Origin of the sequence: Cupriavidus necator, from assembly GCF_040578825.1 — a bacterium.
In the GTDB taxonomy this organism is placed as follows: Bacteria; Pseudomonadota; Gammaproteobacteria; order Burkholderiales; family Burkholderiaceae; genus Cupriavidus; species Cupriavidus necator_E.
Genome location: NZ_JBEFLI010000066.1, coordinates 1 through 40960, shown reverse-complemented (window position 1 = coordinate 40960; position 40960 = coordinate 1). Strand labels below are relative to the sequence as shown.

32 protein-coding genes are annotated in these 40960 nt (G+C 61.5%); 23 read left to right on the top strand and 9 right to left on the bottom strand.

The annotated features are described in order from the left end of the window. The 4 genes from AB1I47_RS26185 to AB1I47_RS26170 form a co-directional block, all read left to right on the top strand. Positions 1 to 645 (top strand): hypothetical protein (locus AB1I47_RS26185; protein WP_354686616.1); only part of this gene is annotated, 645 nt, incomplete at its 5' end. Between the two features lie 263 nt (positions 646 to 908). Further along, on the top strand, positions 909 to 1475 hold the full coding sequence (locus tag AB1I47_RS26180) for a TetR/AcrR family transcriptional regulator (RefSeq protein ID WP_354686615.1): 567 nt from the start codon (positions 909 to 911) through the stop codon (positions 1473 to 1475). A gap of 380 nt (positions 1476 to 1855) precedes the next feature. Further along, positions 1856 to 2551, top strand: coding sequence for a copper resistance protein CopQ (locus AB1I47_RS26175; RefSeq protein ID WP_354686614.1), 696 nt, complete (start codon positions 1856 to 1858; stop codon positions 2549 to 2551). 250 nt (positions 2552 to 2801) lie between these two features. Next, entirely contained in the window at positions 2802 to 3389 is a 588-nt protein-coding gene (locus AB1I47_RS26170) for a TetR/AcrR family transcriptional regulator (RefSeq protein WP_354686613.1), read from the top strand. Here AB1I47_RS26170 and AB1I47_RS26165 read toward each other — a convergent pair. From AB1I47_RS26165 to AB1I47_RS26130, 8 genes are all read right to left on the bottom strand, one after another. Next, on the bottom strand, positions 3375 to 4127 hold the full coding sequence (locus AB1I47_RS26165) for an alpha/beta fold hydrolase (RefSeq protein WP_354686618.1): 753 nt from the start codon (positions 4125 to 4127) through the stop codon (positions 3375 to 3377). The two genes, AB1I47_RS26170 and AB1I47_RS26165, sit on opposite strands and share 15 nt — an antisense overlap. A 5-nt stretch (positions 4128 to 4132) precedes the next feature. Then, complete coding sequence (locus tag AB1I47_RS26160) at positions 4133 to 5155, bottom strand: M14 family zinc carboxypeptidase (protein WP_354686612.1); 1023 nt, start codon at positions 5153 to 5155, stop codon at positions 4133 to 4135. A gap of 40 nt (positions 5156 to 5195) precedes the next feature. Further along, positions 5196 to 6083, bottom strand: coding sequence for a LysR substrate-binding domain-containing protein (locus AB1I47_RS26155; protein WP_354686617.1), 888 nt, complete (start codon positions 6081 to 6083; stop codon positions 5196 to 5198). A gap of 149 nt (positions 6084 to 6232) precedes the next feature. Further along, positions 6233 to 8386: a phosphocholine-specific phospholipase C gene (locus AB1I47_RS26150; RefSeq protein WP_354686611.1), complete on the bottom strand. Its 2154-nt coding sequence runs from the start codon at positions 8384 to 8386 to the stop codon at positions 6233 to 6235. 52 nt (positions 8387 to 8438) lie between these two features. Further along, positions 8439 to 8672 (bottom strand): hypothetical protein, encoded by a 234-nt coding sequence (locus AB1I47_RS26145; RefSeq protein WP_354686610.1) that lies wholly within the window; start codon positions 8670 to 8672, stop codon positions 8439 to 8441. A gap of 251 nt (positions 8673 to 8923) precedes the next feature. Further along, complete coding sequence (locus tag AB1I47_RS26140; RefSeq protein WP_354686609.1) at positions 8924 to 9067, bottom strand: DUF2474 domain-containing protein; 144 nt, start codon at positions 9065 to 9067, stop codon at positions 8924 to 8926. Then, positions 9067 to 10074, bottom strand: a complete 1008-nt coding sequence (cydB, locus tag AB1I47_RS26135; RefSeq protein ID WP_354686608.1) for a cytochrome d ubiquinol oxidase subunit II — start codon at positions 10072 to 10074, stop codon at positions 9067 to 9069. Before cydB ends, AB1I47_RS26140 begins: the two co-directional genes overlap by 1 nt. Positions 10075 to 10078: 4 nt before the next feature. After that, the gene (locus AB1I47_RS26130) at positions 10079 to 11512 is read right to left on the bottom strand and encodes a cytochrome ubiquinol oxidase subunit I (RefSeq protein WP_354686607.1); all 1434 of its coding nucleotides are present in this window, start codon (positions 11510 to 11512) and stop codon (positions 10079 to 10081) included. A 422-nt stretch (positions 11513 to 11934) separates the two neighbouring features. Here AB1I47_RS26130 and AB1I47_RS26125 point away from each other — a divergent pair, with 422 nt between their 5' ends. After that, the gene (locus tag AB1I47_RS26125) at positions 11935 to 12690 is read left to right on the top strand and encodes a sulfite exporter TauE/SafE family protein (protein WP_354686606.1); all 756 of its coding nucleotides are present in this window, start codon (positions 11935 to 11937) and stop codon (positions 12688 to 12690) included. Here AB1I47_RS26125 and AB1I47_RS26120 read toward each other — a convergent pair. Continuing rightward, positions 12687 to 13628, bottom strand: a complete 942-nt coding sequence (locus AB1I47_RS26120) for a LysR substrate-binding domain-containing protein (protein ID WP_354686605.1) — start codon at positions 13626 to 13628, stop codon at positions 12687 to 12689. The two genes, AB1I47_RS26125 and AB1I47_RS26120, sit on opposite strands and share 4 nt — an antisense overlap. A gap of 143 nt (positions 13629 to 13771) precedes the next feature. On the opposite strand from AB1I47_RS26120, the gene AB1I47_RS26115 reads away from it, so the two are divergent. The 18 genes from AB1I47_RS26115 (at position 13772) to AB1I47_RS26030 (ending at position 40465) form a co-directional block, all read left to right on the top strand. Further along, positions 13772 to 14788: a tripartite tricarboxylate transporter substrate binding protein gene (locus tag AB1I47_RS26115; RefSeq protein ID WP_354686604.1), complete on the top strand. Its 1017-nt coding sequence runs from the start codon at positions 13772 to 13774 to the stop codon at positions 14786 to 14788. Positions 14789 to 14886: 98 nt separating this feature from the next. Continuing rightward, entirely contained in the window at positions 14887 to 16410 is a 1524-nt protein-coding gene (locus AB1I47_RS26110) for a UxaA family hydrolase (protein WP_354686603.1), read from the top strand. Between the two features lie 33 nt (positions 16411 to 16443). Further along, positions 16444 to 17919, top strand: a complete 1476-nt coding sequence (locus AB1I47_RS26105) for an NAD-dependent succinate-semialdehyde dehydrogenase (RefSeq protein WP_354686602.1) — start codon at positions 16444 to 16446, stop codon at positions 17917 to 17919. A gap of 35 nt (positions 17920 to 17954) precedes the next feature. Beyond that, positions 17955 to 18761 carry a 4-hydroxy-2-oxoheptanedioate aldolase gene (hpaI, locus tag AB1I47_RS26100; RefSeq protein WP_354686601.1) on the top strand — a complete coding sequence of 269 codons (807 nt, stop codon included), beginning with the start codon at positions 17955 to 17957 and terminating at the stop codon, positions 18759 to 18761. A gap of 26 nt (positions 18762 to 18787) precedes the next feature. After that, on the top strand, positions 18788 to 20233 hold the full coding sequence (locus tag AB1I47_RS26095; protein WP_354686600.1) for an FAD-binding oxidoreductase: 1446 nt from the start codon (positions 18788 to 18790) through the stop codon (positions 20231 to 20233). Between the two features lie 131 nt (positions 20234 to 20364). Then, positions 20365 to 21441 carry an MBL fold metallo-hydrolase gene (locus tag AB1I47_RS26090; RefSeq protein ID WP_354686599.1) on the top strand — a complete coding sequence of 359 codons (1077 nt, stop codon included), beginning with the start codon at positions 20365 to 20367 and terminating at the stop codon, positions 21439 to 21441. 821 nt (positions 21442 to 22262) lie between these two features. Then, on the top strand, positions 22263 to 23054 hold the full coding sequence (locus AB1I47_RS26085) for an ABC transporter permease (protein WP_354686598.1): 792 nt from the start codon (positions 22263 to 22265) through the stop codon (positions 23052 to 23054). After that, positions 23051 to 23713 carry an ABC transporter ATP-binding protein gene (locus tag AB1I47_RS26080; protein WP_354686597.1) on the top strand — a complete coding sequence of 221 codons (663 nt, stop codon included), beginning with the start codon at positions 23051 to 23053 and terminating at the stop codon, positions 23711 to 23713. The genes AB1I47_RS26085 and AB1I47_RS26080 overlap by 4 nt, the downstream gene beginning before the upstream one ends. Further along, entirely contained in the window at positions 23710 to 24834 is a 1125-nt protein-coding gene (locus tag AB1I47_RS26075) for a KpsE/RkpR family capsule polysaccharide export protein (RefSeq protein ID WP_354686596.1), read from the top strand. Before AB1I47_RS26080 ends, AB1I47_RS26075 begins: the two co-directional genes overlap by 4 nt. Positions 24835 to 24836: 2 nt before the next feature. Continuing rightward, on the top strand, positions 24837 to 26588 hold the full coding sequence (locus AB1I47_RS26070; protein WP_354686595.1) for a polysaccharide biosynthesis/export family protein: 1752 nt from the start codon (positions 24837 to 24839) through the stop codon (positions 26586 to 26588). 54 nt (positions 26589 to 26642) lie between these two features. Next, a complete protein-coding gene (locus AB1I47_RS26065) occupies positions 26643 to 28643 on the top strand; it encodes a capsular polysaccharide biosynthesis protein (protein ID WP_354686594.1) in 2001 nt (666 codons plus the stop codon). 88 nt (positions 28644 to 28731) lie between these two features. Then, the gene (locus tag AB1I47_RS26060; protein ID WP_354686593.1) at positions 28732 to 30171 is read left to right on the top strand and encodes a capsule biosynthesis protein; all 1440 of its coding nucleotides are present in this window, start codon (positions 28732 to 28734) and stop codon (positions 30169 to 30171) included. 79 nt (positions 30172 to 30250) lie between these two features. Beyond that, on the top strand, positions 30251 to 32278 hold the full coding sequence (locus tag AB1I47_RS26055) for a coiled-coil domain-containing protein (protein WP_354686592.1): 2028 nt from the start codon (positions 30251 to 30253) through the stop codon (positions 32276 to 32278). Further along, entirely contained in the window at positions 32278 to 34401 is a 2124-nt protein-coding gene (locus AB1I47_RS26050) for a hypothetical protein (RefSeq protein WP_354686591.1), read from the top strand. Before AB1I47_RS26055 ends, AB1I47_RS26050 begins: the two co-directional genes overlap by 1 nt. Before the next feature lie 70 nt (positions 34402 to 34471). Then, positions 34472 to 36685, top strand: coding sequence for a glycosyltransferase (locus tag AB1I47_RS26045; RefSeq protein ID WP_354686590.1), 2214 nt, complete (start codon positions 34472 to 34474; stop codon positions 36683 to 36685). A 32-nt stretch (positions 36686 to 36717) separates the two neighbouring features. Beyond that, positions 36718 to 37728: a hypothetical protein gene (locus AB1I47_RS26040; RefSeq protein ID WP_354686589.1), complete on the top strand. Its 1011-nt coding sequence runs from the start codon at positions 36718 to 36720 to the stop codon at positions 37726 to 37728. 61 nt (positions 37729 to 37789) lie between these two features. Further along, positions 37790 to 38962, top strand: a complete 1173-nt coding sequence (locus AB1I47_RS26035) for a nucleotide sugar dehydrogenase (protein WP_354686588.1) — start codon at positions 37790 to 37792, stop codon at positions 38960 to 38962. 12 nt (positions 38963 to 38974) lie between these two features. Beyond that, positions 38975 to 40465 (top strand): glycosyltransferase family 2 protein, encoded by a 1491-nt coding sequence (locus tag AB1I47_RS26030; RefSeq protein ID WP_354686587.1) that lies wholly within the window; start codon positions 38975 to 38977, stop codon positions 40463 to 40465. Positions 40466 to 40960: the final 495 nt, after the last annotated feature.

Below are 40960 nucleotides of genomic sequence, written 5' to 3'. Positions count from 1 at the left end.
GCCAAGACCCTGATCACCGCCGCCACCCTTGCCGCCGCCTTCGCTGGTGGCGTTGCGAACGCCGCTGGCGTGAAGGACAGCACCTTCGCCGGCGACAAGTACGGCTATGAATTCCGCGTCGGCAAGGCCGATGCCTTTACCGACGGCGCCCGCACCGGCCAGTTCGACCCGTTCACCGAAGGTGCCCGTACCGGCAAGTTCGATCCGTTCACCGACGGCGCGCGCGTCGGCAAGCCCGACCCGTACACCGACGGCGCCCGCACGGTTGCCGGCCTGGACCGCAGCAACGTGTCGTCGCAACCGGGCCGCAGCATCGACCCGTACACCGACGGCGCGCGTGTGGGCAAGTTCGACCCGTACACCGACGGTGCCCGCGTCGGCAAGACCGACCCGTACACGGACGGCTTCCGCACCGTGGCAGGCCTGGACCGCAGCGGCGTGTCCGGCGAACCGGCCCGCAGTTTCGACCCGTACACCGATGGCGCACGCGTTGGCAAGGCTGACCCGTACACCGACGGTGCCCGTACGGTAGCGGGCCTGGACCGCAACGGCGTGTCGTCGCAACCGGGCCGCAGCTTCGACCCGTACACCGACGGTGCGCGTGTAGGCAAGGCTGACCCGTACACCGACGGCGCCCTGGCCTGATCGCTTCCGGCTGTGAGGCCGGCGGCCCAACCTTACGGCGGCGCTCACGAGGAGCGCTGCCCAATGGAGTCCATCATGAGTTTGCGTGACAGCATCCTGTTGCTTGGCGGATGGCTGGTGCTTTGCGTGACGAGTGGCTCGATGATCACCTTCGCCGCGCAGGTCCTGCCTGGCTAAAGCACATGCCCCGGACGCTAGGGAATTACCCGAGCCCCGGGGCATTTCAACTTGAGCGTCTATCTTCGCGTAGATACACTGCTTTTATGAAAACGCAATCCGTACGCGAGCAACTGCTCGAGCACACCCTGGTCCTGATCCGGCGCCGAGGCTTCAACGGCTTCAGCTATCGCGACCTGGCCGACCTGGTCGGGGTCAAGACCTCCAGCATCCACTATTACTTCCCGACCAAGGACGACCTGGTGCTGGAAGCGGTAAAGGAGTACAGCGCCCGCATGTCCGAGCGCATCCGCTCCATCGACACCACCCTGCCGGTCGCGGAACAGGCCGCCATTTACCTGGCGCCGTTCCGGCAGAGCTGCGGCTCGGACCAGATCTGCCTGTGCGGCATGCTGTCGACCGAAACGCTGTGCCTGCCCGAATCCGTGCACAAGATGCTGCAGGGCTTCTACCTGCTGAACGAGCAATGGCTGGCGGGGCTGCTGGAACGCGCACAGGCGCATCGCAGCACCCCGTTCCCGGTGCCGCCGGCGCGGCTGGCGCAGGTGGTGTTCGGCTCGTTGCAGAGCGGGCTGATCGCGGCGCGGCTGTTCGGTACCTCCGATCGGGTCGAGGCCGCCGCCGATACGCTGATGGCCGCCGTCTCCGGCTAACTTTTTTTCGCGCAATATCAGTGGCGCGTGTGAGCCGCCATGTGGCGTAAAGCTGCATGGCGGCTTTCTTGTTTAGCGCCTGCTATCCCTATAAAAACAAAGAGATAGGACAGAACCCAGGGTTGACTATGGCTCCGATAGAAATCTTTTTCCTTGACTATCTACCTAGTAGTAGATAGTATTCAACGCATGGAAGCGCCGCAGCGCCACCCACCAGAAACGAAGCGCGGCTCAGCGACGATCCCATTGCATGACCGGAGGCGGTCATTTTTTCAGGACCGGCTATCTATCTACCAGTAGATGCGGAATGAAAAAAGGGCCTGCCACAGCCACTGATACCGATTGACGCGATTCACAACATCGCCCCCCAGGAGCCCATCATGAATGCCAAGTTCGCCAAGACCCTGATCACCGCCGCCACCCTTGCCGCCGCCTTCGCTGGTGGCGTTGCGAACGCCGCTGGCGTGAAGGACAGCACCTTCGCCGGCGACAAGTACGGCTATGAATTCCGCGTCGGCAAGGCCGATGCCTTTACCGACGGCGCCCGCACCGGCCAGTTCGACCCGTTCACCGAAGGCGCCCGTACCGGCAATTTCGACCCGTTCACCGAAGGCGCACGCGTCGGCAAGCCCGACCCGTACACCGACGGCGCCCGCACGGTAGCGGGCCTGGACCGCAGCAACGTGTCGTCGCAACCGGGCCGCAGCTTCGACCCGTACACCGACGGTGCGCGCGTAGGCAAGGCTGATCCGTACACCGACGGTGCCCGCGTCGGCAAGGCCGATCCGTACACGGATGGTGCCCGCACCATCGCCGGCCTGGACCTCAGCAATGTGTCGTCGCAACCGGGCCGCAGCATCGACCCGTACACCGACGGTGCGCGCGTCGGCAAGGCTGATCCGTTCACCGATGGTGCACGTGTCGGCAAGCCTGATCCCTACACCGACGGTGCCCGCACGGTGGCCGGCCTGGACCGCAGCAACGTCTCTTCGCAACCGGGCCGCAGCTTCGATCCGTACACCGACGGTGCGCGCGTAGGCAAGGCTGATCCGTACACCGACGGCGCCCTCGCTTAAAGCGCGGAAAGAGCAGGCCGGCCTGGCACCGGCCCTCAGCATCCCCGGGCCGCGCGTAGCCGTTGCACAAGCAACGCACCAGCGGCCCGTTCCAGGCAGTTCAAGGAGTTGATCATGCGTTGGCGTGACACTGCGCTGATTCTCGGCGGATGGGTAGGGCTTTGCCTCGCAAGCGGGTCCCTCATCACGCTGATCGGACAAGCGCTGCCGGCCTAAAGCCGCGCAGCGGCAGGACGAGGAGCTTGATGCCATGAAAACCCGATCCGTACGCGAGCAACTGGTCGAACACGCGCTGGTGCTGATCCGCCGTCGGGGTATCAACGGCTTCAGCTACCGCGACCTGGCCGAGCTGGTCGGGGTCAAGACCTCGAGCATCCACTATTACTTCCCGTCCAAGGACGACCTGGTGCTGGAGGCGGTGCACGAGTACAGCGCCCGCATGCAGGCGCGTCTGCGTGCCATCGACGGCAGCCTGCCGCCCGCGGAACAGGCACGGCAGTATCTGGCGCCGATGCGCGCCAACGCCGGCACCGACCAGGCCTGCCTGGTCAGCATGTTGTCGGCCGATGCGCTGGCACTGCCGGAGGCCGTGCGCGCGGCGATGCAGGACTATGTCCGCACCAACGAGCGATGGCTGGCGCGTCTGTTCGAGCGCGCAGCAGAGCAGCGAGAGCTGCCGAACCAGGCATCACCCCAACATCTCGCCCAGGTGGTGTATGGCGCGGTGCAGAGCGGGCAGATCAGCGCGCGGCTGTTCGGCTCTGCGGACCGGTTCGAGGCCGCGGCGGCGCTGCTGACCAACGCGATGCCGGTGGAGCCGGCGTTAGCCGACGCCTAGCGCGATACGCGCGGCCGCTTCGCACAGCCACTGCGGATCGTCGTGGGGCAAATCGTGCCCCGCCCAATGGTGCGTCAGCAGCGGGACATTCCACGCCTGCGCGATGCGTGCCGAACACGCCGGATCGACCAGCCGGTCGGCGGCGGAGGCAACAACCACTACCTTGCAGCGCGGTGCGCTGGCCGGCGCGCGATAGCGCGCAGCGGCCAGCAGTTGCGCCAGCGCGGCGTGCCGGCTGACCGGCGCATCGGCGGCGATTGAACGCCAGGCGTCGATATCGCTCGCCACCGTATCGGCGCGCGCGCAGGTGATGGCGTGGATGGTGCGCTCGCACAGGTCGCGATCATGCCAGCGCTGCGCCACGCGCAGCAGCTTGCCCCAGTTGCGTGGCCGCAGCCGTTGCGTTGGCGTGCAGAACGGCCGCATGCTGGTATTGACCAGCACCAGCGCGCCCACTTCGTCCGGATGCAGGCTCGCCCATTCGGTCGCGACCATCGCGCCGAGCGACATCGCCAGCACGCGGTACGGCCCGTGCGCGCCGGCATCCGGCAACTGGCGCCGCACCGCGCCGACCATCTCGCGCACGCCCCAGGGCGCGGGCTTGCCGGCGAGCGCGCCGTTGCCCGGCAGGTCAGGCAGCATCGGGCGTCCCAGCCCGGCCGCTTCCCATTGCTCCGGCAACGTGCCCCAGTGGCGCGACTCGCGCGTCAGTCCCCTCAGGAACACCCATCGGCCCATGGCTCTCATCGCGGCGGCTCCTTGCGCCAGTGCGCGCGCGCCTGCTGCAGCAGCGCCTCGCGCTGGGCGCCGTGCGGGCGCCAGCGCTCCGAGGCAAACGCGATCCGGCCCAGGAAGTCGAACAGGCTCACATGCCGGCGCAGCACGCGCGCGGTGCGATGCGCCTTGATCGGATTGAAGATGCCCTCGCGCGAGAACAGTTGCCGCGGGTTCTTCTTGATCCATAACCACGAGCCCAGTTCCAGCGTCATCGGCAGGAACAGGTTGCCGTGCGGCGCCAGGTCGTAGGCATGGTCCCACAGATCGCCGTGCAGCAGGTACTGGTGGCTTTGCGGCTCGAAGGTATAGCCGTGGTGCGGATGCGCCTGCTCGAACAGCGTCTTGAGCAGGTACATCTCGGCCAGGTGCGCCATCGGGCGGCGCGTGCGCGCGTACGGGAACCAGATGCTGTCGCGCCAGCCGTAGCCGGAATGGCAGTCCACCGCGAAGCTGAGCGGGCGCGGCAGCAGTTCTTCCTGCACCACGCGCAGCAGCGCGCGGCTTTCCGCTTCCATCGGCGCGCCGGCCGGGCCGCGGTACCAGGGCAGCCAGGCGCCGATGCGCTGGCCGCCGGCCAGGAAGGGCACGTGCGCGTCGGCGTCCTGCGGGCCGTTGCGCATCAGGTCGACGCCGTTGGGGTTGGCGCGCGTGCCGGCCCACATCCCGCCCGGGTTGACGATCGGCATGAAGACCAGCCGCACCGTCTGCAGCTCGCGGTGCAGCAGTTCGTCCCACGCCAGCCGGCACAGCACCGAGCGCAGGTAGTCCAGCACGAGCTGCGTGCCGATGCGCTCCAGCCCGTGGATGCCGCCAAAGATGCCGATGGCCGGCGCCGCCGGATCGCGGCTGCCAAGCGTGGCCACATGCACGCCGAAGCGATGGCCCTGCACGGTGGTCTCGCAAATCACGCGGGTATCCAGCACGTGGCTGCCCGTGTCCAGCAAGGTCAGTAGCTGGTCGTATTCGGGGAAGTCGGCGCGAGCTCGCATGCGTTTGAGGCCCTGGGGGCAGCGGCGCCTGCGCGCGGCCTCAGGCGGCCTGCGCCGCGTGGACCGGCTCGCCCAGCGCCACACACTCCAGGAAGGCGCCGACCAGCCGCGTATCGCGCCGGCTTTTCAGGCAGTATAGGTATTCATGGATCACCGGCGCGCCCTGCGCGAAAGGAATCATCCGCAGCTGCGGGTCGCGCGGCACTTCACCCAGCGGCACCACGCTGGCGCCCAGGTTCTGGCGGATCGCCTCGTAGATCGCTTCGCGGCTGCCGATCACGGTGTGCGAGGGCAGTTCGTGGCCGCACGCGGCCAGCGCATCCTCGGTGGCCTTGCGCGTCATCGAGCCATGCTCGCGCACCAGCAGGTGGCAGCCGCTCAGCTGCGGCAGCTCTACCTGCGCCAGCCGCGCCAGCGCATGGTCCGGATGGACCACCAGCACCATCGGGTCCGACGCCAGCCGGATGCGCGCGAGGCGATCGTCATCCACCGGATGCGACGACACCGCGGCGTCGATGCGGTACTCGAACAGCGCCTCCAGCATCTGCTGCGAATTGCCGATGTCCAGGCTCACGTCGATGGCCGGATAGCGCTGCCGGAATGCAGCCACCGCACGCAGGATGTAATAGGGACCCGTGGCGCCGATACGCAGGTTGCCGAAACGCAGGTTGCCGGCATTGCGCAGCAGGTAGTCGGCATGGCCTTCCTGCAGCATCAGTTGCTCGACCACCGGCATCAGCGCGACGCCCACGTCGCTCAGGTCGACGCGGCTGGCGCGGCGGTGGAACAGCTCCACGCCGTAGGTCTCTTCAAGTTGGCGGATGCGTCCGGTCACGGTGGGCTGGCTGACCCGGAGCTGCCGCGCAGCCATGGTGATGCTGCCCTGGCGCGCCACTTCGAAAAAGGTCATCAGCAGGTCGCCAAGCATGGTCATCCGGAGGGTGGTTGGGGGAGAGCGCACCGGACAGGCCGGACGACCGCGCAGTCTAGCGGGGCAATATGACAAAACGGCTACGCCCGCCCCGGGCTGGAGCGGCCGGGGGCGGGCGCGGGCGGTCCCTTCAGGCGACTGGTGCGTCAGCCGGCGAGGCCCATCGCCGGATCGGACACGCTGTCCTTGCCGGTCTCGATGCGCCCGGCAAAGCGGCGCGTGAAGCCGCCTTGCGCGGTGGTGACGGTGAAGTCGTACCAGTTGCCCTGGCGGGCCGCGGGCCAGTGCTGCTGCAGTTGCATGCCGGCCGGCACTTCGAAGATCCAGGGACCGTCGCTGCGGTAGGCATTGGCCTGCACGGTGAACGTGCAGAGGGCGCTGCCGGTGTTGATCATGTCCACGTACACCGCGGCGTTGGCAATGTCATAGCAGACGCGGATCTCCGGCGCGCTGGCGCCCGTCGCGGCCACGGCCGCCACATCGCCACGGAAGGCGCGGTGGAAGCCGTTCGGGCCCAGCACCCACAGGTCGTACTTGCCGCCGTCGGTGGCAAAGACGTCCCAGCTCCCCTGCAGTTCCTTGCCCGGCTCCACCATATACCGGCGCGGCACGCGATCCAGGTGCAGGCGGTCGTAGACATGGAACACCGCCGCGGCCGTGCCGGTGTTGCTGAACAGCAGCACCGCGCGCTGTTCGCGGGCGTCTTCGCGCGCGCTGACGTGCAGTTCATAGGGCAGGGCGCGCGAGGGGCGCGTGCCGGTGTCCTGCTGCGGCATCTGCTGGCTGCCGGCCGACGGCAGCGGCACCTGCGGCAGCGCCCCCTGGGCCGTGCGGATGGCGTCGGCGCTGGCCCTGTCGCGGTTGGGCAGCGCGGGCAGGGGGTTGGTGTTCGGGCTGACGAAGTTGAAGGCCGTGAGCAGGTCGCCCGCGACCGCGCGGCGGAATGCGCTGATATTGGGCTCATCCACGCCGAAGCGGGCTTCCAGGAAGCGCAGCACCGAGGTGTGGTCGAACACCTGCGAATTGACCCAGCCGCCGCGGCTCCAGGGCGATACCACATACATCGGCACGCGCGGGCCGGGGCCGTACGGGCGCCTGTCCACGTGGTATTCCGCCCTGACCTGCAGCGGGTCGAGCGTGGTGGCGCCGGCAAGCGTGTCGCCGTCGTACGCGGGCGCGCACGGGGGCGGCACGTGGTCGAAGTAGCCGTCGTTCTCGTCGAAGTTGATCAGCAGCACGGTCTTGCTCCAGACCGCGGGATTGGCCGTCAGCGCGTTGAGCACCTCCTGCGTGTACCAGGCGCCCTGCACGGGGCTCGAAGGTCCGGGGTGCTCCGAGTACGTCGCCGGCGCCACGATCCACGACACCTGGGGGAGCTTGCCGGCGGCCACGTCGTCGCGCAGCGCCTGCAGGAAGCCGCCATCGGGCATGGTGTTGGCCACGCCCTTAAGCAGTGGGCTGATCGCGTCGTCGGCGCTGGTGTACGGCGGGTACGGACTGCCGTTGGCCTGGTTGCCGCGCGCGGCATTGGCATCGCGGTATTGCTGGAAGCCGGCGAGCGGGTTGTCGGTGAAGTTGTCCGGCAGGTTCTGGTAGACCTTCCAGCTCACGCCGGCCGCTTCCAGCCGCTCAGGATAGGTCTTCCAGGTATAGGGCGGGGCCGAGCCTGTGAACGAATCGCCGCTGTTGTCGATCACCGGCCCGCCATTGGCACCACCCGGATCGTTGGTGCCGGTCCAGTGGTACAGGCGGTTGGGATTGGTGCCGCCATGGAAGCTGCAGTGGTAGGCGTCGCACAGCGTGAAGGCATTGGCCAGCGCCACCTGGAAGTCCACTTCGGCCTCGGTGTAGTAGCCCATTGACTGGGTCTGCTTGTAGGTCGGCCACTTGTTCATGCGCCCCAGGTCCCAGGCGTTCTGCGCATCCGGGTACGAGTGCGGCGTGCCGCTGACGCGCTGCGCGTTGCCGGCGCTGCTGTCGAGGTGGTAGGGCAGCACGGTGCGGGTGGTGCTGCCGTTGGTATAGGTCTGCTGCCAGACGTTCATGCCCCCCGCCAGCGGGATCGGGAAGCGGTCGCCAAAGCCGCGCACGCCGCGCAGCGTGCCGAAGTAGTTGTCGAACGAGCGGTTCTCTTGCATGAGAATGACCACGTGCTCGACGTCGCGGATGGTGCCGGTGGCGTTGTTGGCGGGAATCGCCAGCGCGCGACGGATGGACGGCGGGAAGGCTGCCAGCGCGGCGGTGGCGGCGGCGCTGCCGCCGGCGAGCTTGAGGAAGTTGCGTCTGCTTTGCGGGTTCATGGATGCTGTGCCGGGTGGTTGTTTTGTATGGGAAGGCGGGGCGGACCCGGCTTCAGGGCGCGCAGCGCAACTGCGGCTTCACGGCAGGCGTTTCGCCGGGCCGGTCGCTGCCATTCCCCTGGCCGGGGTTGCCGCCGGTGCCGGGAGCGCCCGGCGTGGTCGGCGCCGCATTGGGCGAGCCGGTGGGGCTGTCGCCGGAGTCGCCGCCGCAGGCGCTCAGCGCCGCGCACAGCAGCAGGGCGGCCAGCCAGTGCGGCCGGGCCAGGGTGGAAGGTCGGAAGGTCATGGTGTCAATCTCCTGCGGGGGATTGGGGCGGGGAAGGATATGGCCGCAGGAACCCATGGCGGATTGCGCTGGCGGCAATGCGCTCGCAGAGTAAGGACCGGGGTTGTCACCGTGGTGACAGAGGACTAAAGAATGCTGATGGACCTATTCAGATTCTTGGAGGCATTGCAGACAAGCCCCGGACGTGACAAGGCCGCACGGGGCGATTGCGCCGCGCGGCCAAGGGGGAAAAACAGAAAGAAGGGGGACTGTCAGCTACGGAAGCCAACGCCCTGCATGATCAGCCGCAGCACCCACGCGGCAACGCCCAGCGCCGCCACGCTGGCCGCCCAGATCAGCACCAGCCAGCCGACGCGGCGCAGCCACGTGGAAGCATCGGGTCGTGGCGTGCCCATCAGTGGTAGCCCTCGCCGTGGCGGACCTTGCCGCGGAACACGTAGTAGGCCCACACCGTGTACATCAGGATAAAGGGGATGATGAACAGCGCGCCCACCAGCGCAAAGCCCTGGCTCTGCGGCGGCGCGGCGGCCTCCCAGAACGAGATGTTCGGCGGGATGATATTGGGCCAGACGCTGATCGCCAGCCCGCTGTAGCCCAGGAATACCAGCCCCAGCGCATACAGGAACGGCGAGATATCCGGCTCGCGGCGCAGCGAGCGCATCAGCATGAACATGCACAACGCCACCAGGATCGGCACCGGCGAGAACCAGAACAGATTGGGCAGGCTGAACCAGCGCTCGGCGATCTCTGGATGCGTCAGCGGCGTCCACAGGCTGATCACGCCGATCACCGCCAGCAGTACCCAGGCCAGTGCGGCGGTCAGCTTGATCATGCGCTGCTGCAGCCCGCCTTCGGTCTTCATGATGAGCCAGGTGCTGCCCAGCACCGTGTACGCCACCACCACGCCGACGCCGCAGAACAGCGGGAAGGGCGTGAGCCAGTCCAGCGGGCCGCCGGCAAAGCGATGGCCCTCCATCTTGATGCCGTCGATATAGGCGCCCAGCGCCACGCCCTGGAAGAACGAAGCGACCAGCGAGCCGCCGATAAAGGCGGCATCCCACACCGGCCGCTCGCGGTCATTGGCCTTGAAGCGGAACTCGAACGCCACGCCGCGGAAGATCAGCCCCAGCAGCATCATCATCAGCGGCAGGTACAGCGCGCTCAGCACCACCGAATACGCCAGCGGGAACGCCGCCAGCAGCCCGGCGCCGCCCAGTACCAGCCAGGTTTCATTGCCGTCCCAGACCGGCGCGACCGTGTTCATCATCACGTCGCGGTCCTGACGGCCGGGCACGAACACATAGAGGATGCCGATGCCGAGATCGAAGCCATCCATCACCACGTACATCATCACGCCAAAGAAGATGATGACGATCCAGAGAAGCGAGAGATCGATACCCATGGTGTCAGCTCCGGCTGCGCGTGGTGATGGAAGGGGCGAGGACTTCGTCGTCGTCGACGGCGGAAAGCGGGCGCGCCGGCGTATGCTCGCGACCCGGGCCGCCCTCCGGCTTGGGCTCCTCGAGCAACGGTCCCTTGCGCACCAGCCGCATCATGTAGGCAATGCCCACGCCGAACACGAAGAAATACGCCACCACGAAGATCGCCAGCGTCAGTGCCAGCTCCGGCACGCCGTGCGGCGACACCGCATCGGCCGTGCGCTGCAGGCCGTAGACCACCCACGGCTGGCGCCCGATCTCGGTGGTGTACCAGCCCGCCAGGATCGCGATCACGCCGGCCGGCCCCATCCACAGCGCCATATGGAGGAAGGGGCGTACGTGGTACATCCGCTCCTTGCGCCGCAGTATCAGGCTCCATATGCCAAGCAGGATCATCAGCAGCCCCAGCCCCACCATCACGCGGAACGACCAGAACAGGATGGTGGAGTTGGGCCGGTCCTCGGGCGCGAACTCCTTCAGTCCGGGAATCTGTCCGTCCCAGCTATGGGTCAGGATCAGGCTGCCCAGCCGGGGCACTTCCACCGCGAAGCGCGTTTCCTCGCGCGCCATGTCGGGCCAGCCGAACAGCAACAGCGGCAGGCCTTCATGGCCCTTGTTCTCCCAGTGGCCTTCCAGCGCGGCGATCTTGGCGGGCTGGTGCTTCAGCGTGTTCAGGCCGTGCAGGTCGCCGATCACGGCTTGGATCGGCGCGACGATCAGCAGCATCCACATCGCCATCGACAGCATCTTGCGGATGGCCGGGTTGTCGCGCCCGCGCAGCAGGTGCCATGCTGCCGAGGCGCCGACGAAGAGCGCCGTGGCCAGGAACGCCGCCACGCTCATATGCACGAGGCGATAGGGGAACGAGGGATTGAAGATGACCTCGAACCAGTTGGTCGGCACCACGCGCCCGTCGATGATCTCGAAGCCGGCCGGCGTCTGCATCCAGCTATTGGAGGCCAGGATCCACGTCGCCGAGATCAGCGTGCCGAGCGCCACCATCACCGTCGCAAAAAAATGCAGCCCCGGCCCGACGCGGTTCCAGCCGAACAGCATCACACCCAGGAAGCCGGCTTCAAGGAAGAAGGCGGTCAGCACTTCATAGGTCAGCAGCGGCCCGGTAATGCTGCCGGCGAACTCCGAGAAGAAACTCCAGTTGGTGCCGAACTGATAGGCCATCACCAGCCCCGACACCACTCCCATGCCGAAATTGACGGCGAAGATCTTGGACCAGAAGTGATAGAGGTCGCGGTATAGCGGCCGCTGCGTGCGCAACCAGCAGCCTTCGAGCACCGCCAGGTAGGCGGCAAGGCCGATGGTGATCGCTGGGAAAACTATGTGGAAGGAAATGGTGAAGCCAAACTGGATGCGGGCGAGGTCTAGCGCGGTCAAACCAAACATGTCGTGTTCTCCGTGGCGCTGGCCTGACGCACGCCTTGGACGGGCGCGGCGCTGCCGTCAGGCAGGCCGGGCCAGTCGGCAGGGCGCGCTGGGGGCGCGGGCCGTAGGCGCGTGCGGTAAGCGTAGTGTACGCCGCGCGCCGCGAAAAGTGCATCATGGCGACAGGCGGCGAGCGGGTGACAATTCGCCGCAGGCCGTGGCGCATGTGCCGCTTCAACGAGGCGCATGCTTGATGCTTTCCAACAGATGCTAGCGAAAGCCGCGCTCGCATAACAGCATCACCTCGACGGAAAAACACCATACCAGTCTTGCGCGCCGCCGCAGAGGCGGCGGCTGACAACGCTGGCAAAGAAGTGCATAGTGACGCGCTTCCCCCGCGTCTTATCGTTGCCTGCGCGCGCTCCGCGGCGTCGCTGCCTTCTATGGATTCCACTTTGCTGATCGTGATCGCCGGCGCCGCCGTGGCCGGGTTTGTCCAGGGCTTGTCGGGCTTTGCCTTCGGCATGGTGGCGATGTCGTTCTGGGCCTGGGCGATCGAACCGCGGCTGGCATCGGCGATGACGGTGTTCGGCGCGCTGACCGGCCAGCTGCTGGCGGCGGCATCGGTGCGGCGCGGATTGTCGTGGCGGCGGCTGTGGCCATTCGTGGCCGGCGGCCTGCTCGGCATTCCGCTGGGCGTGGCGATCCTGCCGATGCTCGACGCGCAGTGGTTCAAGGCCGTGCTCGGCGGCTTCCTGACGCTGTGGTGCCCGGTCATGCTGATGGCGCGCCGGCTGCCGCATATCAGCGTGGGCGGGCGTGTGGCCGATGGCGTGGCTGGTGCGGCCGGTGGCGTGATGGGCGGCATCGGCGGCTTTACCGGCGTGATCCCCACCTTGTGGTGCACGCTGCGCGGCTTCGACAAGGACGAGCAGCGCGCGGTGATCCAGAACTTCAACCTCGCCACGCTGGCGGTGACGATGGCCACCTATGTCGGCAAGGGCATCGTCACGCGCGACATGCTGCCGATGTTCCTGGTGGTGGCGCCCGCGATGCTGGTGCCGTCGCTGCTGGGCGCGCGCCTCTACCTCGGCATCAGCGAGCTCACGTTTCGCAAGGTGGTGTTGTCGCTGTTGACGGCTTCCGGCGTGGCGTTGCTCGCTACGTCAGTGCCGGTGCTGGTGGCGCGCGCAGGCTAGGCGTCTTGCAGTTCTGCCGCAGCCTGTCGCAGGCAGTCCACCAACTGGTCCGCACTGAGCGAAGGCGCACGCTCGCGCAGCGTGATGATGCCCACGGGCGGCAACTCCACCGGCACCTCCATCGCCAGCACATGCAGCCGCCCTTCATCCTGCAGCGCGCGCGCCACAGACGCCGCCATAAAGCCCGCCGCATTGCGCTGGCTGACAAAGGTAGTCAGCGCCAGGTATGACGATGACTCGATCACGTCCTGCGGCGGATGCAGGCCGTAGCGGTAGAACGCCTGTTCGATCTTTACGCGCAGCGATGCCCACGGCGGCGGCATCACGCAGGGCAGGGCGGCCAGGTCGGCCCAGCCGGGGCGCGTCTTGCGCGCGAGCTTGTGGCCGCGTCTGACCACCACCACCATCGGCTCTTCATACAAGGCTTCGGTAAGCAGGTCCGGCGCCGCATAGCCGGGCTCCAGCCGCCCCACGATCAGGTCGAGCTCGCGCAGCCGCAGCTTGGGCAGCAGGTGCGTCAGGTCGCCTTCCTCGACCAGTACGGTGGCGCGCGCGGAGCGGTCTTTCAGCATGCCCACCGCACGCGCCACCAGCACCGGCAGTGCCGCGCCCATCGAACCCACGCGGATGCGGCCCGATGCGCCGCTTTGCACCGCGGCGATCTCGTCGCGGGTCTGCTCGTACTGCGCCAGCACCGAACGCGCAAAGCGCACCAGCGATTCGCCTGCCGGCGTGGGCTCGGTGCCGCGCGTGGAGCGCGTGAACAGCGTCAGTCCCAGCGCCTTCTCGACTTCAGTCAGCACCTTGGACACCGCCGGCTGGCTCACCGACAGGAACTCGGCGGTGCGGCCGAGGTGGCGGAACTCGTCCAGCGCCACCAGCAGTTGCAGGTGGCGCAGCTTGATATTGGAGCGCAGCGCGCGATCGATCTGGACCATGCCGCGAGTCTACCTAACTAAAAGGTTATGAAGCAATGCTAGTTTTTGATTGGATTGTTATGTTAGGCCGCGCCAGAATGCGGACATGACGAAGCTGGCTGCGCCGGCCTCGCCGATAATCAAAACACCGGAGACACCCGCAAATGACTCAAGGATCCCCCATCAATCCGAAGCGCCGCACCCTGCTCATCGGCGCGGCGGCGGGCGTTGCCGCCGGCACTGCGGGCCTGCTCATGCCGGCTGGCCGTGTCCTGGCGTCAGAGTATCCCGAGCGCCCCATCACCTTTATCTGCCCGTGGCCGGTCGGCGGCACTGCCGACCAGTCGATGCGGGCGCTGTGCCAGGTGGCCAGCGGCATCCTCAAACAGTCGATCGTGGTGGAGAACCGCGCCGGCGCTTCCGGCATGATCGGCACCAAGGCGCTGGCGCGCGCCAATCCGGACGGCTACACCATCGGCCAGATCCCGATCTCGGTCACGCGCTTTGCGCAGCTCGGCATGCTGCCGATCGATCCGCGCACCGAGCTGACCTACCTCGCGCGCACCTCGGGCCAGACCTTCGGCATCGCGGTACCCGCCAACTCGCGCTACAAGACGCTGCAGGATGTGGTGGCCGCCGCCAAGGCCAGTCCCGGCAAGGTCACCTATGCGCACGCCGGCATCGGCGGCGCGACCCATGTCGGCATGGAGCAGTTTGCGCTGGCCGCCGGCGTGCAGTTCAATGCGATCGCCTACAAGGGCGGCGCTGCCGCGCTGCAGGACGTGCTGGCCGGACAAGTGGAACTGCTGGCCGATTCCAGCTCTTGGGCACCGCATGTGGAAGCCGGCAAGCTGCGCCTGCTGGCGACGTGGGGCGAGCAGCGCGCCTCGCGCTTCAAGGACACGCCCACGCTGAAGGAGCTCGGCTACAACGTGGTGGTGGAAGCGCCCAACGGCATCGGCGCGCCCAAGGGCCTGCCGCCCGCGGTGGAGAAGAAACTGCGCGATGCCTTCCGGGCCGCGGTGGCGAGCAACGAGTTCAAGCAGGTAGCCGCGCGCCTCGACGCGCCGGTGATGTATCTCGATGGTCCCGACTACAAGAAGTACGTCGCCAGCGTCTACGAGCAGGAGACGCAGCTCATCCAGCGCCTCAAGCTCAAGGAACTGCTGCAGCAAAGCTGAGCCTTAGGCGAACTCCGAATGTAGCCACAGGCGAACTTCGAAAGTAGCCACAGGCGAATATCTGACCTGACCGCAGGCGAATAACAAGCGAACCTCCAGTGAACCCCAATCCCGTCATCCGCCTGCACGCCAACGACAACGTGCTGGTCGCCCGGCACGACCTGTCGCTGGGCCAGCAGCTTGCCGATCCCGCTGTGCGTGTGCGCGCGCAGGTGCCGGCCGGGCACAAGATCGCCGCCTGCGCCATCACGGCCGGCACGCCGGTGCGCAAGTTCGATACCGTCATCGGCGTGGCGTCGCGCGATATCGCGCCGGGCGAGCACGTGCATTCGCACAACCTGACGCTGGTCGACTTCTACCGCGATCCGGCGTTCTGCCAGGACGTGCGCCCGGTGGACTACGTGCCCGAGGCGCAGCGCGCCACGTTCAACGGCTTTGTGCGCCCGGACGGCCGCGTCGGTACGCGCAACTTCATCGGCATCCTGTCGTCGGTCAATTGCTCGTCGACCGTGATCCGGCAGATCGCCGCGCACTTCACGCCGGAACGGCTGGCCGCCTATCCCAATGTCGATGGCGTGGTCGCGTTCGCGCAGACCAGCGGCTGCGGCATGTCGTCGCCGAGCGAGCATTTCGATGTGCTGCGCCGCACGCTGGCAGGCTATGCGCGCCATCCCAATCTTGGCGGAGCGCTGATCGTCGGCCTTGGCTGCGAGCGCAATCAGGTAGCGTCGCTGGTCGAATCGCAGGGACTGGAGCCCGGGCCCGCGGTGCATACGCTGGTGATGCAGGACACCGGCGGCACGCGCGCCACCATCGCGGCCGGCATTCGCGCGATCGAATCGATGCTGCCGCTGGCCAATCAGGCGGCGCGCCAGCCGGTGCCGGCCAGCCACCTGAAGATCGGCCTCGAATGCGGCGGCTCGGACGGGTTTTCCGGCATCAGTGCCAATCCCGCGCTGGGCGCGGCGATGGATATCCTGGTGCGCCACGGCGGCACCGCCATCCTGTCGGAGACGCCCGAGATCCACGGCGTCGAGTTCATGCTGACGCGCCGCGCGGTAACGCCCGAAGTCGGGCAGAAGCTGCTGGACCGGCTGGCCTGGTGGGAGCGCTATACCGCCGGCCACAACGCCCAGTTCAACGGTGTGGTGGGGCACGGCAACCAGCAGGGCGGCCTGGCCAATATCTTCGAGAAATCGCTGGGCTCGGCGATGAAGGGCGGCACCACGCCGCTGCAGGCGGTGTACGAGTACGCCGAGCCGATCGACCAGCCCGGCTTCGTCTTCATGGATTCGCCCGGCTATGACCCGGTGGCCGTGACCGGCCAGATCGCCAGCGGCGCCAGCCTGATCTGCTTTACCACCGGCCGCGGCTCGATGTTCGGCTCCAAGCCGGCACCGACGATCAAGCTCGCTTCCAACTCGGCGATGTATGCGCGGCTGGAAGAAGACATGGACATCAACTGCGGGCTGGTGCTCGACGGCGAACTGACCGTGCCGCAGATGGGCCAACGGATCTTCGAGCACATCCTGCGCGCCGCCTCGGGCGAACCGACCAAGAGCGAGGCACTCGGCCTGGGCGACAACGAGTTCGTGCCCTGGCATCTCGGCATCGTCAGCTAGTTGCCGTCCCGTAAATCCTTTCTGCTTACCACGATGGCCCTGACTCTTGCCGATGCTGCGCTGCTGCGCAGCCAGAACCTGATTGACCACCAATGGCGCGATGCCGGCCTTGGCGCGCGGCTGCCGGTATCGAACCCGGCCACCGGCGAGATGTTTGCCAGTGTGCCCGACAGCGACGCCGGCGATGCGCGACTCGCCGTCGATGCCGCCGCTGCGGCATTCCCGGCATGGAGCCGCCGCCCGGCGCGCGAACGCGCGCAACTGATCAAGCGCTGGCACGCGTTGATCGTCGCCAGCCAGGAAGACCTGGCGCGCATCATTTCGACCGAGCAGGGCAAGCCTTTGAAAGAAGCGCGCGGCGAAGTGCAGTACGGCGCCTCATACGTCGAATGGTTCGCCGAAGAGGCAACCCGCATCTGCGGCGATATCGTCGCGGAAGCGGTGCCGGGCCGCAAACTGCTGGTGCTGAAGGAGCCGGTGGGGGTGGTGGCGGCGATCACGCCGTGGAACTTCCCGCTGGCAATGATCGCCCGCAAGATCGCACCCGCGCTGGCCGCCGGTTGCACGGTCGTGGCCAAGCCCGCCGAAGACACGCCGCTGACGGCACTGGCGCTGGCGTGGCTCGCGCAACAAGCGGGCATTCCCGCCGGCGTGCTCAATATGGTCACCGCATCGCGCGAGCACACGCCGGGCGTGGTCGATGCATGGCTTACCGACAGCCGCGTGCGCAAGATCACCTTCACCGGCTCCACGCCGGTGGGCAAGCACCTGGCGCGCGAATCGGCCGCCACGCTGAAAAAGGTTTCGCTCGAACTGGGCGGCAACGCGCCCTTTATCGTATTTGAAGATGCCGATCTCGATGCCGCGGTCGACGGCCTGATGGCTTCCAAGTTCCGCAACGGCGGCCAGACCTGCGTCTGCCCGAACCGCGTCTACGTGCATGAGGTAGTTCACGACGCCTTTGTGGAGCGCCTGGCGCAGCGCGTGGGCGCGCTCCATGTCGGGCCCGCTACGGACGAAGCCGCGCAGATCGGCCCGATGATCAACGCCCGCGCCGTCGACAAGATCGCCCGCCACGTCGAAGACGCCGTCGCCAAGGGCGCGCGCGTGGTCACCGGCGGCAAGCGCGTACGCACCGCTGACGGCCCGCACTACTATGCGCCGACGGTGCTGATCGACGCCACGCCGGCAATGGAGCTGTCGTGCGAGGAGACTTTCGGCCCGGTCGCGCCGATCTTCCGTTTCCGCGATGAAGCAGAGGTGATCCGCGACGCCAACGACACCCCGTTCGGGCTGGCCGCGTATTTCTACTCCAACGATATCCGCCGCATCTGGCGCGTGGCGCAGACGCTGGAAACCGGCATGGTCGGCATCAACGAAGGCGCGATCGCGTCCGAGGCGGCACCGTTCGGCGGCGTCAAGGAATCCGGCTACGGCCGCGAGGGCTCGCGCCACGGGCTGGACGATTACATGCATACCAAGTACCTTTGCCACGGCCAGCTCGGCTGACGCGCCGGGCAGACAGCAATCAATAAGGAACGACCATGCCCGCAAACAATCCCTTCAAGAGCGCACTGGCCGCACGGCAGCCGCAGATCGGCCTGTGGCTGTCGATGGCAGAGCCGTACCTGGCGGAAGTCTCGGCCACCGCCGGTTTCGACTGGCTGCTGATCGACGGCGAACACGCGCCCAATGACCTGCGCTCGACCATGCATGCGCTGCAGGTGCTGGGCGCGTACCGGTCGCAACCGGTGGTGCGCGCGGTGTCCGGCGACGTGCAGCTGATCAAGCAATTGCTCGATATCGGCGCGAAAAACCTGCTGGTGCCGATGGTCGATACCGCCGAGCAGGCCCGCACGCTGGTCAGCGCCACGCGCTACCCGCCGCAGGGCATCCGCGGCGTGGGCAGCGCGGTGGCGCGCGCCTCGCTGTGGAGCGCGCGCACCGACTACCTCGACGTGGCCGACGACGAAGTCTGCCTGCTGGTGCAGGCAGAAACCGTCACGGCGCTGCAGAACCTGGAAGCGATCTGCGCGGTGGATGGCATCGACGGCGTCTTCATCGGCCCGGCCGACCTCGCCGCCTCGATGGGTCACCGCGGCCGCCCCGGCCATCCGGAAGTGCAGGCCGCCATCGAAGGCGCGATGCGCACCATCATCGCCAGCGGCAAGGCCGCCGGCACGCTGACCTCCGATCCCGCACTGGCGCGCCGCTACCTGGAGCTCGGCTGCACCTTTGTCGCCACCGGTGTCGACGTACTGGTGTACGCTAACGCCGCGCGCAAGCTTGCCGCGTCGTTCCGCGAAGAAACCTCTGGCAGCGCCGCAAACAAGCCATCCGCTGCGTACTGACCCCCGCATTCCATCAAGAAGCCGACATGCCCGCTGAAACCCCGACCCCCGACACCACCTTGCGCGCGATGCAGGCCATCGTCGGCGAGAACGCCTGCCGCAGTGGCGACGCCGACATGCAGTCCTACGTCACCGACTACCGCGGCATCTACCGCGGCCAGGCGCAGGTGGTGGTGCTGCCGTCATCGACCGAGCAGGTCAGCCAGGTGCTGCAGTGGTGCCATGCGCATCGCGTGCCGGTGGTGCCGCAGGGCGGCAATACCTCGCTGATGGGTGGCGCGGTGCCTGACGACAGCGGCACGGCCGTGGTCGTCAACCTGAGCCGCATGAACCGCGTGCTGGGCATCGACCCCATCAACGACACCATGACCGTGCAGGCCGGCGTCACGCTGAGCGCGGCGCGCAGCGCCGCCGAGGCCGAGCAGCGCCTGTTCCCGCTGCGCATCGGCTCCGAAGGCTCGTGCCAGATCGGCGGCAACCTGTCGACCAACGCTGGCGGCACCGCCGTGCTGCGCTACGGCAATATGCGCGACCTGGTGCTCGGCATCGAGGTGGTGCTGCCGGACGGGCGCATCTACTCGTCGCTGCGCGGCCTGCGCAAGGACAACACCGGCTACGACCTCAAGCATCTGTTTATCGGCGCGGAAGGCACGCTCGGCATCATCACCGGCGCGGTGCTGAAGCTGATGCCGCAGCCGCGCAGCAGCGCCGTCGCGTTCGTCGCCGTGCAGGATCCCGCCGCCGCGGTGGCGCTGCTGGGCGAGGCCAAGCGCCTTTCCGGCCAGGCCGTGACCGCGTTCGAGCTGATCTCGCGCCCCGCACTGGAACTGGTGCTCGAATACCTCGGCAACCTCGCCTCGCCGCTGCAGGACAGTTACGACTGGATGGTGCTGATCGAGCTGACCTCCGGCACCGACGCCGACAGCCTCAACGCCACGCTGATGGAGATCCTCGAATCCGGCTTCAGCCAGGGCCTGGTGCTCGACGCCGCCGTGGCCGCGAGCCTGTCCGACGCGCAGACCTTCTGGCGCATCCGCGAAGAGATCTCCGACGCGCAGACCCGTACCGGCGGCAGCATCAAGTGCGATGTGTCGGTGCCGCTGTCGCGCATCGCCGCGTTTGTTGAAGAAGCGTCGGCCAAGGTGCTGGAACTGGCGCCCGACACGCGCATGGTGATCTACGGCCATATGGGCGACGGCAATGTCCACTTCAACCCGCTGCGGCCCAAGGACCAGCCCGCCAAAGAGTTCCTGGCGCAATGGTATGCGCGGATCTCGACGCTGGTCGACGAGATGGCCTATGCCGAGAACGGCTCGATCTCGGCCGAGCACGGCATCGGCGTGATCAAGCGCGACGACCTCACCCGCTACAAGTCCAGGGTAGAGCTGGAACTGATGTGGCAGGTCAAGCAGGCGCTTGATCCGCTCGACCTGCTCAATCCGGGCAAGGTGCTGCCGCCGCTGGAGCAGTAGCCGGCAGGGCGCAGGGGCGCCGTGGCAAGAATCCCCCATCTCGGCTAAGGTGTCAGTGTCCAGAACGCGCGGAGCCGGGGCATCGTCGCACCGGTATCCGGCACAGCACGGCTGCACCGGCCGAGACCACGATGAGCGCCCAAGCCCCCGACACCGCCCCAGCCCCTCTCGAAAAGCCCGAGCTCCACTACCCCTGCGGCGATGCGCCCGAACCCGGCCACGCCCGCGAGGTCGCCCCCGGCGTGCTGTGGCTGCGCATGCCGATGCCGCTGGGGCTGAACCACATCAACCTGTGGGCCATCCGCGAGGGCAACGGCTGGGCCGGCGTCGACGCCGGCCTGCAGACGCCCGAAACCGCGCAGGCGTGGCGCACGCTGTTCAGCGACGGCGGCGCCCTGTCAGGCGGCCTGACGCGACTGTTCGTCACCCACATGCACCCCGACCACATCGGCATGGCCGGGTGGCTCACGCGCAAGTTCGGCTGCCAGTTGTGGATGACAAGGCTGGAATACCTGATGTGCCGCGTGCTGGCCGCTGACACGGGCAGGGCGGCGCCGGACGAGGCGATCGAGTTCTACCGCAAGGCCGGCTGGGACGACGAAGCGATCGAGGTGTACCGCACCCGCTTCGGCGGCTTCGGCAAATACGTCCACGCCTTGCCCGAGAGCTTCCACCGGCTGGACGACGGCGACACCGTACGCATCGGCGCGCACGACTGGCACGTGATCGTCGGCACCGGCCACTCCCCCGAGCATGCCTGCCTGTACTGTCCGGCGCTGAAGGTACTGGTGTCCGGCGACCAGGTACTGCCGCGCATCTCCTCCAACGTATCGGTCTTCCCGACCGAACCCGACGCCGATCCCATGCAGGACTGGCTCGCCTCCCTCGACAAGGTCCGCGCCACCGTGCCGGACGACGTACTGGTGCTGCCCGCCCACAACGAACCCTTCCGCGGCCTGCATGCCCGCATCGACTACCTGCACGCCAGCCAGCTCCAGGCGCTCGACCGCTTGCGCGGCGCGCTGGCGGAGCCGAAGCGGGCGGTGGATGTGTTTGGCGAACTGTTTTCGCGGCCGATTACGGGCAGTGGTGGGTTGCTGGGGATGGCGACGGGCGAGAGCATCGCGCATCTGAACTATTTGCTGGAGCGGGGGGAGGTGGTGCGGGAAATGGGGGCGGATGGGTGCTATTGGTATCGGATGCAATAGTGCGGCTGCAAGGGCGGCATTTGAAGGTGTAGGAAATCCCGCATTGGGATGCGGGTCATTCTTGAGGGCCGTTCGGCCTGATTTCCGTTGGTCACAAGACCGGCGCGCGATCCCCCTACCGGTGGGGAAAGCTCTAGGAATTTTCCGATAATCCATAAAATTTGAGTTAATCAAAGATCACTTTTTGATCTAACGCATTGGCGCGCCCGTATTCGGATATTGCTCCGGCTTCCTGGATTTAATGTCCTTGATTAAAATCATTAATTAGCGGGATTTGTGCGACGTTATGGTCGATCATATGGGGCGCTACCTAAAATAAATGTGTTTCAAATTGTTTCTATGAGGCCGCTCACTTTCTGTGGCCCTAGGATCACCTTCCAAGCCTTGATGTGCCTAGGGATGCGTCTACGCAACGGCCGTGTGCTCTGCTATCCCCCTTCTGGGGTATGCTGTCTTTGTTTTGTTACATGCAGTTGCGTTTGTCGCCTGCGAGCCTTATTATTGCGCCCTGCCGATGTAAGTGGTCGCAGAAAAGCGATCGCTGGAAATAAAAAGCAGAACTACATAATGAAAACAGCAGCACGGGAACGCAGTGCGAGTGACGTAGGCGCAACCTCACAGGTTGGAGGGCAGGCTAAGCCGGTAGACGGACTCCGGGATGCCGGCGGTCAAACGCTTGAAGAGACAACTTCTGTGGTCGGGCATGCGGCCGGCACTAGTCATGCCGGTGACGGCATGCTGGCTGCCTTCGGCGGTTTCCCTCTCAATGGCACCTTCCGAGGCAACGTCCTCGGTGCTCCAGGCCTCCTTGCCATCCAACAATGAGCCGGGCTGCGGTCCGGTCGGACGTTTCCATCGCTATTGCCGTCTGGAAGGCGCTGTTCTTGCGCGAGGCCAGCGCTCGCCTTGCGACTGGCCGCGCTGCCTGGCTATGGATCCTGCTTGAGCCGGCAGCGCACATCATTTTCCTGATGGTGCTCTTCGGCGTGATCCGGCACCAGGTCATGCAGGGGGCGAACATCGAGGTGTTCGTCCTGGTCGGCATCTGGGGATTCTTCCTGGTGCGAAATATCGCCCAGCGCGGGATGGAGGCCATCAGCGCGAACCAGGCGTTGTTCTCGTATCGGCAAGTACAGCCCGTGGACACCGTCCTGGTACGCGCCACCGTGGAAGCGTTTCTGTATCTCGTCGTGGGTGCCATACTGCTAACCGCGCTCGCGATGCTGGATATTGACGTACGTCCGGCCGACCCACTCCTCGTCATGTGGGCAGCATTCCTACTGTGGGCATTCGGGCTTGGGCTCGGCCTGACCTTTTCGGTGGTCGGCTCGTTGCTGCCAGAACTTGGCAAGGTCATCCGGCTTAGCTTTACGCCCCTCTATTTCCTGTCGGCGGTGATGTACTCGGTGTCCAGCTTGCCCCAGGGCATGCGCAGCACCGTTCTGGTCAATCCGATCACCCATGGCCTGGAAGCCATGCGCAGCGGCTGGTTTGCGAGCTACCGTGGAGAAGCGCATATCAGTCTGGGCTACCTTGCCTTCTGGGCGCTGGCAACGGTGTTTCTCGGCCTGGCTTTGCATATGCGATACGCGACACGGTTGACGGCCCAATGATCGAGATCTCGGACGTCCATAAGCGCTATCGCACCACGCACGGTTCCAAGTGGGTGTTGAAAGGCGTGTCGCTCAATATCCCACCCCTGAGCCGCGTGGCGCTGATTGGCGCGAACGGCGCGGGCAAGTCCACCCTGCTGCGGTTGGTAGGGGGCATCGACCAGCCGAACCGGGGTCACATCATCCGCAATTGTCGGGTGTCCTGGCCACTGGGCTTGGCCGGCGGCTTCCAGGGATCGCTCAGCGGACGGCAAAACACCAAGTTTGTCTGTCGGATACACGGCGTCGACAAAGACCTTCCCGACAAGCTTGAGTTCGTGCGTGAGTTCTCGGAACTCAACGACGCCTTCGACGACCCGGTCAAAACCTATTCCTCGGGCATGCGTTCGAGGCTGGCGTTCGCCATGTCGCTTGCCTTCGATTTCGATACCTATCTTGTCGACGAGCTGACCGCGGTCGGTGACGCCGCATTCAAGCGAAAGTCCCAGAAAGCTTTCGAAGATCTCGCCGGCCGAGCCGGCCTGGTGATGGTCTCGCACAGCGAATCCACTCTTAAAAATTTCTGCCAAGCGGCGGTCTGGCTGCATCAGGGCCATGCGCATTGGTTCGATTCCGTCGAGGAGGCCCTGCGGCAGTACAGGGAAAGCATTCCAGCATGATGAAGACGATTACGTCGGGCGCGGTGGGGCAGGTTGGCCGCCTCACCCGCCTGAACCGAACTTGGCAGGCAGCCTTTGGCGCCTGCCTGCTTGCCGTTTTGTACTGGAGCGTGATTGCTTCCGACCTGTATGTGTCGGAAGCGCGCGTCGTCGTGGAGCGCAGCGACGGCGTGGGCGCCAGTGCAGCAGATTTTTCCTCGCTTCTGATAGGCAATACCGCGCCGCAGGACCTTTTGCTGTTGCGAGAATACTTGCTGTCCGTGGACATGCTCAAAAAGCTGGACGCGAAGCTCGGCCTGCGCAAGCACTACGCGGACAGCCATCGCGACCCGTTGTCCCGGCTTTGGTTTGAGGATGCTTCGCTGGAGCGTTTTCATGATTACTACCTTAAACGCGTGAGCGTCGAATACGATGACTTCGCTCGCGTACTTGTTATCAAGGTCCAGGCCTACACGTCGGAAATGGCTCATGCCATCGCCGGAGAACTGGTCGGCGATGGCGAGCGCTTCATGAACGAGATGACGCACCGGATCGCCAGCGAGCAGGTCGTCTATATCGAGAAACAGGTCCACGACCAGGGCGAACGGCTGAAGGCGGCGCGGCAAGCGCTGGTGGCATACCAGAACGCCAACGGCCTGGTATCTCCGCGTGGCGAGGTGGAGAGCCTTTCAACGGTGGTCGCCAACGCCGAGGGCACGCTTGCCGAATTGCACGTCAAGCGGAATTCGCTCAAGGACGTATTCACCCCGCAGTCCCCGGCTATCCAGCAAATTGATGCGCAGATCGCGGCAGTTGAGCGGCAAATGGCCGAGCAACGCGGTCGGATGGTCTCCACCAAAGGCCGCGGGCTGAACCGCGTCGTGGAAGAGCACGATCGTCTGCAGGCGGCGGCCGAGTTCGCGTTCGATATCTACAAGACCGCAATTGGCGCGCTGGAAAAGGCCCGCATCGAGGCCACCCGCAAGCTCAAGAACGTTGCCGTGGTGCAAAGCCCGACCAGGCCTGAGTACCCGCTGCAACCAAGGCGTATCTACAACATCGTGGTGTTTGTCCTGATGACCCTGATGCTCGCAGGTGTCGTGCAGTTACTGAGCGCCATCATCCGCGACCACCGGGACTAGTCATGCTTCGAAGAATTCTCGCTATTGCCCTGGCAGCGTCCAGCCTGGCCGGCATCCATGGCGCACACGCGCAGATCGGCACGCGCCTCTCACAATCGTCCGCCATCGGGCAAATGGAATATGCCGCCCTTGCGGCGCAAGGAGGCACCACGCTTGGCGGTGCAGCTTTTAATACGGCCACGCCTGTCGCAGCACCGATGGTTCCTGGTCGAACCGAAGTACCTCTGCCGGAAAGCGCTCCGCAGAACAACGACTATACGGCCAACATGGCCAGTGATGCCTTTGGTGCCCAGCTGTTTACTGGTGCGTTCAGCCGCGACAGCGCTTCGGTATTCAATCCGAGCCATGTGGTGTCCGTCGGCGACCGGATCCAATTGCGCATCTGGAATGGCTACAACGTCGATACGGTGCTGACGGTGGATGCTGGCGGCAATATCGTGCTGCCGGAGATCGGGCCTTTCCGTGTGCAAGGCATCACCAACGGCAATTTGCAGACGGCCATCGGCAATGCCTTGCGCCGGGTCTTTGCCAGCAAGGTTTCGATTTATGCCAGCTTGCTGGCAGCGCAGCCGGTTCGGGTGTACGTGACCGGTGCTGTGCGCAGGCCGGGCATGTATGACGGTACGTCGAGCGACAGCATCCTTCGTTATCTCGATCAGGCCGGCGGCATTGACCCGGACCGAGGCTCGTTCCTCGACGTTGCCATCAAGCGAGGCAACCAGACGCTTGAAGTCGTGAATCTCTATGACTTCCTGCTCAAGGGCGACTTGACTTCCAGGCAACTCAACAACGGGGACGTCATCTTTGTCCAGTCACGCAAGAAGACCGTGAAAGTCAGCGGACTAGCGGAGAACGCCAAGCGGTTTGAGTTTCTCGGCGATCAGGCCCGGCTTGACCAGATCGTACGGTTGGCAAAACCGCTGCCGCAAGCCACCAATGTTCGCGTGGTCCGTAATACCGGCACCGTCCGCAATGTGGAGTATTTTCCCATTACGAACGGCAACCAGATCGACCTGCGCGATGGCGATGAGATCGAATTCACCGCCGACAAACGTCCAGGCACGATTACTGTTCGCGTCGAGGGCGAGCATACCGGTCCTCAGGAATACGTGCTGCCTTATGGCAGCCGCATGGGCCAGTTGCTCGGCCAGATTCATTACACACAGGAATCTGACGCAGAAAGCATCCAGCTGTTCCGCCAGAGTGTAAAGGCGCGCCAGAAGGCGCTGCTTGGCACCACCCTTAAAACCCTGGAGTCCAGCGTACTGACCGCCAGGTCTGGCACAGCGGAAGAAGCCCAGCTTCGCAAGGAAGAGGCTGCACTAGTACTGCAATGGGTGGAGCGCGCGAAGAAGATCGAACCGTCAGGGCAGACGCTGATTGCGAAATCCACGACGCGCAACGACTTGCTTCTGGAGAACGGTGATGTCCTGCGGGTGCCGGTCAAGGACGGCCTCGTCCTGGTCAGCGGCGAAGTGCTGTTCCCCAACGCCGTGGCGTATGACAAGAGCCTGGACCTGGATGACTTCATCCAGCAGGCCGGCGGCTTCTCGCAGAACGCTGATACGTCTCGCGTGATCATCGCACACCGCGACGGCAGCTTCTCCGACGGCAAGAAGGACGATGCGGTTCGGCCGGGTGACGAGATCATGGTGTTGCCAAAGGTGGACTTCAAAACGCGTCAGTTCGCCAAGGATGTGTTCCAGATTCTTTATCAAATTGCGATCAGTGCAAGAGTGGTGCTGGGCTTGTAAGAATGACCTGGTACCCGCCCAAACATAGCTAAACATCGAGGAACAAAGCCGACCATGCTTGGCGTCTTCTCCCGCGGCATTTACCGCATCAAACACCTGCGTGCCTTCCTGGCGGAAGACGTGGTGCTGATGCGTCCTGCGCTGCGTCGGTCCCAACCTGACGGGGTTGCCGCATGGGGACGCCGGCCGAGCGCAGTTCGGGCCGAGGAGTACGCACGCAAATATTCGGTGCAGCGTTTTTTGCGTCTGGAAGACGGATTCATGCGTTCGATAGCGCCCGGCACGGAATCCATGTCTTGCTCGATGGTTGTAGATGATGTCGGCATTTATTACGACGCGACTAGTCCGTCATTGCTTGAGCATATGGCTCAGCTTCCGCTGAGTTCGGAAGAAGCCAGCCGTGCGAATGCGTTGATCCATGCATGGCGCGAGTCCGGGATCTCCAAGTACAACCACGCACCGGACCCGCAGGTACTCCAAGATCGTCCGTATGTGCTTGTGATCGACCAGACGGCAAACGACGCGTCCGTGCAATATGGCATGGGAGATGCCGATTGCTTCGAACGCATGCTGTTGACAGCGCACGAGGCATATCCGGACTGCGAGATCCTTGTCAAGGAGCACCCGGAGGTGTCCCTCGGGCGCAAGCGCGGCTACCTAGGTGCGTTGCTGGAGAAGGGCGGGTTCCCGCGGGTACGTCGTCTTCAGACTGATGTGCACGTGGTGCCGTTGCTGCGTACGGCGACTGCTGTATTTACCGTGACCTCGCAGGTCGGTTTCGAGGCGCTGCTGCATGGCCGACCGGTCCACACCTTTGGCATGCCGTTCTATGCGGGATGGGGCTTGACACGCGATGCCCAAGTTGCACCGACGAGGCGGCAGCCGATCACGCTGGCCCAACTGGCGTTTGCTGCGCTGGTACGCTACACACGCTATGTAGACCCACATAGTGGCAAACGTTGCCAGCCGGAGGATGCGATCGCATACCTTGCTCTACAGCGGGCCATGCGTCAACAGTTCCCGGCACGCGTGCATGCAGTCGGCTTCTCACGATGGAAGCGGCCCATCCTGCGTGACTACTTGCAGGGCTGCGAAGTGCGCTTTCATCGCAAACTCGAAGCCGTTCCGACAGGCGCGACCGTGCTGCAATGGGGTCGAAGGCATGGTCAACCAACGAGATCAGGCGTAAGCACTGTCACGGTGGAAGATGGCTTTCTGCGCTCCGTAGGCCTGGGGGCGCATCTTGTGCGCCCGGTATCCTGGGTATTCGACCGCAGCGGTATTTACTACGACGCAACCACGCCATCAGAGCTGGAAGAACTACTTGCGACTACTGAATTTGATCAGCCGCTGCTGCAACGAGCCTGCGATTTGCGTGAGTCTGTAGTGCGCTCCCGGCTAACCAAATACAACGTGGGGCAAGGCGTGTGGCAGCGACCCGCAGGCCAACAGAAAGTTGTTCTGGTGGTTGGTCAGGTGGAAAGCGACGCTTCATTGCGTTATGGCGCATTGGGAATTCGTACGAATCGTGAGCTACTCCAGGCCGTGCGTGCCAGCGAGCCTGACGCTTACCTCGTTTATAAGCCCCATCCCGATGTTATGGCAGGCCTGCGCGGTAGTCGCGCGGAAGAGGCTGCACTTGACGCCTTTTGCGATGAACTCGTGATCGACTATCCCATGTACCAGTTGATCGATGCCGTTGACGACGTGCATGTGCTGACGTCATTGGCCGGATTTGAAGCGTTGTTGCGCGGCAAGCCGGTGACAACGCACGGGACACCGTTCTATGCGGGCTGGGGACTAACCTCAGATCATTATCCTGCGCCGCGACGCCGCCGAAAATTGACGCTGGACATGCTCGTCGCTGGAACCCTGATCCTTTATCCACGCTATGTACTGCGCAGTGCTGAAGCGGGATTTGCCACGCCAGAGCAAGCAGTCAGCCACATGCTGGCATGGCGGCAGGAGCTGGCCGCACACAGACGTGGAGGGCTACGCAAGCTCTTGAAGCCCTTGTTTCGCTATTGGGCTGTTGCGAGGGAAGGCAAGACCTAAAACACCCGTCAGTCTTAACGGTGTGGCAAGTACAGGCGTGCGGCGGCGCACAAACGAAAAGAAGAACCGAGGAACAAGGGAACGGCCAATGCTGATGTTCAGGGAAGGTGGGCATGATCGCGGCAGCAATCATGCCGCGTTATCCGGGCACGCCAGAACTGGGGCTGTCGAGCACGCCTCACTTCAAGGCTCCCGTGGATTGGAGCGGGCTGGGCTACACCAGTTGGCCCGGTACCAGCACGTGCTTCTGCTGCAAGGTCCCAATGGTCCCTTCTTTGCCAGACTGCGTAACTACCTGGAACTAGCCGGGCGGCGTGTCAGTAAAGTTAACTTTAACGGCGGCGACGATTTCTTCTATCGACGCGGGGCTATTGAGCGCTTTACGCAGCCCATGCCCGCCTGGGAAGCGTTTCTGCGAAAGTTGCTGGTCGAGCAGCGTATCGATGCAATTGTGGTGTTCGGCAGCAGCCGGCGCCACCATCGGATCGCAGCGCGTCTAGCCAAAGAACTGGAGATTGCTTTCTGGGTCTTTGAGGAAGGCTACGTACGTCCCGATTACATCACGCTGGAAGAGGGCGGAGTCAACGCAGACTCTCCGATTGCCGCGTGGGAACTGGACAGCGTGCCAGCCGTACCGCGGCCCGCACAAAAGCGGCACTTCACCCATGCCTTCGCGAAGATGGCGTGGTACTCGTTCCTGTACTTCGGCGGTGGCATTACGAGGAGGATGACGTATCCGCACTACCGTCACCACAAGCCATTTGGTTTCCATGAGATTGCGCTGTGGTTGCGTGCCGCCTATCGGAAGCATCGCTATCGAGCGCAGGAACGCGAAATAAAGGCGCGCCTTCTTGCGGACAACCACCCGCCATTTTTCTTGGTGGCCTTACAGGTCTACAACGACAGCCAGATCCGCGTGCATAGCCCTTGGCGACGCATCGAGGATTTCATCGAGTGGACGATCTATTCGTTTGCAAATAATGCCCCGGCGGACTGCCTGCTGGTGATCAAGCATCACCCGATGGATCGCGGCCATACCAATTATGAAAGGGCGATAGCTGACTGTGCCGCGCGATTTGGTGCGACTGACCGGGTGGTCTACATCCATGATGCGCATCTTCCATCGCTGCTCCACAGATGCAGCGGCTTGATTACGGTGAACTCCACCACTGGCTTGCAGGCCTTGTACCACCGTGTTCCTGTTATTGCTCTGGGGCGGTGCTTCTATGCAAAGCCGGGTATCACCTATCAAGGTAGTCTGGATCGTTTTTGGTCGGAGTGTCCACCGGTTGACACAAGGGCCTTCACCCGGTTCCGCAATGGTCTGATCCATGGCTCGCAGGTCAATTCCTCATTCTACGCGGACAAGAGCGTAGGTGAATTAACGCAGCGGCACCACCGATTTTGGCGAAGGTGCTGCCAGCTAGCATCTGCTGTGGGACTCGTTGTGGTTGATGCCTATGGCGGCTTGGATTTTGCGTCGATGACACGTTGGGTTTCGGCCGTAGTTGTATCCCTCGTTGGTTAATCTTCGCCCGTGCAACTGTCATACATAAGGACTAATGACGTCCTGCATGTATTGTCGTGGAATGCGAGAAAAAAATAATATGAACAAGATAATGATTGTGGGGCACCCCACTTCGGACTACCAGGATGTCGAGGCTTTACTCATCGAATGCGGCATGACCAGGGCATTGCCTTCCCGCAGAGAGAGGCTGACGCCCGTCGAAATCAGTTCGATGCTACTCAAGGCGCATTCCTCCGCTGAACAGTCAGCGTTCGAACGTGTGCGCAATCTTCCCCAAGTAGAAGCAGGCCCCATCTGGCACGGAATGGCGCTTGATCTGATGCTCGGTAACATCGAACAGAAGCTTTGGGGCTGGGCAGACCCCCACGCGCTGCAACTACTCGATTACTGGACGAAGCTGGACCCCAGTATCGCATTTGTTCTGGTGTACGACTCACCCGAGAGCCTTCTGGTTCGATCGAGCGATGCTGGCCTTCAGTTCGAGGGTCTACAAGGGTGCATTAGGGAGTGGTGTTCGTACAATGAAGCCTTGCTGCATTTCTTCTATCGCAATAGCGAACGATCGCTGCTTGTGCACGCTCAGCAGGTGAGAGCTTCTGCCAGCGGCTATCTGCAACAAGTGCGTGCGCGAATTAGTGCCCCGGTAGGTTCTATCCTGGAGGTTCCTCGCGACCGCATCCTCATTAACGAGACCCGTCATGATGCTGCGATTTGGGGTGACGCGTCAGTCAAGGTGTTGCCCAGTGCACGACCCGCGGGAGCCATCAAACGTCTTCTGGCGAAGACGCTGATAAGCGATAAGCCGGAAGTCGCACAGCTTTTCGAAGAGTTGCAGACTGCAGCCAATCTTCCTCTTGTCACTTCTGCGGACGGCCCAGAACCGGTTCATAGAGCTTGGCTTGAGCTCCTGTCGATTGAGCAGCGCGAGGCGACCTATCAGGTGGAATTGGAAAGGCAAGAGACGGAGTTTGTCAGAAGAATTGAGGATCTCCAAGGATCAATTGGCAATTTGCATAGCAAACTCGCTAATGCTGAGCGGGAAAATCTTATCCAGTTGCAGAAACTGCATGAAGTACAAGAGCAAAGTGAATGCTATCGAAATGAGCTGTTGGAAGAGGCGGGGAAGGTTCTCCAATTAGGTCAATATCAGAGCCTCGCTGAGGATAGGAAGAAGGCAATTGCGAAGCTCGAACAGCAAATACTGGAGAAGGAGGCCGTCGCATCTACGGCGCAACAGAAGTTAAGCGCCTTGGTTGAAAGAAGCACTCAGGACAGCGCTCACATATTGCAACTTGAAAGAGATATCAGTGCGTTGACTAAGGATTTCGCACAATCCCGTGTGCATGGGCGGGAGATGGAGGCGGCTAGAGCTCAAATACTGCAACTTGAAAAGGATGTCAGTGCGTTGACGAAGGAGTCCGCAAAGTCCCGTGCCCAAAGACACGACATGGAGACGGCGCTTTTACACGCTCAAGAGGAACTCGAGCGTAGCCATATAGAGCTTCAGAAAGCTCTCGAAAAGAGCAGCCCAAGTTCGGTGGAGCGTATTGAAACTGACGAACACCTCAAGCGGTTAAGTCTGCAGAAGGCAGAAGCGGACAAGCGCGCCGCGCAACTGGACTCGGTTCGCCTCGACCTCGAGAAACGAAACGGCAGGCTGCAAAGCGAAGTCAGTGCTTTAGTTGAACGGATTCACCGAATGCAGGAAGAGTGGGAAGGGCGCTTGCTGGCCAGTCCCGCAAATGTTACGAAGCTCCCCGAGCATTACGGTGCAGCGGAACGGGTCCGTCGCCAACTGAGTTATCGGTTGGGGGCGACCATGATTAAGCATTCCTATAGCGTAGGCGGCTGGCTGACGATGCCCCTCGGTCTGGCGAAGGAGGCGAAACGCTTTCGGAACGAGAAGAAGTACCGCTCCAAGGAGAAGCTTCCGCCGATTGCTTCCTACCGGGATGCGCACGAGGCGGACCGCATGCGCCGCCATCTTTCTTATCGTTTGGGCGCAAAAATGCTTGGAAATGCTGGGTCACCTCTTGGTTGGGTTCGGATGCCGTTTATCCTTAGAAGGGAAGTAAATGCCTTTCGTGAGGAAAGGAGCAAGAAATAATGAAGACGCCGTTGTTGAAACTCTCATTGCACTCCAGCCTGCACCACCTTCTTGTGATCATGCCACCAGAAGCGGTGACTTACATCGGGGCAGGCAATGGTACAGGTTCGCTTGCACAATTCTTCGCTCAGGCAGGAGTTGCCGATGTGACTTTTGTTGATGCGGAAGAAAGACATCTGCCTCATTTGAAAAGGAATCTAGAGCATTGCCCTGGGGCGCGGGTGGTACATCAGTTGGTGGCGGAACGGACGCAACCGGCGACCTACTATCGCGCCAATATTGCCTCCGAAAGCGGGCTTCTGGACCCCTCACTTCTCGAACATCTTTGGCCGAACATCAAGATCAATGACTCCGAGCATCGTCCTGGCGTTTCATTGGCTGATCTTTTGGAAGATTCACATCCCAGACCGACCTGGCTTGTCGTTGACTGCATCCCCATTGTTCCGATATTGGGAGATTGCTCCAGCCTGAAGGACCTCGACGTCATTGTAGTCCGTGTTGCGCAGATGGAAGGCGAGGCGTCGCTGCAAGCTTCTTCCGGTCTGGCGGAGGCCAATGAGCTGCTGTCCGCCCATGGCTTCATTCACGTATTGACAGAATCCGGTCGTCATCCGGGAATAGGGCACGCACTCTTTGTATGTAGCATCCGCAAGACGGCAAGCCAAGCAAAGGATGCATGGCATGCGTATGCAGATGTAGTCGCTCAACTTTCGGCGGACCGTCGAGATGCTGGAAGCACGCGGGAGCTGTTGGAAAGCCGGGTTGTTCAGCTTACACAGCGAGTCCGTGAGTTGGAGGGCGAGCAAAAGGCGACAGAGGAGGCCGCGGTACCTCGTCAGCTTATTGAGCACGTAACTCAGGTGACTACGAAGGCAGACGAACTCAAGAACATCATCGAAGCGCTCGAGCAACGTGTGGCTTCGCAACTGACAGTTACCAATGCGGCGATGGAACGGTTCCTCGCAGAATGCGAATCCGAACAGGCGTCGAGCGTGTTGTTGAGCATGATTCGGCGGCTCTTCGAGGAGCAGTTTGAAAAACAAAGGGCGCTCTTGATGGAGCTAGGGGCTCGACAGCAAGGTGAATTGAGCCGCCTAGTACAGCTTACCCAACGGGTGGGGGAGTTGGAGGCAGCTCAAAAAGCCATGCAAGAGGTGGAACTACATCCATGGATCGCCGAGCGTTTAGGAGAAGGGACGGCCAAGGCGGTCGAGATCAAGAGCAGTATCGATGCGCTGGAACGGGTCATGATTTCGCAAGTGACCTCCATCCATGCGGCGATGGAGCGGCTCACATCGCCGGATTCCAACTCCAATGCAGGATCCGGAGTGGCGCGGCTGATCGAGGAGCACTTTGAAAAACAAAAGGCGCTATTTTCGGAAATCGAGGGGCGGCAAAAACGCGATCTTTCCAACGCCGCGTCAAATGCTATCAAGCAAATTGAAGCATTTATCGGGATACAACGATGGTTGCCGATTGATGATAGCGCTCTAGATTTTCATGGCTGGCCAATCAGTCCGGATCTAGGTATTTTTTTACTTGGGAAAATCCAAGAGGGAAAATATGACCTCATTATCGAATTCGGCAGCGGGACTTCGACTGTCCTATTTGCTCGAGCTTTTGCGCGGGCTAGGGGTGCGGAGATAAAAGAGTCTCTTGAGCAACTCTCGCAAAAGCGAGTGATATCGTTTGAGCATGATCGGTTATATTACGAAAAGACTCTGAAGCTACTCAAAACCCGTGGTCTTGATGAGTTTGTTAACTTGGTTCACGCGCCACTCGTGGACCATGATGATTCTTCAAACACATACCTACACTATGACTGTGCGCCGCTATTGCGACAAATCGCCCAGTTTGCGGAAGGCCGCACCTTGTCAATTCTCGTCCTTGTCGATGGGCCGCCTGAACTGACTTGCAAAAATGCGAGATATCCCGCAATTCCCAAGATCTTCGATCATTTGGGAAGGCACCGCATCGACGTCGTCTTGGATGATGCAAACAGACCGGCGGAGAAAGAGACGATTAGGATGTGGAAAGAATATTGGAAAGCCAGGTCAGTCCGCATTGCTGACCGACAGATCGCGAGCGAAAAAGGGATTTATTTCGCTTCAAACATGATTTGAGCTTACTGAAAGCTGAATTCAATCCATGCAGGATCGCTGAAGGGCGATATACGGGACAAAGAGCTTGAAAATGAGCAAAGAAGATTCGCAGGTAACTTACTCGCTCGCCAAATTTGCGAACGCAGAGTACCGAGAGGGCAACTTTCCGGGCGCAATTGATGCATACCGGAGATTGGTGGTCGACCATGATCGACTCCATTTCTCTGACAACCTCAAATGGAGCCTTCGGCGTTGGTCCGAGAACAAGTCGGCGGGTACTCCGGCCGACTGGCGAACGTCGCTTCTGTTCGTTACCGCTGGACTCAAGGGACCAACGGCAGGGGGAGGAATCGCGACTTGTTTCTTTAACATGATCGCAGCGGTAGCGAGTGAGAGGAACGTCCAGGTGACGGTGCTCTATGCCGCGCATCCTTATTATTCGAAGGGAAATTTTGCTCACTGGGAGAAGACTCTTCGTGAAGAGTATGATGTGAAATTTGTCGGCTTGAACACCAATCTCAAAGACTACGGCTCAGTGGAGATGAAACGATCTTACGCAATCTCTCGTTATCTTGAGCAGCGGGATGGTGCATTTGATAAAGTAATTTTCCACGATTTTGGTGGATTAGCTTTCTACAGCGCTCTCGCCAAAAAGCAGGGCCTGATGCTGCAAAATACAGACCTTGTCATTTCCGCCCATGGAAACCATGAGTTATCCTTCTTCTTTGGCTCAAAGAAGGTACAGACTTGGTCCGAATCCGCGGTGATGTATATGGAGAGAACTTCACTGCGATTGGTGGATAGCGTATTCACGCCAAGTCAGTACTACGCCGATTGGTTCAAGGAAAAATTCGGCGTGAACGGGATCCGCGTGCAGCCGAATATCATTTCGAGGACTGATCCGGCCTCAGGCGATAAGCCAATATCGCTTCCACTTGATGATAAGAAGGACACAGTGGTGTTCTATGGCCGATTTGAACGTTTGAAAGGTATCGATGTTTTTGTAGACGCCATAGAACATTTGAAGAGCAAGGGAAGACAGTTTAATATCGTATTCGCGGGAAATGGGACTAAAATCGACGGTGTTGATGCAAAAAATTACCTTGCCGAGCGCCTGGGTGGTTTAGGGGTCGTTCCACTTTTTGTCTTCGATACAAAACCGGCCTTGATATTTGATTTTGTGCGTCGAGTCAATGGCCTTTGTGTCTTCCCCACGCTAGGGGAAACCTCCTCATGCGTGGTGGTGGAGTCGATTCTCGAGTCGGTTGACTTCGTTGTTTCTGATATTCCAGGTATCAAGGAGTTGGTACAGGAGGAATGCCACTCGCGCGTGTTTTGCAAAACCGGTGATCATGTCGATCTAGCTCTGCGTATCGAGAACCATTTTTCCGATGCGAGTCCTGGTAAGAGCGCAAAACTCTCATTTGATATGGAGGGTAATCGACGTGAGTGGATCGCTTTGCTGACTAACGTTGTCCCTTCCGAAGCCAGTGACGTGGCCTCCGAAGCTTCAGGGACTGACGAGATGATCTCGGTCGTCATTCCGACCGCGGATCGCCCTGAGTTGTTGAGGCAAGCTCTTGACACTATCGCGAATCAAACTTATCAGAACGTTGAGATTATTGTTGTTGATGATAATAGCGAGCAGGCTGATCTAAATGAGCAAGTCTGCAAAGAATATCGGGCAAAATACCTAAGGCTGGACGAAAAAAAATATAAAGGAGCCGCTTGTAACTATGGGGTTCAGCATGCCAAAGGCGGCCTAATTTGCTTTTTCGATGACGATGATTTGGCTGAGCCTGGAATGCTTGCTACGTATGCGAGTGTTTTCGCGCGCCAACCGGAGTTGGACGTAATCAGTTGCTTCGCCGGGGTTTTCGAACATGCAAACCAAAGGGGCGCCCATCGTCCTAGTGTCGAGTATGCCTCGTTGGCGCTAGGAGGTAATAACGAAACCAACTTCGCCTGCAACTTCTTTGGAAAAGGCACCTTTATTATCCGGGCCAATAGGTTTCTAGCCACTGGGGGATATGAGGTGGACTTTGGCGCGGTGCCAATGGTTGATTACCGATTTTATATCAAGGCCGCTCTTAAAGGGCTAAAAATCGCTATCGTCCCGAAGGTTCTGTACTTGTATCGCAAAAACTCGCCCAATAGCCTCTTCTACAGCAAAACTAGTCAAAAGCGGATGATGTATCTGGCAAAGCACGGAGTTCAGAAGGTGTTTATAGATCACTTGGGCGAGGAAATGGGGAGGGCCTTTGTTCCTCATATTTGGAATATTGGGCAGCCCAAGTACGAATAATCTCGTTCGGTTGACATGCCTGGAGTTTTACGATGGCTTTGCAAGATCTAAAATTGATCTTTTCTGATAACGACATTAGTGCATTTTCCAATGATTTCGTTGGGGATGGTAAATATTCCAATGCAGTAGTGAGTTTTTCCGCTTGGAATTCCAAAGGAAATGGAACACCTTTTGGTCCCGGGTTCTTTAAATCTCGGGGGATTCCGGCAATATTCGTCGTCCAGCATCGGAATCATTGGTGGCATACCGAGGCAGTTTTCTCGCTGGCCCACAAGGTCAAGGCGTTGGCGGCTGAAAACGGCCTCGGACTGGTGTGTTACGGTAGTTCGATGGGCGGCTATGGAAGCATACACCTGTCCCGTATTTTTGGTGCGCGGAAAGCTGTAGCAATCGCCCCGCAGATTTTTATCAGCGAAAGTGAAATTCCTGAGGAGAAGAGGTGGGAGATTGAAAGAAAGAAGGTTGAACTAATTTTCGGTGAACGCGAGAATTTGAGTCTTGCGCGTTGCGATACTTATATTTTTTATGATAATCGACATGCGCAGGATAAGTTGCATGTGGATAGGCTCGTTTCGGGAGTGCGCAATCCAAGATTTCAATTGGTCGAAGTGCCATTTGCGTCTCACGATGTGGCCCGCGCTCTTGTTGCTGTGTCTGAGTTCAAGCATTTTGTCGAAGGATTGGCGTGCGGTACAAATTATGACTTGGCGCCCTTAGAAGGTGCCTGCCGAAACGCTTACCAGTTCGATGACAAGGCTTTCCTAAACAGAGTTAGGAGCGTTCCGGTACGAGAAATTCAACGGGACGAAATCGATAGGTTGCTGAAGGTCGTTTCAAAGGAATATGTGGCCAAGCTCGATTTCGAGGCGCTGTACTTTGCGGCAGAGGGCCTGATGAACCTCGGCTTTTATAGTGATGCACTTGCCTGTTCAAGTATGTCCTTGGAGAAGTATCCGTTGAGTTCGGTCCCTCGATACTTGGAGTTGAAGCACGAAAGGGTATTTAAGGCGTTTACACAGTATGGGTCGGCGAAGTCTGCTTAGACTGGCATTAGCTGCGCTTGGTTAGGTTTGTTAGTCTTGTGTATGAATATTTTTTCCGAAGATGCTAAAGATTGCCATTGCAGGTACGGGTTACGTTGGTTTGTCTAATGCTGTGTTGTTGGCCCAGCACCATGAGGTGATTGCACTGGATATCGATGCTGCAAAGGTCTCTTTGCTAACTGACCGATTGTCACCGATTTCCGATCCTGATATTGAGCGCTATCTTTCTGTTGAGCCACTGAATTTGAAGGCCACGTTGGACAAGCGACGCGCGTATTCGGACGCTGATTTCGTTATTATTGCAACGCCCACGGATTATGATCCTGAAACCAATTACTTCAATACTCGGTCGGTCGAGTCGGTAATTCGGGATGTTAAGGAAGTTAATCCGGACGCCGTGATGGTAATCAAGTCTACCGTGCCGGTGGGCTTTACTGAACGCATGCGTAGGGAATTGGGCTGCGATAACCTCATTTTCTCGCCTGAGTTCTTGCGTGAAGGGAAAGCTCTTCACGACAACCTTTATCCTAGCCGTATCGTGGTTGGCGAGCGGTCGCCCAGGGCCCGCCAGTTTGCTGACCTCCTGATTGAGGGTGCGGTCAAGAAGGACGTCGAAGTGCTGTTGACCGACAGTACGGAGGCAGAAGCGATCAAGCTTTTCGCCAATACCTTCCTCGCGATGCGTGTAGCGTATTTCAATGAGCTCGACACCTATGCCACGGTGCATGGGCTGGACACGCAACAAATCATCGAAGGGGTATGCCTCGATCCTCGGATCGGCGGTCACTACAATAATCCGTCGTTCGGATACGGTGGCTATTGCCTGCCGAAGGATACCAAGCAGCTACTGGCGAACTATCGGGACGTTCCCCAGAACCTGATCCACGCAATCGTGGAAGCAAACCGCACCCGGAAGGACTTTGTTGCGGAGGACATTCTGCGGCGCAAGCCCAAGGTTGTCGGTATCTATCGGTTGATCATGAAGGCGGGTTCGGACAACTTCAGAGCTTCGTCGGTGCAAGGAATCATGAAACGTATCAAGGCCAAGGGCGTTGAGGTAATCGTCTATGAGCCGGTACTAAAGGAGCCGGAGTTCTTCCATTCCAGAGTTGTGAATGACCTTGCCGCGTTCAAGAAGGAAGCGGACGTCGTCGTTGCCAACCGTGTCACGGATGAAATCCGTGAGCTGGGCGACCGCGTCTATACGCGAGACCTGTTTGGTGGCGATTTCTGAGTGGGTTTCTGCATGTTGAATCGCTTGCTTTCGCTGTGGCATCTGCGCAAGAACAGGTTTGCTTACGCGCTCGCGCATATGAAGGAGCAAAGCGGGCGAGCCGACGGGTGGCGGCTCTGGTCGTACTACCGGCTGGGGATGTACGTTTCCGTGATCTCGCACAGGCCTGCGGACCATTCTTGGCGAAGTGTCTTTGCCAGAGCTGTTTCGCTTGCGGCTTGCGGTCATCATGCGGAGGCGGAGCAGTGCGGCCGCGAAATGTTGCTGCGTAGGGACTGCACGCAACATCTGTCGGCCTTAGCGGCAGCGATGGCGCCCTATCTGCCGGAGTTTTCGCTCGAGTTGCTCGAAGCGGATGCCACTGCAATGCCGTTGAAGGCCGCGTTGCTTATCCGGTCCGGCCGTTTGGACTCTGCAGCCGATTATTTGAAGAAGGCATTTGCGAACGGAGGTCCAGGCAGCTACCCGGAACTGCATCTTCATATGTCCAATGCATCCAGGGAACAGCCCTCCAGGCAACTTGAGCGCCTGAACGCCTACCTGGCGGCTTTCGATGTTCCTTCCCTTGTGTTGAAAGACATGGATCGGCCTCCGTCGCCTGCGAACTTGAAAGTTGCGGAACCGGTGGCTGATGTGTATGGGCCGTTAGTAAGCGTTCTCATGACGACGTTCGAAACCGGCGAACGCGCGGACGTGGCGATTGCATCCGTGCTCGAGCAAAGCTATCGGAATCTGGAGCTGATTGTTGTCGACGATGCGAGCCGCGATGGCACGCCGGACGTTATTCGTTCTTGGGCGCGCCGCGATAATCGGGTCAAATTCATTCAACTCGATCGTAACGGGGGAACCTATCTCGCGAAGAACATTGGTCTTGGTCATGCGAGCGGAACATTCGTAACCTGCCACGATTCCGACGACTGGTCGCACCCCTCAAAGATAGAGCGTCAGGTGAAGCCGCTCTTGGATGATGAGCAACTGATTGCCACGACGTCAAACTGGATTCGCCTTCAGGACGACGGGGTGTTTTTCTCGCGGCAGGTACATCCGCTGTCGCGGATCAATCCGTCATCGCCATTGTTCCGGAAGGATAAGATCCGGTTGCAGGCCGGGATGTGGGATAACGTTCGTACCGGCGCTGATAGCGAGTTCCTTGCGCGCATCCGTCTGGTTTTCGGGCCTGCCGCTGTGCATCGGGTCGTGGAACCTCTGGCATTTGGGTCCCATCGAGAAGGATCTCTGATGACCGCCAGCTCTACAGGCTATTCTGATGCCGGTATCTCGCCGCAGCGGCTCGCGTATTGGGAGGCTTGGTCTCGCTGGCATGTCGAGAACTTGAGGGCGGGTGGAAAGCCGCGCCTGGTTGAGGACATCATGTCACAGGCAACATGCCGACCATTTCCAGCACCCGATGCCATTGCTCTAAAAGCGTTGGACGTTGAAGCCGGACTTAATGGCGCGCAAGCGTACCGGGATGGACTGATGTCCCCTGTTGCTGTTTGTTGAATTAGGTCTGGTTGCTTAGGTCGAATATTGGTTCGCTCAAATATGGTCGTCTTGCCAATCCTCCGCAGCCGATGCAATGGGAACAGCGACAAACGCGATAAACGTCAGAGCAAGGCTAAGTGCCAGCATACGTGTCCTTTATCGTGCCTTGAATGGCTCATGTTCGATATAACGACCGCTATGGGTGAGACTTGAATTAGATGAAACCCTGTGTATTGCAAAAATGCTACTTTGTGTGAGCTCTTACCGCTTGTGCTGACGGCACCGGAGCTTTTCGACTAAGGGAAAGCCACGCTTCGTTGGTTCTGTTTCGAAACTACAACAATGCAGACATTAACATCACGCCCCCAACCTCATCAGCCGGAAGACAGACGGTTTTTGCCGCCATCTCTCGCTATACTATGCGGCGCTTGATGTCCCGGAGCCGCCTGCTCTGATGAGCAGGAGCGCGCAACGCCGCTGCGCCCCCAGTCTCCCTGTGTCTTATACACATAT

Coding starts and splice junctions, on each gene's coding strand:
- AB1I47_RS26180 (WP_354686615.1), top strand. CDS start 909: ATGAAAACGCAATCCGTACGCGAGCAACTGCTCGAGCACACCCTGGTC.
- AB1I47_RS26175 (WP_354686614.1), top strand. CDS start 1,856: ATGAATGCCAAGTTCGCCAAGACCCTGATCACCGCCGCCACCCTTGCC.
- AB1I47_RS26170 (WP_354686613.1), top strand. CDS start 2,802: ATGAAAACCCGATCCGTACGCGAGCAACTGGTCGAACACGCGCTGGTG.
- AB1I47_RS26165 (WP_354686618.1), bottom strand. CDS start 4,127: ATGGGCCGATGGGTGTTCCTGAGGGGACTGACGCGCGAGTCGCGCCAC.
- AB1I47_RS26160 (WP_354686612.1), bottom strand. CDS start 5,155: ATGCGAGCTCGCGCCGACTTCCCCGAATACGACCAGCTACTGACCTTG.
- AB1I47_RS26155 (WP_354686617.1), bottom strand. CDS start 6,083: ATGCTTGGCGACCTGCTGATGACCTTTTTCGAAGTGGCGCGCCAGGGC.
- AB1I47_RS26150 (WP_354686611.1), bottom strand. CDS start 8,386: ATGAACCCGCAAAGCAGACGCAACTTCCTCAAGCTCGCCGGCGGCAGC.
- AB1I47_RS26145 (WP_354686610.1), bottom strand. CDS start 8,672: ATGACCTTCCGACCTTCCACCCTGGCCCGGCCGCACTGGCTGGCCGCC.
- AB1I47_RS26140 (WP_354686609.1), bottom strand. CDS start 9,067: ATGGGCACGCCACGACCCGATGCTTCCACGTGGCTGCGCCGCGTCGGC.
- cydB (WP_354686608.1), bottom strand. CDS start 10,074: ATGGGTATCGATCTCTCGCTTCTCTGGATCGTCATCATCTTCTTTGGC.
- AB1I47_RS26130 (WP_354686607.1), bottom strand. CDS start 11,512: ATGTTTGGTTTGACCGCGCTAGACCTCGCCCGCATCCAGTTTGGCTTC.
- AB1I47_RS26125 (WP_354686606.1), top strand. CDS start 11,935: ATGGATTCCACTTTGCTGATCGTGATCGCCGGCGCCGCCGTGGCCGGG.
- AB1I47_RS26120 (WP_354686605.1), bottom strand. CDS start 13,628: ATGGTCCAGATCGATCGCGCGCTGCGCTCCAATATCAAGCTGCGCCAC.
- AB1I47_RS26115 (WP_354686604.1), top strand. CDS start 13,772: ATGACTCAAGGATCCCCCATCAATCCGAAGCGCCGCACCCTGCTCATC.
- AB1I47_RS26105 (WP_354686602.1), top strand. CDS start 16,444: ATGGCCCTGACTCTTGCCGATGCTGCGCTGCTGCGCAGCCAGAACCTG.
- hpaI (WP_354686601.1), top strand. CDS start 17,955: ATGCCCGCAAACAATCCCTTCAAGAGCGCACTGGCCGCACGGCAGCCG.
- AB1I47_RS26095 (WP_354686600.1), top strand. CDS start 18,788: ATGCCCGCTGAAACCCCGACCCCCGACACCACCTTGCGCGCGATGCAG.
- AB1I47_RS26090 (WP_354686599.1), top strand. CDS start 20,365: ATGAGCGCCCAAGCCCCCGACACCGCCCCAGCCCCTCTCGAAAAGCCC.
- AB1I47_RS26085 (WP_354686598.1), top strand. CDS start 22,263: ATGAGCCGGGCTGCGGTCCGGTCGGACGTTTCCATCGCTATTGCCGTC.
- AB1I47_RS26080 (WP_354686597.1), top strand. CDS start 23,051: ATGATCGAGATCTCGGACGTCCATAAGCGCTATCGCACCACGCACGGT.
- AB1I47_RS26075 (WP_354686596.1), top strand. CDS start 23,710: ATGATGAAGACGATTACGTCGGGCGCGGTGGGGCAGGTTGGCCGCCTC.
- AB1I47_RS26070 (WP_354686595.1), top strand. CDS start 24,837: ATGCTTCGAAGAATTCTCGCTATTGCCCTGGCAGCGTCCAGCCTGGCC.
- AB1I47_RS26065 (WP_354686594.1), top strand. CDS start 26,643: ATGCTTGGCGTCTTCTCCCGCGGCATTTACCGCATCAAACACCTGCGT.
- AB1I47_RS26060 (WP_354686593.1), top strand. CDS start 28,732: ATGCTGATGTTCAGGGAAGGTGGGCATGATCGCGGCAGCAATCATGCC.
- AB1I47_RS26055 (WP_354686592.1), top strand. CDS start 30,251: ATGAACAAGATAATGATTGTGGGGCACCCCACTTCGGACTACCAGGAT.
- AB1I47_RS26050 (WP_354686591.1), top strand. CDS start 32,278: ATGAAGACGCCGTTGTTGAAACTCTCATTGCACTCCAGCCTGCACCAC.
- AB1I47_RS26045 (WP_354686590.1), top strand. CDS start 34,472: ATGAGCAAAGAAGATTCGCAGGTAACTTACTCGCTCGCCAAATTTGCG.
- AB1I47_RS26040 (WP_354686589.1), top strand. CDS start 36,718: ATGGCTTTGCAAGATCTAAAATTGATCTTTTCTGATAACGACATTAGT.
- AB1I47_RS26035 (WP_354686588.1), top strand. CDS start 37,790: ATGCTAAAGATTGCCATTGCAGGTACGGGTTACGTTGGTTTGTCTAAT.
- AB1I47_RS26030 (WP_354686587.1), top strand. CDS start 38,975: ATGTTGAATCGCTTGCTTTCGCTGTGGCATCTGCGCAAGAACAGGTTT.